The following is a 56108-nucleotide window of genomic DNA, read 5'->3' as shown; positions in this document are numbered from 1 at the left end:
GGTGGTCGCAGCCTTGTCGCCATGCGCACCGCACTTGCCTTCGCCACACTTGCCCTCGGCAGCCTTGGTCGCTGCCTGGCCGGCCACCAGATAGCCTTGGGCCAGCTCGGTCATGCTCAACGCAGATGCGGAGGCAGTAACGCCCAGGCCCGCGGCCAGCGCAGTGGCCGCCAACAAAGACAGTGATCGGGTGGGTGTGCTCATCGGGTGGATCTCCTTGAAATGGGCCGGGGCCCGGGATGGCTGCGTGGGGGCAGCAGGTGCGGCCATGGTGGCCTGGCCCGGCTCATCGAATCCTCACACAGGATTCAACGTTTCGTGAAGTGCAGCGCCGCATTCCTCAGCGGCAAGTGGGTCGGGCGCTGGGTCGAGATCACTGGCGCCTCCCAGCGAGCAAAAAAAAACCGCCACCCGAAGGCAGCGGCTTTTGCTTTCCGTTTTTGAAGCCCATGCTCAGACGTGATCGGTGCTGCTCGTCTCGTCGCGCTTCTCGCGCGGCGGCAGCGCCTGCTCGCCATGCACCAGGAACCACACGTTCTCGGCGATGTTGGTGGCATGGTCACCCACGCGCTCCAGGTTCTTGGCCATGAACAGCAGGTGGGTGCACGGGGTGATGTTGCGCGGGTCTTCCATCATGTACGTGAGCAGCTCGCGGAACAGCGCGGTGTACTGCGCATCCAGACGAGCATCATCGTCGCGCAGTTCCAGCGCCGCGGCGGCATCGTTGTCGCGGTAGGCCTCGATCGCACGGCGCACCTGCTGCGCGGCCAGCCGGCCCAGCGCGCGCAGGCCCTGGATCTGCGGCAGCGGCGGCACCTTGCTCAGGGCGATCGAACGCTTGGCCACGTTCGCCGCGTAATCGCCGATGCGTTCGATGTCGGCCGGGATGCGCAGGCCGGCCAGGATCTCGCGCAGGTCGCGTGCCATCGGCCCGCGCAGCGCCAGACGCATCACGTCGTGGCTGATGTGCTGCTCAAGCTGGTCGATGGCTTCATCGTTGGCGATGATGCGCTGGGCGGCGTTCTCGTCGCGCTTCTCGATGACGTCCATGGACGCCTCCAGCTGGGCGACGGCCATCTCGCCCATGCGCACGATCTCGGCCACCAGGCGCTGCTGTTCTTCGTCGTAGCTCTTGACGATGTGGTCGTTGGGAATGCTCATGCGGTTCTATCCAGGGTTCGTGGGCCGGAATCAGCCGAAGCGGCCGGTGATGTAGTCTTCGGTCTGCTGCTTGTTGGGCTGCGAGAAGATCACTTCGGTGCGGTCGTGTTCGATCAGGTCGCCCAAGTACATGAAGGCGGTGTAATCGGACACGCGCGCGGCCTGCTGCATGTTGTGGGTGACGATCACGATGGTGTAATCGTGCTTGAGCTCTTCGACCAGCTGCTCGATGCGGCTGGTGGAGATCGGATCCAGCGCGGAGGTCGGTTCGTCCAGCAGCAGCACGTCCGGGCGCAGGGCCACGGCGCGGGCGATGCACAGGCGCTGCTGCTGGCCACCGGACAGGCCCAGCGCGCTCTGGTTGAGCTTGTCCTTCACCTCGTCCCACAGCGCGCCCTGGCGCAGGGCCTGCTCGACGCGATCAGTCATCTCCGACTTGGAGAGCTTTTCGTGGTGACGGATGCCGTAGGCCACGTTCTCGAAGATGGTCATCGGGAACGGCACCGGCTTCTGGAACACCATGCCGACCTTGCTGCGCAGGCGGTTCATCGGGTACTTCGGCGAGAGGATGTTCTCCCCGTCCAGCATCACTTCACCGCGCGCTTCCAGCTTGGGGTACAGCGCGTAGATGCGATTGAAGATGCGCAGCAGCGTGGACTTGCCGCAGCCGGAGGGACCGATCAGCGCGGTGACACGCTTTTCCGGAATCTCCAGGTCGATGCCCTTCAGCGCGTGGAACTTGTCGTAGTAGAAATCCAGCCCACGTGCGGCCAGCTTGATCGGCGCCGGGGTCTGCAGGCTTTCATGCGAGGCCGGGACCACGATGCGCTGCATCGGCACGGCGTTGGAGAGATCGTTCATGGCGATGTCCGTGGAAAGGTCAGTCATGGGAGATACGGTTGCGCAGCAGGATGCCGCGCGCGGAAAGGCTGACCAGCAGGACGAACACGGTCAGCACCAGCGCGCCGGCCCAGGCCAGCACCTGCCAGGATTCATACGGGCTGCCGGCAAACTGGTTCATCACCACCGGCACCGAGGCCATCGGCTGGAACACGTTGCTGTTCCAGTACTGGTTGCCGAAGGCGGTGAACAGCAGCGGGGCGGTTTCACCGGAGATGCGGGCCAGGGCCAGCAGGATGCCGGTCACGATGCCGGCAGCAGCGCTGCGGTACAGCACCTGCACGGTCACCTTCCACTGCGGGATGCCCAGCGACAGGGCCGCTTCACGCATCTGCGAAGGTACCAGGCGCAGCATTTCATCGGTGGTACGCACCACCACCGGCAGCACGATGAAGGCCAGCGAGAGCGCACCGGCGAAGGCCGAGAACTGGCCACCGGTCTGCATCACGTACAGGGTGTAGACGAACAGGCCCAGCACGATCGATGGCGCCGAGAGCAGGATGTCGTTGACGAAGCGGACCACCGTGCCGGTCTTGCGGAAGTTGCCGTACTCGGCCAGCCAGGTACCGGCCAACACGCCGAGCGGGGTGCCGATCGCGATTGCCAGGCCACACATCACCGCGCTGCCGAAGAAGGCATTGGCCAGGCCGCCTTCCTGCATCGGCGGTGGGGTCATCTTGGGGAACAGGTCCAGATTGATGCCGGCCAGGCCCTTGGAGGCCAGCGTCCACAGAATCCAGCCGAGGAAGAACAGGCCGAACAGTGCGGTCAGGCAGGACATCAGCAGCGCGACCACGTTGACGATGCGGCGGCGCAGGTACAGCGGTTGGGCGTTGGCGGTGGACATCAGTTGCCCTCCTTGCGGGCCAGGCGCATCAGCATCAGGCGGGCGATCGCCAGCACCACGAAGGTCACCAGGAACAGCACGAAGCCGAGCAGCAGCAGGGCCGAGCGGTAGGTTTCGGTGGCTTCGCCGAAGTCGTTGGCGATCAGGGCGGCAATGGTGGTGCCCGGTTCGAGCAGCGACGGCGACAGACGCACGCTGTTGCCGATCACGAAGGCCACCGCCATGGTTTCACCCAGGGCGCGGCCGAGGCCGAGGAAGATGCCGCCGATCACCGCCGAGCGGGTGTAGGGCAGCACGATGTCCCAGCTCACTTCCCACTTGGTGGAACCCAGCGCGTACGCCGATTCCTTCAGACGGGTCGGCACGGTGAGGAACACCTCGCGCATCACCGAGGAGATGAAGGGGATGACCATGATCGCCAGCACGAAGCCGGCGGTGAGCACACCGATGCCCAGCGGCGGACCCTGGAACAGCGGGCCGATGATCGGCATCGTGCCCAGGTGATCATTGAGGAACGGGGTGACGTACTCGGTCATCACCGGGACCAGCACGAACAGGCCCCACATGCCGTAGATGATCGAGGGGATACCGGCCAGCAGTTCGATGGCGGTACCGACCGGGCCACGCAGCCAGCGCGGGGCGACCTCGGTCAGGAAGAAGGCGATACCGAAGCTTACCGGGACAGCGATGACCATCGCGATCAGGGCGGTGACCAGGGTGCCGTAGATCGGTGCGAGCGCACCGAATTTGTTCTCGACCGGATTCCATTCGGAGGAGTAGAAGAAGCTCAGGCCCTGCTCCTGCAGGGCATGGCGGCCGCCCCACAGCATCGAGAGCGCGGCGCAGGCCAGGGCGACCAGCACCAGGATGACGGTGGTGATCAGTACCCAACGGAACAGTGTGTCGTTGCGGGCATCACGCAGGTCGCGAAGAGACGGTGCGGGAACAGGCTGGGCGATGGCATTCATGGCTGAGGCGGGGGCCCGAGAAGAGAAGAGGTAGTGCCGGGCGATGCCCGGCATCACGTTCGGAGCGTGGTGCCGCCGGGCAGGGCCCGGCGCTACGATCGGTCAGGCCCGCGCCAGGCGCGGGCCTGCCTGGTTCACTTGAACTCGCTGGTCCAGTACGCCTCGATCTGGGTGACCAGCTCGGCCGGCAGCGGCACGTAGTGCAGTTCGTTGGCCTGGGCCTGGCCCTTCTCGAAGGCCCACTTGAAGAACGCCAGGGTGTCCTTGCTGCGCTGGGCATCCTTGGGCTGCTTGTGCATCAGCATGAAGTTGGTGGCGGTGATCGGCCATGCCTGGTCGCCCGGGGCATTGGTGATGACCAGGTTGAAGTCCTTGGCGCTGGCCCAGTCGGCGCTGGCGGCTGCCGCGGCGAAGGTTTCCGCGCTCGGCTGCACCCAGTTGCCGGCGGCGTTCTGCATCGAGGCGTACGGCATGCCGTTCTGCAGCGCGTAGGCCAGCTCGACGTAGCCGATGGAGCCCTTGATCTGCTTCACGTACGAGGCCACGCCTTCATTGCCCTTGCCACCCACGCCGTCCGGCCACTGCACCGAGGTGCCTTCGCCGACCTTGCTCTTCCAGTCCGGGCTGACCTTGGACAGGTAGTTGGAGAAGTTGAAGGTGGTGCCTGAGCCATCCGAACGGTGCACCAGGGTGATCTTGCCGTCGGGCAGTTTGACGCCCGGGTTGGCAGCGACGATGGCCGGGTCGTTCCAGGTCTTGACCTTGCCCAGGAAGATGTCGGCCAGCAGGGCGCCGCTCAGGCGCAGCTTGCCGGCTTCCAGGCCGTCGATGTTGACCACCGGGACCACGCCGCCGATGGCCGACGGGAACTGGCCGAGACCGGCCTGGGCCAGTTCTTCGCTGCTCAGCGGCTTGTCGGAGGAACCGAAGTCAACGGTGCCGGCCTTGATCTGGGCGATGCCGCCACCCGAGCCGATCGACTGGTAGTTGATCTTGGCGCCGGTGGCGGCGTTGTAGTCGGCCGACCACTTGGACACCAGCGGGAAGATGAAGGATGCACCGGCGCCGGAAATCTCGGCGGTCAGGCGATCGCCAGCGGCCGGAGCGGCAGCGGGCGCATCGGTGGCCGGCGCGGCGGCTTGGCCTTCAGCGCCCGGCTTGCAGGCGGAAAGACCCAGCGCGATGGCCAGGGAAAGGGCGGCGATGCTGGCCGTGTGCAGTTTCATGCGTCACTCCATAGCGGGATAAGGGCCGGTCTTTCCGGCGACGCGACTATGAAATGATGTTTTTGTTACAGCTTGATGACGCCGTGACCGAGCGCACGCAAAGCCTTGCGGCACAAGGGTCGGGCATTTTGCGGCAGGCAACAAAAAGGCGCGGAACCTTGCGGTCCGCGCCCGATGGCGCCGGAAGGGGGAGAGAGGTCCCTCCGGCGCCATTGCTCTGTCCGGTGGGTTGCGTCGGGGGCGACGCGTACCGACCAACGGTCGGCACCTACCGCTAGGTCACCACCGTGGGTGGTGACTTCCTCAATACTTCAGGTTCTGCGACCAGTAGGTCTCGATCTGCTTGACCAGGGTGTCCGGCAGCGGGACGTAGTCGAGCTGCTTGGCCTGCGCATCGCCGCTCTTGTAGATCCAGCGGAAGAATTCCTGGGTGGCCTTGGCGTTGGCGACGTTCTTGGGCTGCTTGCGGACCAGGATGAAGTTGGTGGCGGTGATCGGCCACGCATCGGCGCCCGGGGCGTTGGTCATGACCAGGTAGAAGTCCTTCGCGCTGGCCCAGTCGGCGCTGGCGGCAGCGGCGGCGAAGGAGGTGTCGCTCGGCAGCACGATCTTGCCCGAGGCGTTCTTCATCGCAGCGTAGGACATCTTGTTCTGCAGCGCGTAGGACAGTTCGACGTAGCCGATGCCGCCCTTGATCTGCTTCACGTAGGCGGCAACGCCTTCGTTGCCCTTGCCACCGATGCCGACCGGCCACTGGACGGAGGTGCCTTCACCGACCTTGGTCTTCCACTCCGGGTTGACCTTGGAAAGGTAGTTGACGAAGTTGAAGGTGGTGCCCGAACCGTCCGAGCGGTGCACGACGGTGATCTTGCCGTCGGGCAGCTTCACGCCCGGGTTCAGCGCGGCGATCGCCGGGTCGTTCCAGGTCTTGATCTTGCCCAGGAAGATGTTGCCCAGGGTCGGGCCATCGAGCTTCAGCGCGCCCGGGGCGATGCCGGCCACGTTGATCACCGGGACCACGCCGCCGATGACCGACGGGAACTGGGCCAGGCCGGCGGCAGCCAGTTCTTCCGGCTTCAGCGGGGCATCGGAGGAGCCGAAATCAACGGTCGCGGCCTTGATCTGGGCGATACCACCACCGGAACCGATGGACTGGTAGTTGACCTTCTTGCCGGTGGCAGTGCTGTAGTCGGCCGACCACTTGGACATGACCGGGTAGATGAACGAGGCGCCCGCGCCGGTCACATCGGCGGCGTTGGCGGCAAACACGGATGACGCGGCGAGGACGGCAACAGCGGCGCGCGACTTGAAGGCGTGGATCACGGGGTGGCTCCTGGGATGGATGAAGGTGCGGGGTGTCCCGCCCGGTGCTCATTCCATAACGGTTCGATGACAGCGCAGCGACTGTCATATGACCACCTCGTGACACGCCTTCCGGGCGGGGTGTCACAGCGGCTGCAGCGCCTCCGGGACCGCGTAGCGGCGGCCGTCGAAGCGCAGCACGCGGCGCTCGCCCTCCACTGGCGTGTCCTGGTCGCGGCAGGTGTCCCCGTCCATCCAGCTGTGCGTGGTGACCCGCCGCTCGCGCAGGATGAGATCGGCCAAGCCGTGTTTGCCTTTGGGCCCAACGGCCACGGTGCGCGTTACGTCGGTGGAGTCGCCGGCGCAGCGGGTGTCCCACTCGGCCTGGAAACGACCCAACACCATCGGTGGGCCGAGCGTGCGCAGCGTGTCTGCCTGCACCGCCAGCAGATGCAATTGTTCTTCGCTGAACGGATTGGGCCCGGCGCCATTGCGGCGCTGCACGCGCAGGCCGAAGGCGAGGGTGTCCGGCGCAAGCTGGTAGCGCGCAGTATCCAGGTGCATGCCGTCGTAGAAGATCGCATCGCTGTCGAGTGCGCCGGACAGCACCGTCCAAGCGCGCGTGGCGAGGGTGTCGGAATCGATTACCAACACCTCCACGTCGCCATCGCGGGCGTCGTTGTCGCCACCGTCGCGCCAGACCGGCGTGGCCACCAAGGTCAGCTCGGGGCGTGCCGGCCATCGGCGGCAGACGCTGGCGGCGGTGTCGCGGGTATAGCCGAGGCGATCGGGCAGCGCATTGTCCGCCCGCACCACGTAGGCCTCCTCAGCGGCCGCCTGGGCGTCATGGCAGTCCTGCGCCTGGGCGGGCAGGGCGGCGGCACTGCACGCGGCGGCCAGCAACAGCGGGAGGGCGATACGCATCGGGTTCCATCCATGGGGCAAAGGGCGCACAGCATACGCGCGCATACCGGCGCGCGGGCACGAAAAAGGCGCAGCCGAAGCTGCGCCTTTGTGTGTCACGCGTGTTGCAGGGCTTACCAGAAGAACTGCAGGCGCGCTTCGAGGATGTTCGGGTCGTCGTTGACGAACGTGCGCGCGGTCGAGCTGTACTTCTTGCTGTCCACCATCACGTAGTTCAGCGCGAACTTGGTGTTGGAGCGCCAGTAGTAGTTCACGCCCACGGTCCAGATGTCCATCTTGCCGCCGAGCACGCCATCGACGATCGGCGGGCGGCCGGCCACCGGATTCGCGTTCAGGTTACCGTCGTTGAGATCCATGTGGTCGTAACGCGCACCCAGCTGCCACATGCCGCGGCCCGGTTCGTCCGGCAGGCCGGTGGTCGGGGTGCCGCCCTTGTAGCCCCAGGTCTCGCCGCTGATGTTCCACAGGCCGCTGACGTAGTAGCCGTCGCTGCTGTAGTTGTCGTGCGAGTAACGCTTGGCCTTGCTGGTGTAGTACTCGGCCTGGGCCTTGAACGGGCCACCGATGTACATCGCTTCGGCACCGATCGTGCTGACGCGGTCGGTATCGACCAGGTTGCCGCTGTCGACCAGGCGCGCGGTGGCCAGGTCGGCGTTCGGACGGGCGCGCACGCGCAGGGTGTCGGCGTCGGTGTCGTAGTCCACATAGCTCAGGCCGAAGTGCAGGACCTGGCCCTTCTCGTTGATCGGGGCCCAGGTACCACGCGCGCCGTAGCCGCTGCCGTGGGCCAGGTTGCGGGTCAGCTCGCGGCCGAAGGCGCTGGCGGTGACGGACCAGTTGTTGTCACCGATGCTGTAGGCGCCACCGAGGCGGCGGGCCACGGCGTAGGTGTTGGTGACCGCGGCCTTGGAGATGAAGTCGTTGTTCTTGGTGCTGGAGAGTTCTTCCAGGCTGTTGGGCTGCTTGAACTGGCCGAACTGCACGAAGTGGTTGGCGTTGCCGGCCAGCTTGTACTTCAGGTTGGTGTCCAGGAACTTGTCGGCCTTGGCGTCGTAGCCCACCACCCATTCCACGTTGCCCGGGCCCTTGCCCTTGAGCACCAGCTCGGCGCGGCGCAGCTCGAATTCGCTGTTCTTGCCGTTGCCGGCATCACCGCCGTTGAGGTCGGTCACATCGTTGTCGAACCAGTTGCCGTCGGCCTGGACCAGGCCCTCGAACGTGATTTCCGAACCGCCGATCACATCGATGGCCACTTCAGCGTGAGCGGCCGGAACGAACAGCGCAGCCGCCACGGCCGCAGTAAGAAGTTGGCGATGCAGTTTCATGGAAGGAGCCTTGCAGGCAGGTGGGAAGATGCTGCGCAGGCTAATTAGTGAAGATTGCGTAAATGTGACAGTTTCAGACAAACCGTCATCACCCGCATCCCAAGCGGCGTCAGGGGCTGCTATTGATGCCCGGCGCAGATGACCGCCGGGTTGCGCCCATATGGCAGTCGCGTGCCCCGTTCAGGCGGCGGTTTTTTCCTTGAATCGGCACAGGTCGCGGATCACGCATTGCGGGCAATCCGGCTTGCGTGCTTTGCACACATAGCGGCCGTGCAGGATCAGCCAGTGGTGCGCATCGAGCAGGAACTCGGCGGGGATCACCTTGACCAGCAGATCCTCCACCGCGCGCACATCCTTGCCCGGTGCCAGGCCGGTGCGGTTGGACACGCGGAAGATGTGGGTGTCCACCGCCATCACCGGCTCACCGAAGGCGGTGTTGAGCACCACGTTGGCGGTCTTGCGACCGACACCGGGCAGCGCTTCGAGTGCGGCGCGATCACGCGGCACCTCGCCGCCGTGCTGGCTGACCAGCATCGCGCAGGCGGCGATCACGTTCTTGGCTTTCGCGTTGTACAGGCCGATCGTGGCGATGTACTTCTTCAGGCCGTCCTCACCGAGCGCCAGGATCGCCTGCGGCGTGTTGGCGATCGGAAACAGCTTGCGCGTGGCTTTGTTGACGCCCACGTCGGTGGCCTGCGCGGACAGCGTCACCGCCACCAGCAGTTCGAACGGGGTGCTGTACTCCAGTTCGGTCTTTGGGTGCGGGTTGAGTTCGCGCAGGCGCGTGAACATTTCGATCACGTCGGCCTTGGGCATGCGTGCGGTGCGTGCGGCGGTTTTCTTCATCGTTGCCATCAGGACGTGCGGCCAGCGGCCTTGGCCTTGGCGCGCGCGAGGATCGCGGCGGCGGCAGAGGGCAGGGCGGGCTTCTGGATCTCGGGAGTGGGGGGCGGTGCACGGCGCGCATCGCGTTCGGCGGCACGGCGCGCGAGCCGCTGCTGGCGCTGACGGTAGCGTTCGCGTGCGGCCCAGGCCCGTTGCAGCTGCTGCTGCGCCTGCTGCAGGCGCTGCGGCAGGTCGGGATGACCGGGCAGCAGCTGTGCGTCGCCCGGGTGCGGAACGTAGTCCATCAGCCCGGCGTCCAGCGCGGCGTCCCAGTGATCATCGAGCACGAGCGCCAGCAACTGCGCCGGCGAAACGGTAGGGGGAGGCGACATGGCTCAGCGGTTCTGGAATACCGGTGGGCGGCGCGCCAGGAATGCGTTGGTCCCTTCGCGCATGTCCTCGGTGGCGAACATCAGGCCGAACTGCGCGCTCTCGTACTCCAGGCCCTCGCCCAGCGGGCACTCACCGCCGATGTGGATCACATCCAGGATGCCGCGCAGTGCCAGCGGCGCGGCCGAGGCCAACCGCGACGCGATGGTCTGGACCCGCGCATCGAGCTCCGCGGCGGGGACGACCTCGTTGACGATGCCCAGTTGCGCGGCACGGGCCGCAGTGATCGGGGTGCCCAGCAGGCACAGCTCCAGCGCGGCGGCGCGGCCGCACAGGCGCAGCAGCCGCTGGCTGCCGCCGAAACCGGGAATCAGGCCCAGGTTGACCTCCGGCTGGCCGACCTTGGCGGTCTCCGCCGCGACCCGCAGGTGGCAGGCCATGGCCAGTTCCAGGCCGCCGCCCAGCGCAAATCCGTTGATCTTGCCGATCACCGGCTTGGGCATGCGCTCGATGCGGCGCATCAGCCCTTGGCCGAGCAGGGAGAAATCACGACCCTGAACCGCGCTCAGGCCGTTCATTTCGGCGATGTCGGCACCGGCGACGAACGCTTTGGGACCGGCGCCGGTCAGCACCACCACCCGCACCGCAGGGTCGGCAGCGGCCTCGGCGAAGGCCGTATCCAGGGCTTCCAGCGTCGCCCGGTTGAGGGCGTTGAGTTTGTCCGGGCGGTTGACCGTCACAGTGCGTACGGCACCATCGTCCATAATCGCGATAAGGGCGTCGGCCACGGCAGGACTCCTGAAAACGTTAAAAAAAAGTGATGTTGAACTCTTGAAACGAAGTCAGGTCAGAGCCTGCGTCGTTAGTGGCGGTTCAACGTTGCGGCGGCTATCCTAACCCGTCGCCTCAGGGCGGCCCAACGCGTCCTGAGTTACCACCCCTGGAGAAAAGTTTGATGAAGTTGCGTTCTATCGCGGTCGCCGTCGCGGCCCTGGCCCTGACGGGCAATGCCTTCGCCCAGGACACCTCGTCCGAAAAGGGCAAGCTGAGCTATTACTTCGGTTACGACTACGGCAACAACCTGGCTGAACTCACCGCACGCGGCGAGCAGCTGGACATCAACTCGGTGGTGAAGGGCCTGCAGGATGCCTACGCCAAGAAGCAGCCGTCGATCACGGCCGAGCAGTTGAAGCCCGCCGTCGAAGCCTTCCAGAAGCGTGAGCAGGGTCGTGCGCAGGCCGCCAAGGCCGAGTACGACAAGGCTGCCGCCGAGAACAAGACCAAGAGCACCCAGTTCCTGGCCACCAACAAGGCCAAGGCCGGCGTGCAGTCGCTTCCGAGCGGCGTGCAGTACCGCGTGATCGAAGCCGGCAAGGGCGCCAAGCCGACCCAGGCCAGCACCGTGCAGCTGGAAGTGGCCGGTCCGTACCCGTTCGGCACCCGTCCGGCCGAAGCGCGTCCGGCCCAGCAGATCCCGGGCATCAAGGTCAGCGAAGTCGAAATGAAGGCCATGCGTGAAGCCCTGCTGCAGATGCCGGCCGGGTCGAAGTGGGAAGTGACGCTGCCGCCGGAACAGGCCTATGGTGCCGATCCGCGCACGCCGTTCCCGCCGAACGTTGCGGTGCAGTTCGAAATCAAGCTCGTCAGCGTCAAGTAATTTCTGCAACATCAAGAACGCGCCGGTGGCAACACCGGCGCGTTTTTCGTTTCCGTGCATTCGCGCTACTGTTGACCGGTGCAATCGATGGAACACTCCCCGCATGCCGTGCCCACTCCCTGCATCGGAATCTGCGCGCTGGATCGCGCCGGTGTCTGCACGGGCTGCCTGCGCACCGTGGATGAAATCACCCGCTGGCGAACCATGAGCCGACCCGAACAGCAACACGTCATGCAGCACACGCTGCCCCTGCGCGAACAACTGCGGCAATCGCTGCAAGGTTCGCTGGCCGAACACGAACGCCTGATGCGCGCGCTGCATCCGCTGGACCGGCCGCCGCCCGGCGATGGCTGGAACCGCAGCGAGCTGGTCGATCTTCTTCCACCCGGCCCGCCGGTTGAAGCGGCCGTGCTGGCCGGCATCATTCCGCGCGAAGGCGGTGCCCAGGTGCTGCTGACCCGGCGTACCGATACGTTGCGTCATCACGGTGGCCAGGTCGGTTTCCCGGGGGGGCGCATGGAACCGGACGACCGCGATGCGGTGGCCGCCGCGATCCGCGAGAGCGATGAGGAAATCGCCCTCAAGCAGGATCAGGTGCAGGTACTGGGATACCTGGATCCGTTCGTGACGATTACCGGTTATCGGGTCATGCCGGTCGTGGCCGTGATCGATCCCGCATTCGTGGCCGTGCCCGAACCGGGCGAGGTCGCCGAAGTCTTCGAAGTTCCGCTCGCGTACCTGATGGATCCGGCCAACCTGCACCACGTCGAGATCGATCACCGCGGGCGCATCCGCCACGTGCTCGAGTATGGCTGGCCGGGGCAACGGATCTGGGGCGCGACCGCCGCCATTCTCTACAACCTGCGTCGCCGCCTGGAGCAGACCGCATGACCACGCCGCTGATCGATGTCACCGCCCTCGCACCGGCCCTGGAGGAGGGCGCCACGCGCCTGATGGATGCACGCGCGACGGCCAGTGCCGCAGCGCCGCTGCGCGTGGTGGATGCCCGTTTCTCGTTGGCCGACCCGTAGTCCGGTGCGCAGCTGTACGCACAGGGCCATCTGCCCGGCGCCCTGTACGCCGATCTCAACCGGGATCTGTCCGATCTGGGCCGCACCGGCCATGGCCGTCACCCACTGCCGGACAGCGAGGCGTTCGCCGCACGCCTGGGCGAGTGGGGCATCGGGCCCGATACCCGGGTGGTGGTCTATGACGCCGGCGATGGCAGCATGGCCGCCGCGCGCCTGTGGTGGCTGTTGCGGTTGATCGGGCATGCGCACGTTCGCGTCCTCGATGGCGGCTTCGCGGCCTGGCAGGCGGCCGGTCTGCCGGTTACTAGCGAGCTGCCGCAAGTGACCGCGCTGCCGCCTTACCCCGGTCACTTCGACCGCAGCCAGATCGCCTCGGTCGAGCAGGTGCAGGCGCGTCTCAAGCATGCTCCGGGCTGGCTGATCGATGCGCGGGCCGGCGAGCGTTTCCGGGGCGAAGTGGAGCCGTTGGACCCGGTCGCCGGCCATGTGCCAGGCGCGGTGAATCGTCCGTTCGCGTTGAATGTGCATGACGGGCGGTTGCGCCCTGCGGACGATCTGCGCGCGGCGCTGCAGCCGCTGCTCGGCACGCATGCACCGGAGGAGGTGGTCCTGATGTGCGGCTCCGGCGTGACCGCCTGCCATCTGCTGCTGGCAATGGAAGCGGCCGGCCTGGAAGGCGCGCGGATCTATGCCGATTCGTGGAGCGGCTGGGTCAGCGATCCGTCGCGCCCGGTGGCCACCGGCTGATCATCGGCACACCCGCTCACCCACGCAGTTCCTGCAACGGCACCGCCGCGAGCACGCGCGGCCACGGGAACAACGGACCCGGGTCGCGCTTGCGCGGCACCCGCCGCTCCGGATCGTCGCTGGCCACTTCTTCGCGCGTATCCAGCCACTCATGGCCGGCGATATGCGCCAGTGCCGGCAGCGTGCCGCACAGGTGCTGCAGCAGATCGATCAATGCCGCGATCTGCGCATCGGGGTAGGGTTCGTCCATCGCCTGGTGCCGGGAATCCCACCAGTGCGGGTAGCGCCCGGTGTTGACCAGTTCGATGCCGATCGAGCGCGGATTGAAGCCACTGACCTGATGGGCGACGCGGTCCAATGACACGTACTGGACGATGCGCCCGTCGCGGTCGATGTAGTAGTGCCCGCTGTTGCCGGTGCCGCTGTCGTACAGCACGCGTTCGCCGTACTCGCGCGCCATCGCCAGGTCCGGCAGTTCGGTGCAGTGGATGACCACCAGATCGATGTCGTCGTGCGTGCGGGGCAGCAGCCTGTCCTGGTAGGGCAGGGGCTGTGCATCGATGGCGGGCGGGGCGCGGTCGGGCATGTGGCGATGCTAGCATTCGGGCATGAACGCTCCTATCGATTCCCGCGCGGTCTGCGCATGAGCCGCGGCCACTGCATCCTCTCCCATGGCTTTGAAAGCGGCCCGGACGCCATCAAGGTGACCGCCCTGGCCGAGGTGGCCGAACGCCTGGGCTGGACCCACGAGCGCCCGGACTACACCGATCTGGATGCCCAGCGCGAGGTCAGCAGTCTGGGCGATGTACGCGCCCGCCTGCAGCGCCTGGTCACCCTGGCCACCGCCCGCGCCGCGCAGGGCCCGGTGGTGCTGGCCGGCTCCAGCCTGGGCTCGTACATCTCGGCCATCGCCTCGCTCCAGGTGCCAGTCCAGGGCCTGTTCCTGATGGTGCCGCCCACCCGCATGGGGCCGATGCCGGCGCTGGATGCCGCCCGCGTGCCGACCAGCGTTGTCCATGCCTGGCACGACGAGCTGATCCCGCCGGCCGAGGTGATCGCCTGGGCGCAGGCCCGCTCGGCGCGCCTGCTGATGGTGGACGACGGGCACCGCCTGACCGACCACGTCGAGGCCTCGAGCCGGGCCTTTGAGGAACTGCTGGCCTCGCTGTAACCGGGCGTTCCAGCCCACCTCACGTACAATGGCCCCCCGGGACCCCGTGCCCGGCTGCTTGCCGTGCCCGTGGGCACCCCCTCTCCGCTGACCTGCGATACCGATTCCGTGAAATTCTTTGTTTCCTGCGCCAAGGGCCTGGAGTATCTGCTCGCCGACGAACTGTTGGCGCTCGGCCTGGACAAGGCCACCGCCACCATTTCCGGCGTCAACGCCGAGGGCGAGCTGGCGCAGGCGCAGCGCGTGGTGCTGTGGTCGCGCCTGGCCAGCCGGGTGCTGTGGCCGCTGGCCGAGTTCGAGTGCCCGGACGAGGGCTCGCTCTACCAGGGCGTGTCGGCGATGGCGTGGGAGCAGCACATCAGCCCCGAGTTGACCCTCTCGGTGGATGCGCATGTGTCCGGCACCGAGATCACGCACGCGCGCTTCGCCGCGCAGCGGGTCAAGGACGGCGTGGTGGACAGCCTGCGCGCGCAGGGCCTGGAACGGCCGTCGGTGAACGTGGAGTTCCCGGACGTGCGCATCAACCTGTCGCTGCGCAAGGGCCGGGCCACGATCTCGATCGATCTGGGCGGCGGCCCGATGCACCGCCGCGGCTGGCGCATGGCGCAGAACGAGGCGCCGCTGAAGGAAAACCTGGCCGCTGCGGTGCTGCTGCGCGCCAACTGGCCGAAGATCCACAGTGAAGGCGGTGGCCTGCTCGACCCGATGTGCGGCAGCGGCACGCTGCTGATCGAAGGCGCGCTGATGGCCGCCGACGTTGCCCCGGGCCTGCAGCGCCATGGCAGCATCCCGCCGAGCCGCTGGCTGGGCTTTGACCGCGAGAGCTGGAACACCCTGATGGCCGAAGCGCGCACGCGCGAGGAAGCCGGCCGCGGTGCGCTCAAGCAGGTCATCCACGGCAGCGATATCGACCCGCATGCGATCCGCGCGGCCAAGGAAAATGCCGAGACCGCCGGCGTCTCGCACGCGATCTGGTTCGGCGTGCGCGACGTGGCCGATGTGCAGGTGCCCCTGCAGGAAACCGGCTGCGTGGTCTGCAACCCGCCGTACGACGAGCGCCTGGCCGCCGATGCCCTGCTGTACCGCCGCCTCGGCGACGCGCTCAAGCGCGCGGTGCCGCAGTGGCGTGCCAGCCTGCTGTGCGGCAGCGCCGACCTGGCCTTCGCCACCGGCCTGCGCGCCAACAAGAAGTACCAGCTGTTCAACGGTGCCATCGAGTGCGCGCTGATCGTCTGCGACCCGATCGCGGTGCCGCAGCGCGAGAACACCGGTCAGCCGCGCGAGCTCAGCGAAGGTGCGCAGATGGTGGCCAACCGCCTGCGCAAGAACATCAAGAAGTTCAAGACGTGGCGCACGCGCGAGAGCATCACCTGCTACCGCGTTTACGATGCCGATCTGCCCGAGTACGCGGCCGCCATCGATGTGTATGAAGAAGACGGTGGTGCCCGCCGCACGTTCCTGCATGTGCAGGAATACGCGGCCCCGGCGACCATTCCCGATGTCGATGTGCGTCGCCGCCGCAACGAGCTGCTCTCGGCCGCGCGCGAGGTCTTCCAGGTGCCGGCCGAGCAGGTCGCGCTGAAGTCGCGCGAGCGGGGCAAGGGCGGCAGCAAGTACGGTCGTTTCGAACAGCGCGGCGAGTTCGTGCTGGTGCGCGAGAACGATGCCCTGCTGCGCGTGAACCTGTTCGACTATCTGGACACCGGCCTGTTCCTGGACCATCGCCCGCTGCGCTGGCACATGGCGCAGGAAGCCCAGGGCAAGCGCTTCCTCAATCTGTTCTGCTACACCGGTGTCGCCTCGGTGCAGGCCGCGGTGGCCGGTGCCGCGACCACCACCAGCGTGGATCTGTCCGGCACCTACCTGCAGTGGTGCGCCGACAACCTGGCCTTGAACGGCAAGGGCGGCAGCCAGCACCAGCTGATCCAGGCCGATGCGCTGGCGTGGCTGGAAGCCGAACGTCACCGCTTCGATGTGATCTTCTGCGATCCGCCGACCTTCTCCAACTCCGCCCGCGCCGATGACTTCGACATCCAGCGCGAACACGTGCGCCTGCTGCGTGCGGCCGTGGCGCGCTTGAGCCCGGAAGGCGTGCTGTACTTCTCCAACAACTTCCGCCGCTTCAAGCTGGACGATGAGGCGATCAAGGCGTTCGCGGAGTGCAAGGAGATTTCGCCCGAGACCATCGGGGCGGACTTCGAGCGCAACCCGCGCATCCACCGCGCGTGGGAACTGCGCCGCTACGGCGCCTGACGGGACGGCAAGGGGCTGACATGGACGACCGCCAGCTCCACCCCGACGGGCTGCTGCTGCGGCCGTTCGAGGATACCGACGCCGCCGCGTTCGCAGCGGCGGTGCGTGAGTCGGCCGAGGGCATGCGGCGCTGGATGCCGTGGAGTTCGGTCGACTACACCGTGGGGCAGGCGCTGCAGTGGTTCCAGGCCTGCCGGGACGGCTGGACGGCAGGCACGGCCTGCGAGTATGGGGTATTCAACCGTGACACCGCCGCCTTCGTCGGCGGCGCGGGACTGAACAAGATCCAGCACGATCCCCGGTTCTGCAACCTGGGGTATTGGGTGCGGCAGTCGTGTCGCGGCGAGGGCGTCGCGCCCCGCGTCGTACAGGCGCTGGCCGCCCAGGCATTCGGGCCGCTGGGCATGCATCGGGTGGAAATCGTCGTGGCCGTGGGCAATCTTGCCAGCGAACGGGTGGCGGTGAAGGCAGGCGCCCTGCGCGAAGGCGTGGCACGCAACCGACTGGTCATCGACGGCCGTCCTGTTGCCGCGCATATGTTTTCACTGGTGCCCTGATCGGCGATCGCGATGCGGCTGCGCAGCTGCTCCCTCAGCGCGCGACCAGTGTCACCGCCAGCCCCACCACCGGCAATGCCCACGCCAGCGGCGCGATCCAGCGCGGACGGTACGGGTACAGCCCGAACGCGATCAGCACCCCGCTGATCGTCAGCGCACCCAGCCACAGCACCGGGCCGATCGCCCAGCCGTGGTCCAGCACGCACAACGCGAATGCGACGGTCAGCAGCGTCCAGCCCACCCAGCGCCATACCCGCATCCGCGCGGGGCTGGCGCCGGCTTTGCCGTGCAGTTCCAGCTGGTGCTTGTCCATTGCCAACGACAGCGCCGTGAACGCCGAAAAGGTCAGCGTGATCGCCAGCAGCATCATGCCGTGGCTCCCGCGGCGGCCGCCTGCTGGCGGCGCTTCTTCTCGGCCGCACTCAGCGGTGGCTGCCAGCGCTGCATGCGATGGCCGCAGTAGGCCAGCATCGCGCCGAAGGCGAGCATGGTCAGATCGAACCCGGCCAGCACCCAGTCACCGGTGCGCAGGGTGACGCCCAGGTGCGCATGCGTGGTGACTGCGTTGACCACGGGAATCAACGCGAACAGCGCGCCGCCCAGATACAGCTGCCACGTCCACATCATCCGCTTGGGCCAGAGGAAACCGGCCAGCAACGCGGCGGCCCAGGCATAGAAGAACGCATTGACCTCGGCGGTGGAGCGCTCGGCCATCTGGACCGGCAGCAAGCGGTTGGCCAGGAAGTAGGTGGCGAAGGCGATCGGCAGGCCGGCTACCGCGCCGATGTTGAGCGCATCGACCAGGCGCAGACCGAAGCCGGTCCTGCCGGACTTGGCGTGCTTGGGCCGTTCCTTCACCGCCCACAGGACCACGCCACTGGCGACCATCAGGCAGCCGATCAGCCCGGACAGGAAGAACAGTGCACGCAGGCCCCAATCGGCGAAGCGCGCCAGGTGCAGGCCGTACATCACGCCGCGGGTCTGGGTCGCGCCGCCCGAGGCCGGGCTGGCGTCGATCAACTCGCCCGTCACCGCATTGAAGCGCAGCGACGGGGTATCCACCGACAGGCGCTTTCCATCGCGCTGGGTGATGTCCACGATCGCGTTCGCCGCACCCGGGTGATACAGGGTGAAGCCGGCCACGTCCGCGCCTTTCCATTCGGCGCGGGCGCTGTCGAGCAGCTGCTGGATCGGCAGCGGCGTGGCGCGTCCTTCCGCCGGCGTGTCGATCTCGGCCAGACGCGCAAAGGCCTCGCTGAAGAACGCCTCCTCATCCTTGGGATAGGCCACGCTCACGCCCCACGGCAGGTACATGAACATCAACGTGACGATGCCGGTGTAGGTGATCATCGCGTGGTACGGCAGCGCCATCACCGCGCTGACGTTGTGGAAATCCAGCCACGACCGCAGGCCCTTTTCCGGGCGGAAGGTGAAGAAGTCCTTGAAGATCTTCTTGTGCGTGATCACGCCGGTGATGATCGCCACCAGCATGAACATCGCGCAGAAACCGACCAGGTAACGCGCCCAGTACACCGGGATGTAGTGCAGGTCGAAATGCAGGCGGTAGAAGAAGTCACCGCCGCGGGTTTCGCGTGCAGCGATCTCCTCGCCGGTGTTCGGATCGACGGTGGCATCGCCGAAGCGGCCACCGCCGCGGCGGCGACGCTCGCCTTCCACCGGCGGCTTGACCATTGATTCGGGGTTGCGCCAGAACATGCGCATCGCCGGGTTGCGCGGGTCAGGCAGGGTGACGTTCCAGCTCTCGGCCTGTGGCGCCTTGTGCTGCAGGAAGGTCAGCGCACGCTCGGCGGCCACATCGGCGGTGACGCTGCTGCGCGGCAGTTCCGGGCGCATCCAGCGGCTGATTTCCTCACGGTAGTAGCTGGCCGTGCCGGCCATGAAAATCAGCAGCAGCAGCCAACCGACCAGCAGGCCGGTCCAGGTGTGCAGCCACGCCATCGACTGGCGGAATCCGTTCTTCATGCGGCCCCCTGCAGCAGGCGGGTGCCCACCCAGAACAGCACGGTGGGTATCAGGATGCCGACCCAGGCACGCAGGGCGGTGCGGGTAGCGAACGCCCACAGTGCCGCGCAGGCGCACAGCACGATCGCCACCATCATGCCGGTCAGCACGGCCTGCCCGCGCGCGATCGGCAGGGCGACCGCGAAGAACATCGAGCAGGTCGCGGCCAGCGCGTAGCCGCCGAACATCGCTGCGAGCGAACGTGACAACACACCCAGCCAGGGGCGGGTGAAGAAGGAACCAAGACGGTTGAACCTGGCGCTGGCGTGCGGCGTGCTGTCCACGGAAACCTGCTGATCGATCGGGGAAACGGGCATCACCGGCCGCAGCCGGTGATGAAGGATAGTGGCCATCCGTGGCCGTGTTCACTGCGCGTCGCAGTGGTCCCTTGGAGCCGGTGTCAGAGCTTCCAGCGCAGGTTCAACATCACGTTGCGCGGTTCGCCCCAGTACACGCCGTTGTAGAAACCGACGTTGCTGAAGTACTTCTTGTCGAGCAGGTTGTTGACGTTGAGCTGTGCGGAGAAGTTGTCGTTGAAGCGGTAGCCGGCGAACACATTCACCAGGTAGAACGCGTCCTGGGTGATGAACGCCGATTCGGTACGGCCGCTGGTCGCGTAATCCGCGCGCGGCTTGGTGCTGGTGCGGTAGATCCGGCTCTGCCAGGTCACGCCACCGCCCAGCGACAGGCGGTTCCACTCACCGCTCGGGCGCCAGCTGGTGTTGAGGCGGAAGGTGTCCACCGGGTTGGTGGTGTTCTGCGCCACGCCGGCCTGGTTGCGGATGGTGGTGTGCGCGAAACCGGCCGAGAGGTTCCAGTTCGCGGTCAGGCTGCCCTGGGCTTCCAGTTCCCATCCCTTGACCTTGTTGCCCTTGCCGGTGGAACGGTAGGCGCTGCTGCCATCGGGCAGCGAGGCGGCCGGCACCGAGTCATCGAGCTCGGCGACATTGTCCTTCTCGCCCTTGAACACCGCGGCGGAGGTGTTCAGGCGTCCACCGAAGAATTCACCCTTCAGGCCGGCCTCCCACATGTCGCCGACCACCGGCTCCAGGTAGTCGTTGTTCTTGTCGCGGTAGTCCTGCGGCTGGAAGATGTCGGTGTAGCTGGCGTAGGCGCTGAACTGCCTGCTGAAATCGTAGACCAGGCCGAAGTACGGGGTCAGCGAATCGTCCGGCTTGTAGCCGCCGCGGGTGGTGCCGGTGCGGTTGCCGGCAGCATCGTGGGTGTAGCGCCAGCTGCGGGTTTCCCAGCTGCCGTAGCGCGCGCCGAGCACGGCCAGCAACGGATCGGCCAGCTGCAGGCGGGCGGCCACGTAGGCGGCCTTCTGCGTCAGCTCGTTCTCCGAGGCCAGCCAGTCATGCCGGGTGAGCGGCAACGGGGCGACATCCCCGGTCCAGTGGCGCCAGTCCGGCACGACGTCATAGCCCGGCGGCTGCGTGAACGCCGAGGCAGGCGATTCGCCCTTGCGCACGGATTGGCCGACGCCAGCCACCAGCTCGTGTTCACGGCCAAACAGCTGGAACGGGCCGCTGGCGTTGAGGTCGAACACATTCATTTCGCTGCGCTCGGCGAAATGCGAGAGATAGGCGCGCACCCCGGTGCCGTCCGGTGCCGGATACCCCTGGGCGCCATACCAGACGTCGCCATCGGTGTTGCGCTTGGCCCGGGTCGCGCTGGCCTTCAGCGACCAGCCGTTGCCGAGTTGCTGCTCCAGGCGCACGAAGGTGGTCTTCTCCACGATCGGCCAGCTGCTCCAGCGTGCCGAGAGGTTGGTCGAGCGGGGCAGGTTGGCCGGCTTGCCGTCCGGGCCCCAGTACGGCACCACGCCCCAGGTCACGCCCTTGGTTTCCGGCGACTGGTAGTCATAGCCGACTTCGAACAGGGTGCTGTCGGTCAGGTCGGCCTGCACGATGCCGTAGAACACGTCCTTGTCCAGACGGTACACATCGCGGAAGGAATCGCTCTGCTGCTTGGCGGCCACGAAGCGCGCACGCACGCGGCCATCCAGCGCGATCGGGCCGCCGATGTCCGCTTCCAGACGCTGGTTGCCCCAGCGGCCCAGGGTCAGCCCGGCGCTCATCGCCATCTCCTGGGTCGGTCGCTTGCGGACCATGTTGATCGTGCCCGACGGATCACCGGCGCCGGTGGTCAGGCCGGTGGCGCCGCGGACCACTTCGATGCGCTCGTAGATCGCGCTGTCGGTGTTGGTCTTGAGCGAGCCACCAAACGTGTTGAGCATCCCGTCGATCTGGAAATTGGTGATGCTGTAGCCACGCGAGATGTAGTTGATGCGCTCCGAATCGGTGACCGACACATGCACGCCGGTGACCTGGCCCATCACATCGGACAGGGCGTACAGGCCCATGTCGTCCAGACGCTGGCGGGTCAGCACGGTGACCGACTGGGGGGTGTGGCGCAGCGACAGGTTCAACTTGGTGGCGGTGCTGGCCTGCTTGACCGTGTAGGAATTCGGGATCTCGCCATCGGCGGTCACCTTGACCGTGTCCAGCGTGGTTGCCTCATTCGGCCCGGCCTCGGCAAAGGCGGGCAGCGCCGGCCCGGCGAGGGCAGCAACAAGCGCGAGGGTCAACAACGATGGCCGGGACAACGGTGACGCGGACGAACGGGTCATGGCAACACTTCCAATGTGGGAAAACGGCAGCACGCGCGCAGTGACGCTGCCGGGGGCAGCAGGGCAGGCGAGGCAGCGGATCAGGAGGTGTACACGGGGCGTTGCGCGGGGAAGGCGTGAGGCATCCGGGCGCCGGTTGGCTAGGCGTACAGCCGATCGGTGAATGATAGTCATTATCATTTCGTTAGACAAGCGTCATGGCGGTGTCGAAATCAGGAAAACGCCGTGCGCGGGCGTATGTGCGGGGGAGGCAACGACGGTCGCCTGCGTGTCACCGCCGGGCAATATCGCGTCAACACACTGTGAGGATGTCGTGACATGCCGTCACGACGAACCCCCACCTGTTCGTCCGCGGAGTCGTCAGTGAATCGTTGTGTGCTTGCTGTAGCGGTGTCGTCCGTCCTTACCTTCGCCCTGGCCGCCGATGTGCGTGCCGAGGCCGCCCCGGCAGGGAACGCCGCGGCCCCCGCCACCCTGGACACGATGATCGTCACCGGCACGCGCGGCAGCAACCGCACGCAGTTCGACACGCTGGCCCCGGTGGACGTGTTCTCGCAGGAAGAAATCCAGGCGATCGAGTCCTCCGACCTCAACGACGTGCTGGCCCAACTTGTGCCGTCGTTCGTGGTCCAGCGCATGCCGATGAATGATGGCCTGGTGTTCGTGCGGCCGGCCACGCTGCGCGGCCTCTCGCCGGACCAGACCCTGGTGCTGGTCAATGGTCGCCGCTTCCACCGCTCGGCGCTGCTGGGCGCACGTGGCGCGCAGGGGCCGGACCTGGCCCAGATTCCGGTGCATGCGATCCAGCGCATTGAAGTGCTGCGCGACGGCGCGTCCGCGCAGTACGGCTCGGACGCGATCGCCGGTGTCATCAACATCATCCTGGATGACCGGGTCGGCGGCGAACTGTCGCTGGGGATCTCCGAGTACAGCGAGGGCGATGGCCTGGGCCGCAAGATCGGGGGCCGCCACGGCTTCGCGCTGGGCGACAAGGGCAGCCTGTCGCTGTTCGCCGACTGGGACAAATCCGATGCGACCTCGCGCAGCCGCCAACGCGCCGATGCGATCGCCTTCCAGAACGCCCACCCGGAGCTGGCCGTGCCCGATCCGGTGCAGCGCTGGGGCCAGCCGGACCTGGAAAACCGGCATTTCGGTTTCAACCTCAACCTCGCCTTGAACGACAGCGTCGACCTGTACGGCTTCGGTCTGTACGGCCACAGCGAGGGTGTCAGCGATTTCAACTGGCGCAATCCCGACGGCACCGCCTCGGTCTACAACCGCAGCCGCGTATTCCCTGGCTGGGACGCACGCAGCCTGTATCCGACCGGCTTCAGCCCGAAGTACGGCAACGAGCAGGACGATCTGCAGGGCGTGCTCGGTCTGCGCGGTTACTGGGGCGAGCGCTGGCGCTGGGATGTGAGCGGCTCCTACGGGCGCAACCGCATCGACTACACGCTGGGCAACTCGATCAATGCCTCGCTCGGCCCGGACAGCCCCACCGCGTTCTACCTCGGCCGGCTCTCGCAGGAAGAGAAGAACCTCAACGCGGATATCGTCTACTCGCTGCCGGTCAGTGCGCTGGCCGCGCCGATCAACATCGCCTTCGGTGCGGAGACGCGCGAGGAGACCTACGGCGTGGATGCCGGTGATCCGGCGTCGTATGCGATCGGCCCGGGCGCGGTGACCGGCCTGGCCGGGGGCGCCAACGGTGCGCCGGGGTTCAGCGCGGCCAATGCCGGGCGCTGGAGCCAGCGCAGCCGCGCGGCCTACATCGATGTCGAGGCGCCGTTGACCGCCCGCTGGACCGTGGGCGCGGCGACCCGATACGAACACTTCTCCGCGTTCGGTGAGAGCGTGGACGGCAAGCTCTCCAGCCGCTTCGAGTTCACCCCGGACCTGGCGCTGCGCGGCTCGGTCTCCACCGGCTTCCGTGCGCCCACGCCTGGCCAGCTCTACACCCAGAGCACCCAGCAGGGCCTGGATACCGTGACCTTGCAGGTGTTCACCACCGGCCGCCTGTCGCCCAGCGATCCGCTGGCGATCCAGCTGGGGGCCAAACCGCTCAAGCCGGAGCAATCGCGCACCGCCTCGCTCGGTCTGACCTGGAAGAATGAGCTCGGCTTCTCCGGCTCGGTGGACCTGTACGACATCAAGGTCACCGATCGCTTCAGCCAGTCGGCCTCGTTCGCGGTGCCGGCCGGGGTACCCAACCCGCTGGCGTACACCTCGGTGAGCTTCTACACCAACGATTTCGACACCACCACGCGCGGTGTCGACGTGGTGGCCAGCCACACCACCGCACTCGGCGCGGGCCGCCTGAGCACCACGCTGGGCTACAACTACAACCAGACCCAGGTGGACAGTGGTGCCACCGGCGTGGCCACCAACGAAAGCCAGCGCCGCATCTTCGAAGAGCGCCTGCCGCGGCAGAAGGCCACGCTCAGCAGTACCTATGCGTGGGGCCGCTTCAGCGTGCTCGGCAAGCTGCGATACTACGGGGCATGGACAGACTCTTCGGGCAATGCCACCGGCGACATCTTCCAGCGCTTCGGGGCGATGAGCTTCGTCGATCTGGCGGTGAGCTGGAACGTCACCGAGCAGCAGACGCTGCGGATCGGCGCGGACAACCTCTTCAACCGCTACCCGGACGAGGCCAGCTTCCAGGCCAGCCGTGGCCTGATCTACTCGCGGAACGCGCCGTATGACACTGACGGCCGCAACCTCTACGCCGAATACCGGATCCGCTACTGATGGACCGGCAACGACGACATCTGCTGCGTGGCGCGCTGGCCCTGCCACTCGCCACGGCGCTGTCCGGTGCGACCGCCATGGGCACTGAACCGATGGTGCTGCCGGCGGTGGGCACACGCACGCCGGCCGAGCTTGCCGGTGATGAAGGCTGGTGGGACCAGGTCCGCGCACTGTATGACCTCACCGACGAGGTCGTCATGCTGGACAACGGCTACTGGGGCGCAATGGCGCGCCCGGTACTGCAGGCGTACCAGCAGGCTACCGCCACGGTGAATGCCGGCAACGCCTGGTTCGGGCGGCTGGCGTTTCCACCGCTGTTCGAACAGGCCCGCGTACGCCTGGCACAGGTGCTGGGCGTGGAGACCGACGAGATCGTGCTCACCCGTGGCGCCACCGAGGCAATGCAGGTACTGATCGGCAGCTACCGCGGGCTGTCGCCAGGCGATGCGGTGATGTATGCCGATACCGACTACGACAGCATGATCAGCGCGATGCAGTGGCTGCAGGCGCGGCGCGGCGTGCAGCCGGTGGCGATCACGCTGCCCGAGCCGTTCGACCACGACAGCATCGTGGAGACCTACCGCCGCGCGCTGGCCGCCAACCCGCGCGTGCGCCTGCTGTTGCTGACCCACGTCAACCACCGCAACGGCATGCTGCTGCCAGTGGCCGAGATCGCCGCGCTGGCCAGGGCAGCCGGCGTGGAGGTGGTGCTCGACGCGGCGCACGGCATCGGTCAGGTGGATACGCCGCTGCGCGCACTGGGGGTGGATTTCATCGGGATCAACCTGCACAAGTGGATCGGCGCGCCGGTCGGCGTCGGCGCGGTGTATGTCCGCCGCGGGCGTGTCCGCGATCTGGATCCGTACATGGGCGAGCAGGATCACGACGACATCCGCACCCGCGTGCACACCGGCACGGTCAATTTCGCGGCGTACATGGCGTTGCCGGTGGCGCTGGATCTGCACGAGCGCATCGGTGTCGCCAACAAGCGTGCGCGCCTGCTGCGCCTGCGCGCTCAGTGGATGGACGCATTGCGGGACGATGCGCGCATCCAGTTGCTGGGGTCGGACGACCCGCGCCTGTCCAGTGCGATTACCTCGTTCCGGTTGCGCGGGCAGACCACGATGCGCGACAACACCGCCACCTCGCAGCGGATGGTGAAGCAGTCGGGGGTGTTCGTGGTGCCACGCGAAGGGCTCGCCTCCGGCGCCTGCCTGCGGGTGACGCCGGGCATCTTCAGCACGCCGGCGCAGATGGACGCGCTGGTGGCGGCGGTACGGGCGGTCGCTGGCTGAGCCATCCCACGACGCTGGCAGCGATCCTGCCAGCGTCGCCGGGCGCGCATGCTTCCGGTGTTACCAGTGGAACCAGACGGTCAGCGCGTGCAGGATCACGCCGATCAGGCCGCCCACCAGGGTGCCATTGAAACGGATGAACTGCAGGTCGCGGCCCACGCTCAATTCCAGCTGCTCGACCAGGTGGCGTTCGTCCCATCCTTTGACGGTCTGCGCGATGTGCTCGGTCACGCCGCTGCGCAGGCGCGTGGTCAGGCGTTCGGCACCGTCCATCAGGTGCTGGTTGAGTGCTTCGCGCAGCGACGGGTCGGCCTGCAGCGCCTCACCCACCGAGGCCAGGCTGCGGCGCAGATGGCCGGCCAGCGCGGAGTCCTCGCTGGCCAGGTCGGCACGCAGGCTGGCGTGGATCCGCGCCCACAGGCCCTGCACGTACTCCTGCACGGCCGGGTGGTCGATCACCTGCTGTTTGAGCTGCTCGACCTTCTCGGCCAGGGCCGGGTCCTCGCGCAGCCGCTGGATGTAGTCGCTCAGCCAGGTTTCGTAATCGCGCCGCAGCGGATGTTCCGGCTGGGCCAGGATCTGCTGCAGTTCTTCCAGCACCGCGTGCGCCAGGCGCTCGGCGAGGGTGTCACCGATCTCGTCGATCGGCTTGACCCAGTTGACCGTGCTGGCCAGCTTGGGCCACTCGCGCTGGATGTAGCCCACGATCAGGGTGGAGGCGCGGTCCTTGACCGTCTTGTTGCCCAGCCATTCGCTGATGCGGGTCAGGCCTTCATCCAGCACGCGCTGGTGGCGGTTGTCGGCGGTGAGCAGGCTTAGCAGTTCACCCGCCGTGGCGGCTGCGTTCCATTGCCGCAGCTGCTGGATCACAAAGCCCTGGATGCTGCGCCGGACCGCCGCTTCGTCAAGGAAATCCAGCGCCTGCAGGGCCCAGCCGCGGGCCATGTCGGCCAGCATGCGGGCCCGCGCCGGCTCGGCCAGCCAGCTGCCCAGGCGGCTGGCCGGATCGAACACCTGCAGCCGGGCCAGCAGCGCCTGGGGTTCCAGGAATTGGTCGCGGACGAACAGCGCCAGGCTGTCGGCGATGCGGTCCTTGCTGCGCGGGATGATCGCGGTATGCGGGATCGGCAGCCCCAGCGGACGCCGGAACAGCGCGACCACCGCGAACCAGTCGGCCAGGGCGCCGACGGCAGCGGCTTCGCAGAAGGCCGAGACCCAGGCCCAGATGCCGCGTTCGCCGTGCCAATGGCTGACCGCGAAGCCGGCCAGCATCGCCACCAGCATGGCCAGGGCGATCAGTTTCAGCCGTCGCAGCTGGGCACGGCGCGGGTCGGGCGGGGAGAGGGGCGTCATCCCGGCAGTCTAACGACCGAAAGATGATTGCGAGGTAGTGCCGGCCGCTGGCCGGCAACCAGGCTCCCCACCCGAAGGTCAATCGCGTTGCCGGCCAGCGGCCGGCACTACCCTCAGAGGTCCGCCACCTGCTTGCGCAGCGCGGCCAGCTGCTGGCGCAGGGTGTCGTTCTCCAGGGTCAGCGCGATGATCCGCTGGCGCAGCTCGGCCGGGCCTTCGCCCAGTGCGTTGAGCGCATCGGCGATCTCGGCGGCGCGGCTGGGGTCGGCTTCGGCGTCGCCATCGGCGCTGTGCAGCACCTCCTGGGCCGGCTTGCGCGGCTTGCGCTTGGACTCGCGCACACGCTTGGCGGCCTGCTTGAGCTCGTCCTTGCCGGCAGCGGCTGCGGCACGCTGTTCGTCTTCCGGCAGGTCGGCCACGGCGGCCGCGGCGCTGATCGAGATCACCCCGGTCTTGACCGCTTCCACCAGTTCCGGCGCGGCCTGCTTGTGGATGCGCTCGATCATCGTCACCTGGCTGCTGCTCAGGCGCGCTTCGCGGGCCATGTCGGCGCGGCTGACCTTCGGCGCGGCCGCCCACGGCGGGCTGTCCTCGTCACCAGCATCGGCCGGGCCGCCGATCTCGCCATCGCTTTCCTTCTGCAGCTGGGCCTGATCGGCGCGGTGGCGCTCGGCCAGGATGTCGCGCTTGCGCAGCGCCAGCACGCCACGCTGGAAGTCGGAGACGCTGCGGCGGCCCAGGTGCTGCTCGATCATCCACAGATGGACGTCGTCCATCGACTGGAATCGCGTGTTCTGGATCGTCTGGAACGGCAGGCCGTGCTTCTGGCAGATGCCGTAGCGGTTGTGGCCATCCACCAGCACCTCGCCCCACAGCACCAGCGCGTCGCGGCAGCCTTCGGCGAGGATGCTGCGCTCCAGGGCGTCGTGCTCGTCCGGGGTCAGCGGGTCGATATAGGCCTTGAGTTCTTCTTTGACGACAATGTCCATGCAATCCGGTACGCGAGCGAAACGTGACCGACCATTGTAAGGATCGCGGCGGCCGGCGTCGTCGCCGACGGATTCAGGCTCAGCCGGTGGCGCGGATCATCTCGCCCAGCACATCCACGATGTGGTCGATGTGGCTGCGGTCCAGGATCAGCGGGGGCGACAGCGCGATCACATCGCCGGTGCAGCGCACCAGCAACTGACCATCGCGGAAGCAGCGCTCGAATACCTCATAGCCGCGCGCGCCGGGGGCGTCTTTGCGCGGCATCAGCTCGACTGCGCCGATCAGCCCGAAGTTGCGGATGTCCACCACATGCGGCAGTCCGCGCAGGCTGTGCAGTCGCTCCTGCCAGTAATCACCCAGTTCCAGGGCGCGCTCGAACAGATGCTCCTCGGCGTAGGTATCCAATGCGGCCAGCGCAGCCGCACACGCCAGCGGGTGACCGGAATAGGTATAGCCGTGGAAAAATTCGATGGCGGCCGTCGGGCCCTGCATGAAGGCGCCGTGGATCGCATCGCTGGCCAGCACCGCGCCCATCGGCACCGCGCCGTTGGTCAGGCCCTTGGCCAGGGTGAGCAGGTCCGGGGTGACCCCGAAGCGCTGGGCGGCGAAGGCGTGGCCGACCCGGCCGAAACCGGTGATCACCTCGTCGAACACCAGCAGAATGCCGTGCTGGTCGCAGATCTCGCGCAGGCGCTGCAGATAGCCCGGCGCGGGCAGGATCACCCCGGCCGAACCGGCGATCGGCTCGACGAACACGGCGGCGATGGTGGAGGCATCGTGCAGCGCGATCAGGCGCTCCAGATCCTCGGCCAGTTCGGCCCCGTGGCGGGGCAGGCCAGGGCTGAAGGCATTGCGCTCCAGATCGAGCGTATGGCGCAGGAAATCGCTACCGGGCAACAACGGCCCGAACGTCTTGCGGTTGTTGGGCAGGCCACCGATAGACAGGCCGCCGAAGCCGACGCCGTGATACGCCTTCTCCCGCCCGATGAAGCGGGTGCGGTGACCCTCGCCGCGCAGGCGATGGTAGGCCAGCGCGATCTTCATCGCGGTATCCACCGCCTCGGAGCCGGAGTTGGTGAAGAACACATGGTTCAAGCTGGCCGGTGCCAGTGCGGCCAGCCGCTGCGCCAGCACGAACGGCAACGGCGAGCCCATCTGGAACGGTGGCGCGAAATCCAGCGTGGCGGCCTGCTGCTGGATCGCCTGGACGATCCGCGGCCGCGCATGCCCCGCGTTGCAGCACCACAGGCCGGCCGCGCCATCCAGGATCGGGCGGTCGTCGACGTCGTGGTAGTACATGCCCTCAGCGCGTACCAGCAGGTGCGGCGCAGCCTTGAACTGGCGGTTGGCGGTGAATGGCATCCAATAGGCGTCCAGCTCTGCTGGCGCTTGTCCGGCCAGGGTGGACAACGACAACTCGGGACGAGGCATGGGGCACTCTGCAGGTTCGCGACGGTCACGACTTTATCGCACCCGCATCACGTCATCCCGTGATGGCCGCGGGTATAACCGCTTTACCCGACTCACTGAACGAGGACGACGCCGATGACCGCCGCACGCACCCGTGAGGACTGGCAGCGCCAGGCCGATGCACTGACCTTCCAAGGCCAGGCCTTCATCGATGGGCGCTACGTGGACGCCGCCAGTGGCGCGCGCTATGACTGCATCAGCCCGATCGATGGCCGCGTGCTGGTGCAGGTAGCCGACGCCGATACGACAGACGTTGACCGTGCGGTCGCCGCGGCGCGTCGCAGTTTCGATGCGGGCGACTGGTCGCGGGCGGCACCCTCGCACCGCAAGCAGGTGCTGCTGCGGCTGGCCGATCTGGTCGAGCAGCACGCCGATGCGCTCGCGTTGCTGGAAACCCTGGACATGGGCAAGCCGGTCCGCGACGCACGCGAAGGCGATCTGGCCGGCGTCGTGCGGTGCCTGCGCTGGACCGCCGAGGCGGTGGACAAGGTATACGGCGAAGTCGCCCCTACAGCGCTCGACACGTTGGGCCTGATCACCCGCGAGCCGGTCGGCGTTGTCGCGGTGATCGTGCCGTGGAATTTCCCGCTGCTGATGGCGTCGTGGAAGATTGCCCCGGCGCTGGCGGCAGGCAATTCCGTGGTCCTCAAACCCTCCGAACGCTCGCCGTTGAGCGCGATCCGCCTGGCCGCACTGGTGGCCGAGGCCGGTGTGCCCGATGGCGTGTTCAACGTACTGCCTGGCCACGGCGAGCGCACCGGTGAGCCGCTGGCGCTGCACATGGACGTGGATGCGCTGGCCTTCACCGGTTCCACCGCGGTGGGCCGCCGGTTGCTGCAATGCGCGGGCAGATCGAATCTCAAGCGCACCTGGCTGGAGTGCGGTGGCAAGAGCCCGAACCTCGTGTTCGCCGATACGCCCGATCTGGACAAGGCCGCCCAGGCCGCCGCCACGGCGATCTTCTACAACCAGGGCGAGGTGTGCACCGCCGGCTCGCGCCTGCTGGTCCAGCGCTCGATCAAGGATGCCTTCGTGGCCCGGGTCCTGGCGCATGGGCGGCACATGCAGCCACAGCACCCGTTCGAGCCGGAGGCGGCGATGGGCGCGCTGGTCGACGACGCCCACGCCGGCCGCGTGCTGGACTACGTGGCGCGCGGCGAGGCCGAGGGCGCGCGCCTGCTGCTGGGTGGCAAGCGCTTGGAGGTGGTGCCGGGTGGCAGCTATGTCGAGCCGACCGTGTTCGATGAGGTCGATCCGCAGCACACGATCGCCCGCGAGGAAATCTTCGGGCCGGTCCTCTCGGTGCTCACCTTCGATCACGAGGCGGACGCGCTGCGCATGGCCAATGATTCGATCTACGGGCTGGCCGCTGGCGTATGGACGCGCGACCTGGGCCGCGCGCACCGGGTGGCACGCGGCCTGCGTGCCGGCAGCGTCTGGGTCAACCAGTGGGATGGCGGCGACATGACCGCCCCGTTCGGTGGCTACAAGCAGTCCGGCATCGGCCGCGACAAATCCCTGCACGCCTTCGACAAGTACACCGAACTCAAGGCGACCTGGATCCACCTGGGCGGCTGACCTCGCTCAGCAGTCCTGGCTGTGGCGGACCAGCGACTCGCGCAGCAGGTCGCGATCCCGTTCATCCACCGCGTTGCGCAGGTAGTCGATCTGCTGCCGCGTCAGGCGGCACTGGTCCACCGTGTAGCCGGGCGGCCAGGCACCGATCAGCTGGAAAATGCCCTGCACGATCTGCTCCGGCGACATTCCGGCGTTCATCCGGAAGCGCTCGCGCCGCGGTTGGAAGGCCGCGTGCACGTCACGGGCGCCCAGCACGCGCGGGGCCAGTGAGGCCGCTTCGATGCCGCTGCCGGTCAGCGACGATGGCACGCTCAGATCAAGCGGGGCGGTCACTTCCGGCAGAGCCGGCGCGGCGGCGGCTGCGGCGACCGGCACGACCACGGCCGGCGCAGGCAGGCGCTGCGATGCGGCGGCCTGCCGTGTGCGGGGCGTCGTGGCACTGGGCGGTGGCGAAACCGGTACCGGCAACGGGCGAGGCAGCCAGTACACCTGCAGGCGCTCATCCGGGAAGGCATCGCCCGGGCCGGGTGAGCGCAGCAGCACGCCCAGCATCAGCCCGTGTACGGCCATCACCACCGCGATGGCGCTGGTCTGGGTCCAGCGCGAGCGGGCACGCTTCCTTGAGCCTGACATCCGGAACCTTCCTGGCGGGTGACCGCGGTTAGACCCGGTGGTCGGATGGAAGTTCCCGGCCGGCACGCAGCCTGTGGACCCGGTCACTGGCTGACAGTCTCGTCTGCAACCATCGCGGCAGGCTTGGGGAGGGCGTGGCAGAATCCGGCAGCTGCCCTTTTCTGCGTACCCGATGTCCACACCTGCTGTCGCACCCGTCGTGAACTCCCCCCGCCGCATCCTGCTGGCGAGCCTGATCGGCACCACCATCGAGTTCTTCGATTTCTACATCTACGCCACCGCGGCGGTGCTGGTGTTTCCGCACCTGTTCTTCCCCGAGAGCAGCGATGGCGCGGCGATGCTGCAGTCGCTGGCGACCTTCGCCGTGGCCTTCATCGCGCGGCCGGTCGGCTCGGCGGTGTTCGGTCACTACGGCGACCGCATCGGGCGCAAGGCCACGCTGGTAGCAGCATTGCTGACGATGGGGGTTTCCACGGTGGCCATCGGCCTGCTGCCCACGCATGCCAGCATTGGCCTGGTCGCACCGGCACTGCTGGCGTTGTGCCGTTTCGGGCAAGGCCTGGGGCTGGGGGGAGAGTGGGGTGGTGCGGTGCTGCTGGCCACCGAGAATGCACCGCCCGGCAAGCGCGCCTGGTACGGCATGTTCCCGCAGTTGGGTGCTCCGCTGGGCTTCCTGCTCTCGGCCGGTATCTTCCTGCTGCTCGGCCGCGCGATGAGCGAAGCAGATTTCCTGCAATGGGGGTGGCGCGTGCCCTTCCTGGCCAGTTCGCTGCTGGTCGGCATCGGCCTGTGGGTGCGCCTGAACATCCACGAGACCCCGCAGTTCCAGGCCGCACTGGACCGCAACGAGCGGGTCAGGCTGCCGATGTGGACGGTGCTGCGCGAACATCCGCTGACGCTGGTACTGGGCACGCTGGGAGCGTTCGCCACCTTCGTGCTGTTCTACCTGATGACGGTGTTCACCCTCGGCCATGGCACCACCGTGCTGGGCTACTCGCGCGAGCAGTTCCTGCTGCTGCAGATGGTCGGCATCCTGTTCTTCGCGGCGGGCATTCCCATTTCCGCGCTGTACGGCGACCGTTGGGGCACGCGCCGCACGATGATCGTGGCCAGCGGCCTGATCCTCGCCTTCGGCGTGGCGTTCGCGCCGCTGTTCCAGGCCGGCAGCCCGTGGCTGGTGTTGGGGTTCCTGGCGCTGGGCCTGTTCCTGATGGGCCTGACCTACGGCCCGTGCGGCACCTTCCTGGCCGAGATCTATCCGGTGCAGGTGCGCTACACCGGCGCCTCGCTCTCGTTCAACCTGGCCGGCATTCTCGGTGCGGCCCCGGCGCCATACGTGGCCACCTGGCTGGCCGAACGCTATGGCCTGGTCGCCGTGGGCTATTACCTGTGCGTCACCGCATTGATCACCATCGTCGCCCTGCTGGCGATGGGCCGGCGCGGGCGCTGATCAGCGGAAGAAGCGCTTGAGCGTGCGGCCCAGCCAACTACCCTGCTGGTGCTCGCGCGCGAACTGGTTGAGATGCTGCTTGACCTGCGGTGCGTAGGCCTTGTCGTCGCCCCGGATATGATTGAACAGCCAGCGCGAGAGCATCGTGCGCAGCTCTTCGGTGATGTCCTCACCGGCCTGGAAACGCAGCCGGTACTCGCCCACGCGCTTGCCGAAGATCTCATGCACGCGCTTGTGCGCCGAACAGAACGGATAGCCGGCTTCCTCCATCAGCTCTTCTTCGAAGGCGAAATGGGACATCGTGTAATCCACCAGCTCGTCGATCACCTCGGCCACGGCCAGCCGCTCCAGGCTCTTCTGGGCGACGTGCAGGTGGTTGAGCATCTCCACGATGCGCATGTGCTGGTGATCGATGACATCGATACCGATGTTCAGATCGTCCTGCCAGACCAGAAGTGCCATGGTGCGTTCCCCGCGCTGTTCAACTGGGGGCGACTCTAGGCAGTCGCGGCCGGGGCCGCGTTGATCTCGATCAAGGCACCAGGGCAGGCTCGCGCTGGCGTGGGCCGGTGGCCACGGTGGCGCAGTGGACCCGGTTGCGGCCGCCGGCCTTGGCCAGGTACAGCTGGCGGTCGGCCTCGGAAATCAGCCGGTGCAGCGAGTCGCGCTGCGGGCGCAGGCAGCACAGCCCGATGCTCACCGTCATGCGCAGCGTGGTGTGGCCCAGGTCGACCTCCAGCGCGGCGATGGCCTGGCGCAGTTCGTCGAAGTAATGCACGGCCTGCTCTTCATCCATGCCGGGCACCAGCAGGCAGAACTCCTCGCCACCGAAGCGCGCGATCAGGTCTTCCTGGCGCGCGTGCTGGGCGACCGCCGCGGCCACCGCGCGCAGCGCGTCATCGCCGGCCTCGTGGCCATGGGTATCGTTGATGTGCTTGAAGTGGTCGATATCGATCATCGCCACCGCCACCTGCTCACCATCCAGGTGCAGCTGCGGCAGCTGGCGCTGGCTCTGTTCCAGGAAGCAGCGGCGATTGGGCAGGCCGGTCAGGAAATCGCGGGTGGCCAGGTCCTGCAGGGTGCCGATCAGCTCCAGCTGGTCCACGTTCTGCGAGACGCGGCAGAAGAACTCCTCGCGCGAGAAGGGCTTGCGCAGGAAATCGTTGGCGCCGTTCTTGAGGAAGCGCGGGATCAGCGACGGGTCGGTATTGCCGGAGATCCCGATCACCGCCAGCTTGTCGCGTGAGCGCATCGTGCGCAGGCGGCGGGTGAACTCCACCCCCTCCATGCCCGGCATCTCCTGGTCGACCACGGCCAGCCGGATCGCCGGGTGCGCTTCGATTGCCTTCAGCCCTTCGGCACCGTCGGCCGCCTCGTAGACATCATGCCCGTACATGCGCAGCAGCGAGGCGGCGTACATCCGTGCCGACATCGAATCATCCACCACCACCGCGGCGATCCGCCGGTTGCGCTCCAGCCGCTGTACCAGCCACACCAGGTAATCGATGCTGCCCGGCGTGTTCTTCAGCACGTAATCGATGATCTGCTGCTGCAGCACCCGTTTGCGCAGGTCCTCGTCGTAGACGCCACTGACCACCACCGTGGGCAACCCGCGTGAGAGGAAGTAGTCCACCACGGTATCGCGGTCACCATCGGCCAGCACCAGGCCGGTCAGGACCAGGAACCAGCCGTGTTCCTCATCCAGCAACCGCCCGGCCTCGGCCAGGCTGGTCGCGACCGACACCGGCAGCTCCAGCCGCTGCTCGATCGCCTCGCGCAGCATGCTGGTGAACGTGCGCGAGTTTTCCACCAGCAGGATCCGCTGGGGCAGGGCATCACCGGGGTCGCTGAGGACAGCGCCCTGCAACAGTGCCGGCATGAGGCGTACGCTCGGTTCCGAGTGGGTCGGGACTGGTAGCGGCGGTTTCACGCGTAACTTTAGGGGCTAGGGCGACGCGCAATGTCGCAGTCCCGGCCTGGTTGCCGGGTGGCCCGGTTGCCGATGGGCGCGTCGTACTGGTCTCGCCACTCAAGGTGGTCATTGTTCGGTGGACCGCCGGTTACAGTTACTATCGCCGAAGTTCCCCTCATCGGTTTTTAACTCAGGAGGTAAATGTGCGCATTCCAAGGATTGTTGGTGTGGTGGGTATCGTGATTCTCGCATCGGTTCCGATGGTCGGAATGGCCCAGTCCGATAGTCACGGAACTCCTCTGGCGAGAAGCGGGCTGGGCCAAGCGCAGCCGATGGCTGCCAACCTGAGTCAGGATCCGAACTGGCTCGTGTACGGATTCCAGCGGGACGGTATCTCGTATTTCCAGGTGAATGATCTTGCTGGCCGAGTGCAGGTGATTATCGGGAATACCGATGACGTCTTCTGGACGTTGCCTGCGGGCGACAGATTGGCTCGGGTGTCGTTGCCAACGCAGCAAGTGCGGCACTCCCCGAACGCAGCGCGGGTCGAAGTGTACCGGGGGGCAAAATTCTCGTTAGTGCGCTATGGGCGGGGCGGCGACGCTGTGTGGGCTGTCGAAGTCGCGGATGAGCGACACTAGGAATGCTCTGATACGGCATCTACGACGTGCTGTCATCCCAAGGGTGACAGCACGTCGTTCGATAGAAAGTTGAAGTGGCGTGCCGTCTTGCTAATGACCGTAATCCTCGAAGGCAGCGAGGTAGGTTTGGTCAGGTTCCGATCAGGTCAACGCTTCGCTATTGTCCAGGTCAGCTGTTCCGCGCTTCACCGAATGGAAGCGGGCTACTCTGTTGGAAGAGCCGATTGCTGTTTCCGTCAGCAGCAACCTGATCCGGTTGCGACGGCACTGCACGACGCCGCCATATGCGAGGGACAGGCCGGCCAATTGCTCATCTGCCATAGTGATCGTTGTCTCGGACAATGCCTGTGCCGAATCAAGAAGAGCGACGACTACGAGAATTCCCCGCTGTGGCCCGAAACGTCCACAACGGGCACGAACCACTACCTGACCCGTCTCATGCTCTAACAGAAGGGATACGGCATCGCTCAGTGCGCGATAGGCAGCCAACTGCAAATCATTGCTCAGCAGGCAGGGATCACCCTCCAGGCGAGGCCGGGCAACCCGGGCGGTCTTCTCCCACGCTTCGCGCAGGCCACCCATTTGCAATGCCACATAAAGGCCGAGTTGATCCAATGTGGTGGGATAGACCATGCTTGCCTGTTCGCGGAACAAGCGCGAATGCACCGTCGCAGTGTGAAGCAAGCCGCTGGCGATCTCGTGGTGTCCCTGCAACTTCAGCCAGTTCACGACTTCATTGAGGGAGACGTCAATGCCATCTCCGAGCTTACGAAGGTTGAGCGCGCGCTCGCGCAGACCGTTCTCCCTGGCCATATGAGACTTTCTGGCCAGTTTGATCGCGTTCTTCTCACCATCGTCCCTGATTCGGTAGCGGTGATAGTAATGAGTGATCCTGGAGCCGAACATGAGTAGCGCGGCGCCTGCGATGGCCATGATCATTTGCGTGGTAAACGTGGACTGATCAAATGCAGACGGGAATGGCTTGGGCGTGGTAAGGCCGATGATCAGATTAAGTGTTGGCACCGCCACCGCTGCGCCACGCCAGCCGAGCAGGCATGTCAGTGCAATGGCTGGGAGCGCCATTAGCAGCTGCAGGCTGCTTTTGGCCGTAGATGATTCCGCAGGTATCAGCGTCGTGCATATGCCTAGCAGGATCATTAAGCCGAGCGCGCCAATGATTGGGGTGAGCAATCTACTTGTCCATGCCGGCTCGGTGTTCCTCCTTGCCCAAAGCAAGGCGAGCGGTGCCACGGTCAGAATCCCGATGAAGTCACCTACGATGTAGCGCGCTATGCCGGCCAGCAATGGCATATCTGGTGTTGTCCAAAGCAATTCCGCCAGAGCAAGATTGATTGACGTAACGGCTACGGCCGATGCCGCGCCAACTGAAAGCAACCAAGCCTGCGTCGTAGCGGCCATCATCCTGCGATGCAGTCGCACGATCATTGCTACCGTGGGCATCAGCGAGACGGAGGCGAGGATGACCCACGTCAACCCGTACTTGTCGATCATCGGGTAACGCATCTGAGCAAAGTAGGCGTATTCGCCAAGGAACAGGTAGGGCCACAGTCGGGGTGGGCAAAGCAGCAGGGCGGCCACTCGTATACCCGCAGGCAGGTAGAACTGGTCGAGGGATAGTTTGCGCGCCCCCCAGCATGCAAATGCGTAGAACACAGCGAGAACAAGCCCGATCGGCTCGATGCGCAGATTCAACTGAATTCCATTTTTCCACCACTCTCCGCGCACTGGCTTCCCCTGTTCGTGCCTTCAACATCCCTGTGTAGCAATGCCGCGATTAGATTGGACGGTATATATACACGTCCGATTATGCAATTGCGCAAGTGGTCCGGCGCGTTGGCGGCACAGGGTATGGATGGACGCACAGGCGTGTGTCACGTTCATGGGCGTGACACATATCTCATTTTGGGGTGATAAGCTTCATGCCGGCTCTGGCGCCGGCATTAGTGAGGCGCTGTAGCCGCGCGGATGAATCCACGAGCTCGAGAAACGCCTGTCTCAGTCACCGCAGGCGTTGATGTGACGCATTCTGCTCGTTTCGTTTTTATGTGATCCGACCCGTGGAGGGCGTGGTAAGCACTGCCATAACATCCGCTGCGCGTCCTGTTGTGGAACTGCCGGAAAGTGGAAAGCCTGATTTCAGATGCCGCGCCCCGTCTCACTTTTCCATCGCAGTGCGTAATTGCAGGGCGGGCAGCCTACGGCACGACGATCTTCACAATTCCGCGGCGGACGGCCGCGGAGGTCGTTGAGTGTCTGGAAGTGTCGAATCGGCACAAGGGCTCGAACCCGACGCCGCGCAGTACCCGGCCGGCACCGCCGCCGAGCCCGCCGCCCCGCCGAAAACCCCTTGAACCCTCACCACAACGCATCGCGCAGCTTGTACCAGGACATCGCCGCCACCAGCAGCGGCGTCCGCAGCAGGCGCCCGCCGGGGAAAGGGCGGTGCGGGATACGCTCGAACACGTCCAGCCGCTCCGCCTGCCCGGCAATCGCCTCGGCCAGCACCTGGCCTGCCAGGCCCGCAGCGGCAACACCGTGGCCGGAAAAGCCCTGCGCGAAATAGACATTCGGGGTCAGCCGGCCCCAGTGCGGGGCACGGTTGCGGGTGATGTCGACATAACCGCCCCACACGTACTCCAGCTCCACGTCGGCCAGCTGCGGGAACACCGCGCGCATGCGCCGGGTCATCACCCCGCGCAGGCCGGGCGGGGGCAGGGCGGAGTAGCTGGCCTGGCCGCCGAACAGCAGGCGGTGGTCGCGGCTCAGTCGGAAATAGTCCAGCGCCCAGCTGACATCGGCCACGGCCATGTCGTTGCGGATCAGTGATTGCGCCCGCGCCTGTCCGAGGACCGCGCTGGCGCCGATGTAGGTGCCGACCGGCATGATCCGCGATTCCAGCTCCGGCGCGATGCCCTCCAGCCAGGCGTTGCCGGCGATCACCACGTGATCGGCGCTGACCGTGCCGTGCGCGGTACGCAGTTGCGGCCGGGCCCCCCGGATCAACTGCAGTACCGGCGACTGCTCGTGGATCACCGCCCCGGCTGCCTCGGCGGCACGGGCCAGGCCCTGTGCGTAGGCCAGCGGATGCAGGTGGCCGCTGTGAGGATCGAACATGGCCCCGCGATAGCGCGGACTGTCCAGTTGCCCGCGCAGCTGGGCGCGGTCCCACCACTCCAGGGGATAGTCGTAGCGCTGGGCCAGATCGATCAGCCCGGCGCGCAGCATGCGCTCCTGGCGGGGCTTGATCGGCACGCTGGCGTGGCCGTCGCGCCAGTCGCAGTCGATCTGGTGGCGGGCGATGCGGTCGCGCAGCAGGCGCATGCCGTCGCGCGAGAACTCGAACAGCGCCCGCGCATCTTCGGCGCCGACCAGATGCTCGAGCGTGTCCACCTCGCAGCCGTAGCCGACGATGGCCTGGCCGCCGTTGCGCCCTGAGGCCCCCCAGCCGACCCGGTGGGCCTCCAGCAGCACGACGCGATACCCGCGTTCGGCGAGGGTGAGCGCGGCGGAGAGGCCGGTGTAACCGGCGCCGAGCACGCAGACGTCGGCGTTCAGATCGCCGGCCAGTGGCTCACGCAGCGGGGCATCAGCCACGCTGTCGGCGTACCAGCTGGGTGCGTGCGTCTCGCCGGCGGTGGTCATGCCGGGCTCCGGCGGGCGATGGACAAGTCAGGAATCATGGACAAAGGATGCCAGCAACCGAGGCGCGTAACAGCGGGCAGTCTGTCGCAGCGTCTGCGCCCGGCGTGTGAGGGCGCGCGCGCCGACGAGGCGGCGCTGAGTTGCGCGGGATCTGCGCGCAGGGGTAACGTGGTTGCAGGTCATCCGAGCATGACGCATGGTCTCGCCCTCTTGGGTCGGCCTGCCCACCGACAGCACGATGTTGGGCCATCACCGCTTCGCGGCGGCCGGTGAAAAGTACATCCGCGCGCTGGTCGAGGCGGCCGGCGTCACTCCGGTGCTGTTGCCCAGCCTGCAACCGCCGCTGCCGGCCGCGCCGTGGCTGGACCGGCTGCAGGGCCTGCTGCTGACCGGCGCGGTAAGCAACATCGAGCCGCATCTGTATGCGGGGCCGCCGAGCTGGCCGGGCAATCGGCATGACCCGGCGCGCGATGCGAACGCGCTGTCCTTGTTGCATGAAGCGCTGGCCCGCGATCTGCCGGTGCTGGCGATCTGTCGCGGTTTCCAGGAATTGAACGTGGCGCTCGGCGGCAGCCTGCATCCGCGCGTGCACGAGGTGCCGGGGCTGGGCGATCATCGCGAAGACCCACAGGCGGCGGTCGAGGTGCAGTATGGTCCTGCACATGCGGTGCAGCTGTCCGAAGGCGGTTGGCTGGCCGGCTGGGCCGGGGTGCCCACGGCAACGGTCAATTCCGTGCACGGGCAGGGCATCGACCGGTTGGCCGACGGGCTGCGGGTCGAGGCCATCGCCGCGGATGGGCTGATCGAAGCGGCGCGCAGTACCTCGCACCGTTTCGTGCTCGGGGTGCAGTGGCATCCTGAGTGGCGGGTGGCTGACAATCGGTTCTATCACAGCATTTTTCACGCTTTCGGCGATGCTTGTCGCCGCAACTCTCTTACAGCAGACCGGTCATGACCACCCGAACGCGTTCGCGCAAAGCCGCCCCCAAGCCTGTTCCGCAGGAGAGCACGCTGCTGCGCTGGCTCAAGGACCGGCGCATCACGGAGGTGGAGTGCCTGGTGCCGGACATCACCGGCAACGCGCGCGGCAAGATCATTCCGGCCGACAAGTTCTCGCACGATTACGGCACGCGCCTGCCGGAGGGCATCTTCGCCACCACCGTCACTGGCGAATTCCCGGACGATTATTACGAGCTGACCTCGCCCTCGGACTCGGACATGATCCTGCGCCCGGATGCCGACACCGTCCGCATGGTGCCATGGGCGACCGATCCCACCGCGCAGGTCATCCACGACTGTTTCACCAAGACCGGCGAGCCGCACGAGCTGGCCCCACGCAACGTGCTGCGCCGGGTGCTCAACGCCTATGCCGAGCTCGGCCTGCGCCCGGTGGTGGCCCCGGAGCTGGAGTTCTTCCTGGTCCAGAAGAACACCGACCCGGATTTCCCACTCTTGCCGCCGGCCGGCCGTTCCGGTCGCCCGGAGACGGCGCGCCAGTCGTACTCGATCGACGCGGTCAACGAGTTCGATCCGATCCTCGATCTGATGTATGACTACTGCGACGCGATGAAGCTGGACGTGGACACGCTCATCCACGAATCCGGCGCCGCGCAGCTGGAGGTCAACTTCACCCACGCCAATGCGATGGACCTGGCCGACCAGGTGTTCCTGTTCAAGCGCACCATGCGCGAGTCGGCGATGCGCCACGGCATCTATGCCACCTTCCTGGCCAAGCCGATGGAGAACGAGCCGGGCAGTGCGATGCACATCCACCAGAGCCTGCTGCGGATCAGCGATGGCAGCAATGTGTTCAGCGGTGAGCACGGTGGTGAGGATTTCAGTCCGCTGTTCGGCCATTACCTGGCCGGCCTGCAGAAGTACGTGCCGGCGGCGATGGCGTTCTTCGCTCCGAATGTGAACTCCTACCGCCGGCTGATGTTCGGCGAGGTCTCCCCGAGCAACGTGCACTGGGGCTTCGACAACCGCACCTGCGGGCTGCGGGTGCCGCTGGATACGCCGGAGAACATGCGGGTGGAAAGCCGGTTCGCCGGTTCGGACGCCAATCCTTACCTGGCCATCGCCGCGACCCTGGCCGCCGGGCTGCTGGGCATCCGCGAGCAGGGCTCGCCGACCGCCCCGATCAGCGGCAGCGCCAAGGAGCTGGGCTACGACCTGCCACGCTCGCTGGGCGAGGCGCTGGACGGGCTGGAAGGCTGCCCGGCGCTGCGCGAGATGCTGGGCGAGCGCTTCTGCCGTGCCTATGTGTCGGTCAAGCGCAAGGAATACGAGACCTTCTTCCGGGTCATCAGCTCCTGGGAGCGCGAGTTCCTGCTGCTCAACGTCTGACCCCAGGCACCACATCCGGCATGGCCGTGAGGGCCGTGTGCTGGGAAAATGGGGGCATGCCCGGTAGGCTGGCACCCGTTGCGCCGGTCCGGCCGGTTCCCCCCAACTCGCACCTGACCTGTGGAGAGTCCGATGAAGCTGCGAATCCTCACCCTCGGCATTGCCGTATCCGTGCTGACCGCCTGTGGCGGCGGTGACAAGCAGGACGACGCCAAGGTGCTGAACGTCTACAACTACAGCGACTACATCGCGGAAGACACCATCCCGAACTTCGAGAAGGCCACCGGCACCAAGGTGACCTATGACGTGTTCGACAGCGATGAGATGGTCGAAACCAAGCTGCTGGCCGGCAACAGCGGCTACGACGTGGTCGTGCCGACGCTGAATTTCTTCGGCCGCCAGATCAAGGCCGGCGTGTTCCTGCCGCTGGACAAGAGCAAGATCCCGAACCTGGCCAATCTCGACCCGAGTGTGATGAAGCGCATCGCGCAGCAGGACCCGGGCAACGAATACGGCGTGCCGTACATGATCGGCACCACCGGCATCGGCTACAACGTGGAACTGCTCAAGCAGCGCTTCGGCGGCAGCACCGAGATCGCCAACAGCTGGGACCTGATCTTCAAGCCCGAAAACATCGCCAAGATGAAGGACTGCGGGATCACGATCCTGGATACGCCGTCGGACATGATCCCCATCGCGCTGCATTACCTGGGCGAGGATCCGCACAGCCAGGACCCGGCCACGTTGGAGAAGGCCGCCGCGCTGCTCAAGACGATCCGCCCGTACGTGCAGAACTTCCACTCTTCGCAGTACGTGGGCTCGCTGGCCAACGGCGGTACCTGCCTGGTGGTGGGCTGGTCCGGTGACATCATCCAGGCCCGCGACCGCGCGGCCGAGGCCTCCAACGGCGTGACCGTGGCCTACTCGATCCCGCGCGAAGGCGCCCCGCAGTGGTTCGACATGCTGGCCATCCCCAAGGATGCCAAGCACCCGGAGGCGGCCTACGCCTTCATCAACTACCTGCTCGAGCCCAAGGTCGCCGCGGCCAACACCAACTTCATCCATTACGCCAACCCGGTGACCACGGCCACGCCGCTGGTGGACGAGGCGATCCGCACCGATCCGACCATCTACCCGCCGGCCGATGTGGCGGCCAAGATGTTCACCTACTCGATCAACACGCCGGAGGTGGACAAGCTCTACACCCGGCTGTGGACCGAGGTGAAAACCGGGCGCTGAGTGCCCCCTGCGACGCCGGCCCCGCGCCGGCGTCGTCGTTTCGGGGGCCGCGTGCACCCGGGGTCGGCAACGCGGGCCGCCCCGCCGGGTAGCACATGACGCGGCCACCACCGGTAAAATGGGATGCTCCCCCCGTCCTGCCGCCGCTCCTGGAGCCGCCCCCCATGCCATTTGAAGCCAAGCCGGAAGGCGCGGTCCTCCCGGTCCTGGAACCGGGTTACCTGTCCATCCGCGCGCTGCGCAAGGAGTTCGACGGCTTCGTCGCGCTCGACGACGTCACCCTGGACGTGCGCAAGGGCGAGATCTTCGCGCTGCTGGGAGGCTCGGGCAGCGGCAAATCGACGCTGCTGCGCTGTCTGGGCGGCTTCGAGACTCCCACCCAGGGCACCATCGACCTGGACGGCCAGCGCATCAACGCGCTGCCGCCGTACCAGCGCCCGATCAACATGATGTTCCAGTCCTATGCGCTGTTCCCGCACATGACGGTGGAGCAGAACATCGCCTTCGGCCTGAAGCAGGACGGCATGGCCCGCGATGCGATCAATCGCCGTGTCGGCGAGATGCTGGAGCTGGTGCAGTTGACCAAGCTGGCCAAGCGCAAACCGCACCAGCTCTCCGGTGGCCAGCAGCAGCGCGTGGCGCTGGCGCGGTCGCTGGCCAAGGGTCCGAAGCTGCTGTTGCTGGATGAGCCGATGGGCGCGCTGGACAAGAAGCTGCGCTCGCAGATGCAGCTGGAGCTGGTCAACATCATCGAGACCACCGGGGTGACCTGCGTGCTGGTCACCCACGATCAGGAAGAAGCCATGACCATGGCCACCCGGATCGCGGTGATGGATGCCGGCTGGATCCAGCAGGTCGGCAAGCCGGATGAAATCTACGAACAGCCGGCCAACCGGTTCGTGGCCGAGTTCATCGGTTCGGTGAACCTGTTCGACGGGGTGCTCGATGAGGACCTGCCCGAATACGTCACCGTGCGCACGCCGCTGTTCCCTGCGCCGATCTACGTCGCCCACGGCATCACCGGCTACGAAGGCCAGCCGGTAGCCTTCGCGCTGCGCCCGGAGAAGGTGATGATCGGCAAGGACGAACCGGCCGGCGACACCAACAAGGCGCAGGGCGTGATCGAGGAGATCGCCTACTTCGGCAGCCACTCGGTGTTCCATGTGCGCCTGCCGAGCGGGGCCAAGGTGCTGTCCAACTTTGCCAACTCGCAGCGCTGGGCCAGCGATGGCCTGACCTGGGGCGACACCGTCTGGGTGCACTGGCGCGACAACGACGGCGTGGTGCTGACCTCATGAGCGCGACCGGCTGGAAGCGCTGGCTCCCGGGCACGCGCGCCGGCGTGATCGCCGCGCCGTACCTGTGGCTGCTGCTGTTCTTCGCGGTGCCGTTCGTGATCATCCTGATGATCTCCTTCGCGCGCACCCAGGTCGGCTCACCGCCGTACACCTGGCTGCTGGAGTACGTGGACGGCGCCTTCTCGCTCAAGCTCAACCTGGGCAGCTATGCGGCCCTGGTCAAGGACAACCAGTACCTGCTGGCCTACCTGAGCTCGATCAAGATCGCGGTCATCTCGACCCTGCTCACGCTGTTGATCGGCTACCCGATGGCGTATGTGATCTCGCGGATGAGCCCGGCCGCGCGCAACGTGGCGATGATGCTGGTGGTGCTGCCCTCGTGGACCTCGTTCCTGATCCGGGTGTATGCGTGGATCGGCATCCTGGACCGCAACGGCCTGCTCAACCAGCTGCTGCTCAAGCTCGGCCTGATCGATGCGCCGCTGCAGATCCTGTACACCCCGACCGCCGCCTACATCGGCATCGTTTACTGCTACCTGCCGTTCATGGTGCTGCCGCTGTACGCCAACCTGGTGAAGCTGGACAACCGCCTGCTGGAAGCGGCCTACGACCTCGGCGCCAAGCCGTGGCAGGCCTTCGTGCGGATCACATTGCCGCTCTCGCGCACCGGCATCATCGCCGGCTGCATGCTGGTGATGATCCCGGCGGTAGGGGAGTTCGTGATTCCGGAAATGCTCGGCGGGCCGGATACGCTGATGATCGGCCGCGTGCTGTGGGGCGAGTTCTTCAACAACCGCGACTGGCCGACGGCCTCGGCGGTGGCGATCGTGATGCTGGCCCTACTGCTGGTGCCGATCCTGCTGTTCAACCGCATGCAGCAGCGCGAGCTGGAAGGAAAGCTGGCATGAGCATGGTGCGCAGCAACCGCTGGCTGGGCTGGAGCCTGCTCGGGCTGGGCTTCGCCTTCCTGTACCTGCCTATCCTGTTGTTGATGGTGTATTCCTTCAACGCCTCCAAGCTGGCCACGGTGTGGTCGGGCTTCTCCACGCGCTGGTACGGTGAGCTGTTCAACAACCGCCAGATCCTGGACGCGCTGTGGATCAGCCTGAAGGTCGCATTCTGGACCGCCTGCGCGGCCACCGTGCTCGGCACGATGGCGGCGATGGTGATGACCCGCATGCGCCGCTTCCCCGGCAAGACCCTGTTCGGGGCGTTGATCACCGCACCGCTGGTGATGCCGGAAGTGATCCTGGGCTTCTCGCTGATGACCCTGCTGGTGGCGATGGGCGGCATCCCCGGCTTTCCCAGCCGCGGCGTGACCAGCATCTGGATCGCGCACGTCACCTTCACTCTGTCCTTCGTGACCGTGGTGGTGTCTTCGCGGCTGCAGGAGCTGGACCGCTCGCTGGAGGAGGCCGCCATGGATCTCGGCGCGAGCCGGCTCAAGGTGTTCTTCCAGATCACCCTGCCGATCATCGCCCCGGCGCTGGTGGCCGGCTGGCTGCTGGCGTTCACGCTCTCCCTTGATGACGTGGTGATCGCCAGCTTCGTGGCCGGGCCGAACTCCACGACCTTGCCGATGAAGGTGTTCTCCTCGGTGCGGATGGGCATCAAGCCGGAGATCAACGCGCTGGCCACCTTGATGGTGCTGGCGGTGTCGATCGCGGCGGTGGTCGGCTGGTACATCACTGCCCGGGCGGAAAAGCGCCGCCAGCGTGACATGCAGATGGCACTGCAGGACCCCAGCTGAACGGTGCCGGGGCAGGCCGCTGCTGCGACGCTTTGTCGCGGCGTTCACCCTGATCCGGCAACATCCGGCTCACGAGGCCGGGCGCACAATGCGGGTCTGACTTTCGGAGACCCGTGATGACCGCTGACATCATCAATCCCGCGACCGGCCAGGTCACCTACCGCCATGAACTGCTCACCGCCAAGGAGGTCGAGCAGCGCCTGGCGGCAGCTGCCGGGGCGTTCCCGGCCTGGGCGGCGCGTTCGCTGCAGGAGCGCGGGGCGATCCTGCGCGCGATTGCCGCCCAGCTGCGCCAACGCAAGGGCGACATCCAGCACGCGATGACCACCGAGATGGGCAAGCTCAAGGTGGAGGCGCTGGGTGAGATCGAGAAATGCGCCGAGGCCTGCGAGTTCTACGCCGACCATGCGGCTGACTACCTCAAGCCGCAGCTGATCGATACCGAAGCCCAGCGCAGCTACGTGCGCTATGAGCCGATCGGCTGCGTGTTCGCGGTGATGCCGTGGAACTTCCCGATCTGGCAGGTGTTCCGCTTCCTCGCGCCGGCGTTCATGGCCGGCAACGTGGCCCTGCTCAAGCACGCCAGCAACGTGCCGCAGTGCGCCGACCTGATCCTGGCGGCGTGCCGCGACGGCGGCCTGCCCGAAGGCGTGTTCGATGTGCTCCACATCGACAACGACCAGGCCGCCGAAGTGCTGCGCGACAAGCGGGTCAAAGCGGTAACGCTGACCGGCAGCGAGCGCGCCGGGCGCTCCATCGCGGCCAACGCCGGCGACCAGCTCAAGAAGTGCGTGATGGAACTGGGCGGCAGCGATGCCTTCGTGGTGCTGGACGATGCCGATCTCGAAAAGACGGTGGCTGCAGCAGTGAAGTCACGCTTCGACAACAGCGGGCAGACCTGCATCGCGGCCAAGCGGTTCATCGTGGTCGATGCGATCGCCGATGCGTTCGTGGAGAAGTTCGTCGCCGCTGCAGGCAAGCGCGTCTACGGGGATCCGCAGGACGAGAACACCACGCTGGCCCCGATGGCACGCGCGGACCTGCGCGACGAACTGCACAAGCAGGTGCAGGACAGCATCGCCAAGGGCGCCAAGCTGCTGCTGGGCGGCGAGCCGGTGGCCGGTTCGCATGCTGGCTATCCGGCAACGATCCTGGACAACGTCACCCCCGGCATGCCGGCCTACGACGAAGAACTGTTCGGTCCGGCCGCGGCGATCCTGCGGGTCAGCGATGACGCCGAAGCCTTGCGCGTGGCCAATGACACCACCTTCGGCCTGGGTGGCAGCGTGTGGACCACCGATGCGGCCCGTGGCGAAGCCATCGCCCAGCAGCTGGAATGTGGTGCCGCCTTCGTCAACGCCATCGTCAAGAGCGACGTGCGCCTCCCCTTCGGCGGCAGCAAACGTTCCGGCTTCGGCCGCGAACTCGCCGAGCATGGCATCCATGAGTTCATGAACATCAAGACCGTTTACGTCGCCTGATGCCATGAACCGGGTAGTGCCGGCCGCTGGCCGGCTCACGCCCATGCCCCGGACGCCCGCGAACATCAGATAACGGTCATGCCACCGGAGGAGCCGGCCAGCGGCCGGCACTACCCACCGTCGTGGCCAGCCGTCGCCCGCCGTAGCGAACAACGGTCACCACCGTAGCGACCAACGGTCGCTGCCTAAAGCCAGCGCGCGCGCTTGAACAACCGGTACAGGCCCACGCACACCGCACCCACGCCGATGATCATCGCCGGGTAGGCCCATGGCTTGTCGAGCTCGGGCATGTGCGTGAAGTTCATGCCGTACCAACTGGTGATCAGGGTCGGGGCGGCCAGCAGCGCCGCCCACGCGCCCAAGCGCTTGACCGTCTCGCCCTGGGCCAGGGTGACCAGCGAGAGGTTCACGCTCAGCGCGGTGCCCAGCATCTCGCGCAGGGTGTCGATCACATCGCTGATCCGTACCGCGTGGTCGTGCACGTCGCGCAGGTACAGCTTCACTTCGTCCGGCACCAGGTCACCCTGGTAGCGCTTGATCTGCGAGAGCATGTCCTGCAGCGGCGCCACGGCCATGCGCATCTTGTTGAGCTCGCGCTTGAGCTCGTACAGGCGCACCACGGTGTGGCGTTTGTAGTTGTCGGAGAAGATGTCCTTCTCCAGATGTTCCAGCGTGTCACGGTAGCGCTGGGTGATGGGCAGATAGTTGTCGACCACGAAATCCAGCACCGCGTACAGGCAGTACGAGGGCCCCATGGTGCGCAGCAGCTCCGGCTCGCGCTCCACGCGGGCGCGCGGGGCGGCATAGGAAAGCGACGCGCCGTGGCGCACCGTGACCAGGAAGCGCGGGCCGAGGAAGGCGTGCGTTTCGCCGTAGCGGATCCGCTCGTCCACCATCTGCGCGGTGGTCACCACCACGAACAGCGAATTGCCGTAGGCCTCGACCTTGGGCCGCTGGTGCGCGTTGCGGGCGTCCTCGATGGCCAGCGAGTGCAGGCCGAATTCTTCCTGCAGTTTCAGCAGCACGCTGTCATCGGGCTCGTACAGGCCGACCCAGACGAAGCCGTTGTCGCTGGCGATCACATCGCTGATCGCATCCAGGCTGATGTCGTGGCGTTTGCCCTGGTCATCGTAGTGAACGCAGTTGATGACGCAGGCGGGGTTATCGGGTGTGACGGTATCCATGGCGGGCATCGTGCGTCAGCGGCCCGTGACGGGCAGGTCACGGCGGCCCAGCGCCCATGCCAGCGCCACGTGGATCGGCAGCAGCAACACGATCCACTGCAGGTTGTACTGCGCCTGCAGGGTCAACCAGTGCAGCACCAGCCCCAGCAGGGACAGCCCGGCCACCGCCCACAGCACGATCCGGAACCACGCGCGCGGCACGCGGCCGCGCAGCAGGGTGACCGCGGCGGGGACAAGCAGCAGGCACAGCGGCGAGAGCTGCAGCAGGTTGCGGTTGGCCCAGGCGGCCTGGTGCGCGCTGAAGCCCCACAGGTAGGTCAGCAGTGCGCCGCCAATACCGCAGAACAGCCAGAACGGCAGCGCGAGGCCACCAAGCAGACGACGCCGGCGCCGAACTGCGACCACGCCTGCGGCAGCGATCAGGCCGCACAGCAGCCACGGCCACCAGCGGCGGGGAGACTCGCTCGGTTCCGGCGCGATCCGGTGCGGCAGCAGTTCCTGCTCGGCCTGCACCAGCGGGCGCCCTTCGCTGTTGCGGACCTGGCGCAGCGCATCGGCCAGGCGCATCGGGACGAATGCTTCCTGCCAGCGCGACAGCGGCTGGTCGGCAAACGGACCCAGGCCGATATCGAAGCCCAGCCACATCCACGGCGAGGGCGAGGCCAGGCGTACCGATTCACTGCGGTAGGTGTTGCCGCGCGAGCGCCCCGACAGCTGCGAATGCAGGCCGCCACCGAGGGCACCATCGATCGCATCGCGGACCATGGTGGCGCAGTTGGCGGTGTAGTAATCGTAGTGGTAACGCGCGTTTTCGGGCTTGGCACGCTCGGCCAGCGACGCGGCCAGGGTGCGCGCCTGCGCGGGCGTCAGATCCAGCCACTGCACGCTCGCACCGCGGCCGCTCTCCTGGTAGTACGACAGGTCCTGCCCGAGCGGCAGCGCGACCAGGTAATACATCATGTCGCCGCGCACGAAGTTGCCGATGAAATCGGACTCGCTCGGGTCGAAGTAACCGAAGTTGTACGAGATGGCGTCGCCGGTGACCGGATCGACCACGACCAGCGCGTCATGGCCGAAGCGTTCGAAGAAGATCTCGCCCGGCTGCATGGTGACCACGCCGATGCGTGGCGCCTCGGCGGCAGGGGCCGGGGCGGCCGTGGCAGGCACGGCATCCTGCGCGGCCAGCGCCCCGAAGGGCAGGCTGGCCATCGCAAGCAGCGACAACACGAACAACAGGCGGCACAGCGACCACCGATTCAAAGGGGGCCGCATGGCGTGGGTCAATCCTCGTTGTGGGTGTCGGGCGGCAGCACGGTCACATGGAACGCCTGCACGCGCCGGGCATCGGCACGCGCCACCCGGAACACGAAGCGGTCCAGGGTGAGCTCATCGCCGGTTTCGGGCAGGTGCCCGATCGCCTCGGTGACCAGGCCACCGATGGTGTCGTAATCGTCGTCGGGGAAGGTGGCACCGAAGCGCTCGTTGAAATCCTCGATCGCGGTCAATGCATCGACCACGTACTGTCCGTCGGCCTGGATCGCGATCTGCGAGGTGTGGTCCTCGGCCTCGTCATGCTCGTCGTCGATCTCGCCGACGATCTGCTCCAGCACGTCCTCGATGGTGACCAGCCCGGCGACACCGCCGTACTCGTCCACCACGATGGCCATGTGGTTGCGCGAGAGCCGGAACTCCTTCAGCAGCACGTTGAGCTTCTTGGCCTCGGGGATCAGTACCGCCGGGCGCAGCAGCTCACGGATGTTGGCCGGCCCGTTGTCGGCGACCACGCCGCGCAGCAGGTCCTTGGCCAGCAGGATGCCGAGGATGTCGTCCTTGTTGTCGCCGTGCACCGGGAAGCGCGAATGGCCGGATTCGACCACCTGCTTCATCAGTTCAAGGAAGGGGGCTTCGACCGGCAGGGAGACCATCTGCGAGCGCGAGATCATCACGTCGCCGACGGTGAGCTCGGCCACCGAAATGGCGCCCTCCATCATCCGCAGCGTGTCCGCGGCGATCAGGCCGTCTTCGTGCGCGGTGTGCAGTACCGCCACCAGCTCGTCGCGGGTGTGGGGTTCGCCGGAGAAGGCAGAGGTCAGGCGTTCGAGCCAGCTGCGCTTCTTTTCATTGTGCTCCTGCGCGGAGCTACTACTGTCGTCTTCAGACATCTCTGGAAAAAAGGCACCCGGCAGGCCGGGCGTTGGATTTAGTCTATCAGGATGCGAGGGCCTGTCAGCGCCTCGCCGCCGCCGGGTTCACGCCCGGCGAGGGGGCCGCGGTGGGGCTGGCCGGCGGTGTTTCCTCCTCCGGCGGCAGGTCCAGGCTGTAGGTGCAGCCGGCCAGGGTCTTGCCCGGGTGGGAGTTGACCGTGGACAGGCTCAGGATCACCGATTCGATCAGGGCCTCGCCGGTCCGCGGGTCGGTCACGTCGCGGCTGACCAGCTCGCGCCCGGCCATGAATTTCCGGGGGGTGTCCACGCCGTCTTCCAGGGCCAGGCGCTTGGCCAGCGGGCGCGGGTCGGCCAGGTCCAGGATGGCCATGATGCTGGCCCCGGCGACGGCGATGTACTCGGCGCGCTCGCCGAACACCGTGATCGGCGCGGCCAGGCGGAATTCGGTCATGAACTGGTTGGTCTGCGGCAGCGGCTGCAGGCCGTTGGCGACTGCCTTGAGCGGGTCGGCCACGACCGGGGCCACCGCCTCGTAGTCGCTCACGCGCTGGCGGCATTCGATCAGGGCGGGCAGGTCCAGCGGTGGCGCTTCGGCGAAGGCCGGGGCGGAAAGCACGGCCAGCAGGGCCAGGCAGGCAGGTCGCAACGGGGTCATCGGAACAGGTCCATCAACAAAGGCGTGCAGCGCACGGACGCGGCGTCGATCATAGCGGGGGGCGGCCCGCCATGGCAGGCCGTCAGCGACGGCGCAGCAGCCAGCGCACGGTGGCGGTGAAGGTGACCACCGCGATCCCCGCCGCACACAGCAGCAGCACCACCGCACCCAGGTGGATCAGCGCGGGGGCGCCGGCGGTGGAGGCGACCAGCCCGCGCCCGAATACCAGTGCGAAGGCGGCGGCCAGCACGAACAGCAGGGCGACCTGCACCGGCCGGGCACGGAAGGTCGCCGATTGGGCCGGTCGGGCACCATCGCGCCGCGACCAGGCATACAGCGTCCGCCACCCCAGGGGAGCGGCCAGCGCGGCCGCCAGGCCTGACCAGGCCACCACGCTGAAGCCGCTGGCGGTGAGCGTTGCCCCGCCCGGGTCGGCCAGCAGATGGGGCAGGATCAGGCCCGCGAACAGGCACGAGAGGGTGCCACCGATGAACACGGCCACTGACAGCGTCGCCAGCCGGCGGGTCCAGCTCGCGGACAACGGCGCGCGCCGCTGCCGGGCCGCCCACCAGCTGCGTGACGGCGCCAACGAAAGCAAGGCGATCACCGCCGACAGCGCCAGCATGCCCATCCGGATGGCGCCGGGATCGCGCCCCGCCGGGGCCAGCGCGGTCAGGCCTGGTGCGCCCAGGGCGGAATACACCCCCGCCAGCAGGGACAGGGCGAGCAGTACGGGGCCCAGCGCGGAGCGTCGATCAGGCATCGGCATGGCGGCATACATCCTTGTATGGCGAAGACATCAGCAGGCGCAGCGCAGGGGGGACTCAGCGCTCGCCGGCATACGGATCGGCGATGCCGAGTTCGGCCAGGATGTCGCGCTCGAGCTGTTCCATGGCATCGGCTTCCTTCTCGTCCTCATGGTCCCAGCCGAGCAGGTGCAGCACGCCGTGCACGGTCAGGTGCGCGTAATGGGCGTTGAGCGCCTTGCCCTGTTCGTCGGCCTCGCGGGCAACCACCGGGGCGCAGATCACCAGGTCGCCCAGCAGCGGGAACTTCACGCCCTTGGGCAGGCCCTCGGGCAATTCCGCGGGGAAGCTGAGCACGTTGGTCGCGTAATCCTTGCCGCGGTAATGCCGGTTCAAGGACTGGCCTTCCTTGGCATCGACCAGGCGGATGGCCAGGTCGGCCTCGCGGATGCGGCCTTTCAGGGCCGCGGCCACCCATTTGCGGAAGCTCACCGCCGAGGGCAGACCCGCGCGGGGCAGGGCGTAGTTGATGGCGACGTCCAGGCGTACGGGACCACGGGTCATGGGTTCGCTCCGGGTTGGACCTGTTGCAGATCGCGGCGATCGTAAGCGCTGACGATGCGCGCCACCAGCGGATGACGGACCACGTCGCGCGCTTCGAAGAAGGTGAAGCTCACGCCCTCGACATCGCGCAGGACCTCGATGGCATCGCGCAGGCCGGATTTCACGTGCTTGGGCAGATCGGTCTGGGTGAGATCGCCGGTGACCACCGCAGTGGAGCCGAAGCCCAGGCGGGTCAGGAACATCTTCATCTGTTCGACCGTGGTGTTCTGCGCTTCATCCAGGATCACGTACGCATCGTTGAGCGTGCGCCCGCGCATGTAGGCCAGCGGCGCGATCTCGATGACGTTCTTCTCCAGCAGCTTGATCACTTTTTCCACGCCGAGCATTTCATACAGCGCGTCGTACAGCGGGCGCAGGTACGGGTCGACCTTCTGGCTCAGGTCGCCGGGCAGGAAGCCGAGCTTTTCGCCGGCCTCCACCGCCGGGCGGACCAGGATCAGGCGCTGCACGCGCGCTTCGTTGAGCGCTTCCACCGCACTGGCCACGGCCAGGAAGGTCTTGCCGGTACCGGCCGGGCCGATGCCGAAGTTGATGTCATGGGTGGTGATCTGGTGCAGGTAACGGGCCTGGTTGGCGCCCCGGCCGCGCACGGTGCCGCGCTTGACCTTGATCGCCACCTCCTGGGCCTCGTAGGCGCGTTCTGCCACCTGCTCCACGTTGGCCTGGTTCAGGCGCAGGTGGATGGCATGGCTGTCGAACACCACGTCGCCGGCTTCGGCGTACAGCGCTTCGATCAGGGCCTGCGCATCGGCGACGACGGCCTTGGGGCCGGTCACGCGGAACACGTGCCCACGGTTGGCGATTTCCACGCCGAGTTTGAGTTCCACCTGGCGGAGATGTTCGTCGAATGGGCCGGCCATGTTGGCCAGGCGCTCGTTGTCTTCCGGGGTGAGGGTGAAGTCGCGTTGTGCGAGTGCGGTCATTGCGTCCGGCGGCCGCCGGTCCAGCCGACCGGGCCGCAAGCTGGGAAAGGGAGAACAGGGTAGCGCGGGTGTCGGGCCGCCGCTACTTTTCCACATCGCCTGTGCAGTGCCGGTGCAGCAAGCTGTGGATAGCTGCGCGCAGCCCTAGTGCGACAACGGGTCTGATGGCGTGATCAAAAAAGCGTCACGCCGGGGGCGCGCCGTGGTCCGGCGCGCGCGATGCCTTGCTCAGTCCGCCGTCACCATCCGCGCGCGCAGCGAATTGCTGTACGCCTCGGTGATCACCACATCGACGAACTGGCCGACCAGGCGCGGGTGCCCCGGGAAATTCACCGAGCGCATGTTCTCGCTCTTGCCGGTCAGCTCGTTCGGGTTGCGCTTGGAGGGGCCTTCCACCAGCACGGTCTGCACGGTGCCGACCATCTTTTCGGAGATGGCCGCCGCCTGCTCGTTGATCCGGGCCTGCAGGCGCGACAGGCGCGCGTGCTTTTCCGCATCCGTGGTGGTGTCTTCCAGATCGGCAGCCGGCGTGCCCGGGCGGCGCGAATAGATGAATGAGAAACTCTGGTCGAAGCCCACGTCCTCGATGAGCTTCATGGTCTTTTCGAACTCGGCATCGGTCTCGCCGGGGAAGCCGACGATGAAGTCCGAGCTGATCGAGATGTCCGGGCGCACCGCGCGCAGCTTGCGGATCTTGGATTTGAATTCCAGCGCGGTATAGCCACGCTTCATCGCCGAGAGTACGCGGTCGCTGCCGGCCTGCACCGGCAGGTGCAGGAAGTTGGCCAGCTGCGGCACATCGCGGTAGGCATCGATCAGCGAATCGCTGAACTCCAGCGGGTGCGAGGTGGTGAAGCGGATCCGGCCGACCCCGTCGATCTCGGCGATGGTGCGGATCAGCAGCCCGAGGTCGGCGAACTCGCCGTCGCCATACGGGCCACGGTAGGCGTTGACGTTCTGGCCGAGCAGGTTGATTTCCAGCACGCCCTGCGCGGCCAGCTGCGCCACTTCCACCACTACGTCCTCGAACGGGCGGCTGACCTCGGTGCCGCGGGTGTAGGGCACCACGCAGAACGAGCAGTACTTCGAGCAGCCTTCCATGATCGACACGAATGCGGAGGCCCCCTCGGCACGCGGCTCGGGCAGGGCGTCGAACTTCTCGATCTCCGGGAAGCTGATGTCCACCTGCGACCGGCCCGATTCCCGGCGCTGGCGGATCAGCTCCGGCAGGCGGTGCAGGGTCTGCGGGCCGAACACCAGGTCCACGTGCGGGGCACGCTTGATGATCGCTTCGCCTTCCTGCGAGGCCACGCAGCCGCCGACGCCGATGATCACGCCACGGCCGTTGTTCTTCAGCGTCTTCCAGTAACCGAGCTGGCTGAACACCTTCTCCTGGGCCTTCTCGCGGATGGAGCAGGTGTTCATCAACAACACGTCGGCCTCGGCCGGGTCGTCGGTGAGTTCCAGCCCTTCGGCGGCGGCGAGCACGTCGGCCATCTTGGTCGAGTCGTACTCGTTCATCTGGCAACCGTGGGTCTTGATGTACAGCTTGCCGCGCACCGGACCGCTCACCTGCGGCTTGGCGCCGGGCAGGGGGAGCAGGTCGGGGCGGGGGGCGGAGCTGGGCGGAGCGGAGGCAGGCAAGGCAGAACCGGCCGAAGTCGGCGCGGTCGAAGCTGGCGTCCCGGTCATGGCGCTTATTCCAGTCGGGTGGGCGGGCAGGCAGCCGGTTGGCTGCGGTGAGCAGGCCATTGTAGCCGGGTCGGGCGCCCCCCTTGGCAATCCCCGGGGAATTGGGGACACTCCCGCTCATGAAGGGGATGTTGGGGATCGCTGCGCTGGCCTTGGCTGCGCTGACCGCTATGCCGGCCAGTGCGGGCACCCTGTACAAGTGTGTTGGCAGCGACGGCATTCCCAGCTATGTGAGCAAGCGCGTGGCCGGGGCCAGCTGCAGTGTGATCAGCAGCTACCGGCCCGACCGCGGCGCGGCGCCTCGCCGGGCCGTGGCAGCGCCGCCCGCGCC

The 56108-nt window shown here is 66.8% G+C and carries 50 protein-coding genes and 2 pseudogenes (1 of these 52 running past the window's edge); 19 read left to right on the top strand and 33 right to left on the bottom strand.

The window, feature by feature from the left end:
- From HMPREF3113_RS08805 to HMPREF3113_RS08750, 12 genes are all read right to left on the bottom strand, one after another.
- Positions 1–204 carry the 5' portion of an HvfA family oxazolone/thioamide-modified RiPP metallophore gene (locus HMPREF3113_RS08805; RefSeq protein WP_070471814.1) on the bottom strand. Its footprint begins 147 nt before the window's first position, so the window shows 204 of its 351 coding nt (coding positions 1–204); its start codon is at positions 202–204; its stop codon lies beyond the left edge, outside the window.
- A gap of 249 nt (positions 205–453) precedes the next feature.
- Complete coding sequence (gene phoU, locus HMPREF3113_RS08800; RefSeq protein WP_070471813.1) at positions 454–1161, bottom strand: phosphate signaling complex protein PhoU; 708 nt, start codon at positions 1159–1161, stop codon at positions 454–456.
- Positions 1162–1191: 30 nt separating this feature from the next.
- Positions 1192–2022 carry a phosphate ABC transporter ATP-binding protein PstB gene (gene pstB / locus HMPREF3113_RS08795; protein ID WP_070471812.1) on the bottom strand — a complete coding sequence of 277 codons (831 nt, stop codon included), beginning with the start codon at positions 2020–2022 and terminating at the stop codon, positions 1192–1194.
- Positions 2023–2041: 19 nt separating this feature from the next.
- Positions 2042–2908: a phosphate ABC transporter permease PstA gene (pstA, locus tag HMPREF3113_RS08790; protein WP_070471811.1), complete on the bottom strand. Its 867-nt coding sequence runs from the start codon at positions 2906–2908 to the stop codon at positions 2042–2044.
- Positions 2908–3876: a phosphate ABC transporter permease subunit PstC gene (gene pstC / locus HMPREF3113_RS08785; RefSeq protein ID WP_070471810.1), complete on the bottom strand. Its 969-nt coding sequence runs from the start codon at positions 3874–3876 to the stop codon at positions 2908–2910. Before pstC ends, pstA begins: the two co-directional genes overlap by 1 nt.
- Before the next feature lie 134 nt (positions 3877–4010).
- The gene (pstS, locus tag HMPREF3113_RS08780; RefSeq protein ID WP_070471809.1) at positions 4011–5102 is read right to left on the bottom strand and encodes a phosphate ABC transporter substrate-binding protein PstS; all 1092 of its coding nucleotides are present in this window, start codon (positions 5100–5102) and stop codon (positions 4011–4013) included.
- A gap of 303 nt (positions 5103–5405) precedes the next feature.
- A complete protein-coding gene (gene pstS / locus HMPREF3113_RS08775; RefSeq protein WP_070471808.1) occupies positions 5406–6425 on the bottom strand; it encodes a phosphate ABC transporter substrate-binding protein PstS in 1020 nt (339 codons plus the stop codon).
- A gap of 123 nt (positions 6426–6548) precedes the next feature.
- On the bottom strand, positions 6549–7328 hold the full coding sequence (locus HMPREF3113_RS08770) for a PA3715 family protein (RefSeq protein ID WP_070471807.1): 780 nt from the start codon (positions 7326–7328) through the stop codon (positions 6549–6551).
- Positions 7329–7441: 113 nt separating this feature from the next.
- Positions 7442–8653, bottom strand: coding sequence for an OprO/OprP family phosphate-selective porin (locus HMPREF3113_RS08765; protein ID WP_070426968.1), 1212 nt, complete (start codon positions 8651–8653; stop codon positions 7442–7444).
- Between the two features lie 180 nt (positions 8654–8833).
- Entirely contained in the window at positions 8834–9508 is a 675-nt protein-coding gene (gene nth, locus HMPREF3113_RS08760; RefSeq protein ID WP_070471806.1) for an endonuclease III, read from the bottom strand.
- The gene (locus HMPREF3113_RS08755) at positions 9508–9870 is read right to left on the bottom strand and encodes a hypothetical protein (protein WP_046272024.1); all 363 of its coding nucleotides are present in this window, start codon (positions 9868–9870) and stop codon (positions 9508–9510) included. The genes nth and HMPREF3113_RS08755 overlap by 1 nt, the downstream gene beginning before the upstream one ends.
- Before the next feature lie 3 nt (positions 9871–9873).
- Positions 9874–10656, bottom strand: coding sequence for an enoyl-CoA hydratase/isomerase family protein (locus tag HMPREF3113_RS08750; protein ID WP_070471805.1), 783 nt, complete (start codon positions 10654–10656; stop codon positions 9874–9876).
- 167 nt (positions 10657–10823) lie between these two features.
- Between HMPREF3113_RS08750 and HMPREF3113_RS08745 the strand changes: the two genes are divergently transcribed.
- The 3 genes and pseudogenes from HMPREF3113_RS08745 to HMPREF3113_RS08735 all read left to right on the top strand — a co-directional run bounded on the left by HMPREF3113_RS08745 (position 10824) and on the right by HMPREF3113_RS08735 (position 13303).
- A complete protein-coding gene (locus HMPREF3113_RS08745) occupies positions 10824–11525 on the top strand; it encodes an FKBP-type peptidyl-prolyl cis-trans isomerase N-terminal domain-containing protein (RefSeq protein ID WP_046272022.1) in 702 nt (233 codons plus the stop codon).
- Positions 11526–11612: 87 nt separating this feature from the next.
- On the top strand, positions 11613–12416 hold the full coding sequence (locus HMPREF3113_RS08740) for a CoA pyrophosphatase (protein WP_046272021.1): 804 nt from the start codon (positions 11613–11615) through the stop codon (positions 12414–12416).
- A pseudogene (locus tag HMPREF3113_RS08735) lies at positions 12413–13303 on the top strand (sulfurtransferase). Before HMPREF3113_RS08740 ends, HMPREF3113_RS08735 begins: the two are co-directional and overlap by 4 nt.
- A gap of 16 nt (positions 13304–13319) precedes the next feature.
- On the opposite strand, the gene HMPREF3113_RS08730 reads toward HMPREF3113_RS08735, so the two are convergent.
- Positions 13320–13889 (bottom strand): N-acetylmuramoyl-L-alanine amidase, encoded by a 570-nt coding sequence (locus tag HMPREF3113_RS08730; protein WP_070471804.1) that lies wholly within the window; start codon positions 13887–13889, stop codon positions 13320–13322.
- 57 nt (positions 13890–13946) lie between these two features.
- On the opposite strand from HMPREF3113_RS08730, the gene HMPREF3113_RS08725 reads away from it, so the two are divergent.
- From HMPREF3113_RS08725 to HMPREF3113_RS08715, 3 genes are all read left to right on the top strand, one after another.
- Positions 13947–14474: a hypothetical protein gene (locus tag HMPREF3113_RS08725; RefSeq protein ID WP_070471803.1), complete on the top strand. Its 528-nt coding sequence runs from the start codon at positions 13947–13949 to the stop codon at positions 14472–14474.
- Positions 14475–14582: 108 nt separating this feature from the next.
- On the top strand, positions 14583–16727 hold the full coding sequence (rlmKL, locus tag HMPREF3113_RS08720; RefSeq protein WP_070471823.1) for a bifunctional 23S rRNA (guanine(2069)-N(7))-methyltransferase RlmK/23S rRNA (guanine(2445)-N(2))-methyltransferase RlmL: 2145 nt from the start codon (positions 14583–14585) through the stop codon (positions 16725–16727).
- A gap of 20 nt (positions 16728–16747) precedes the next feature.
- Positions 16748–17284 carry a GNAT family N-acetyltransferase gene (locus HMPREF3113_RS08715; protein WP_070471802.1) on the top strand — a complete coding sequence of 179 codons (537 nt, stop codon included), beginning with the start codon at positions 16748–16750 and terminating at the stop codon, positions 17282–17284.
- Between the two features lie 34 nt (positions 17285–17318).
- Here HMPREF3113_RS08715 and HMPREF3113_RS08710 read toward each other — a convergent pair whose 3' ends face one another.
- The 4 genes from HMPREF3113_RS08710 to HMPREF3113_RS08695 all read right to left on the bottom strand — a co-directional run bounded on the left by HMPREF3113_RS08710 (position 17319) and on the right by HMPREF3113_RS08695 (position 21938).
- Positions 17319–17654 carry a DUF3325 domain-containing protein gene (locus HMPREF3113_RS08710; protein ID WP_070471801.1) on the bottom strand — a complete coding sequence of 112 codons (336 nt, stop codon included), beginning with the start codon at positions 17652–17654 and terminating at the stop codon, positions 17319–17321.
- Positions 17651–19267 (bottom strand): PepSY-associated TM helix domain-containing protein, encoded by a 1617-nt coding sequence (locus HMPREF3113_RS08705; RefSeq protein ID WP_070471800.1) that lies wholly within the window; start codon positions 19265–19267, stop codon positions 17651–17653. The genes HMPREF3113_RS08710 and HMPREF3113_RS08705 overlap by 4 nt, the downstream gene beginning before the upstream one ends.
- Entirely contained in the window at positions 19264–19623 is a 360-nt protein-coding gene (locus HMPREF3113_RS08700) for a DUF3649 domain-containing protein (protein WP_254665263.1), read from the bottom strand. Before HMPREF3113_RS08700 ends, HMPREF3113_RS08705 begins: the two co-directional genes overlap by 4 nt.
- A gap of 83 nt (positions 19624–19706) precedes the next feature.
- Positions 19707–21938: a TonB-dependent siderophore receptor gene (locus tag HMPREF3113_RS08695; RefSeq protein WP_019185873.1), complete on the bottom strand. Its 2232-nt coding sequence runs from the start codon at positions 21936–21938 to the stop codon at positions 19707–19709.
- 426 nt (positions 21939–22364) lie between these two features.
- Between HMPREF3113_RS08695 and HMPREF3113_RS08690 the strand changes: the two genes are divergently transcribed.
- Positions 22365–24689: a TonB-dependent receptor plug domain-containing protein gene (locus HMPREF3113_RS08690; RefSeq protein WP_254665265.1), complete on the top strand. Its 2325-nt coding sequence runs from the start codon at positions 22365–22367 to the stop codon at positions 24687–24689.
- Positions 24689–25984, top strand: coding sequence for an aminotransferase class V-fold PLP-dependent enzyme (locus tag HMPREF3113_RS08685; protein ID WP_070471798.1), 1296 nt, complete (start codon positions 24689–24691; stop codon positions 25982–25984). Before HMPREF3113_RS08690 ends, HMPREF3113_RS08685 begins: the two co-directional genes overlap by 1 nt.
- Positions 25985–26044: 60 nt before the next feature.
- Here HMPREF3113_RS08685 and HMPREF3113_RS08680 read toward each other — a convergent pair whose 3' ends face one another.
- From HMPREF3113_RS08680 to HMPREF3113_RS08670, 3 genes are all read right to left on the bottom strand, one after another.
- Positions 26045–27337 (bottom strand): DUF445 domain-containing protein, encoded by a 1293-nt coding sequence (locus HMPREF3113_RS08680; protein WP_070471797.1) that lies wholly within the window; start codon positions 27335–27337, stop codon positions 26045–26047.
- Between the two features lie 113 nt (positions 27338–27450).
- Positions 27451–28326, bottom strand: coding sequence for a ParB N-terminal domain-containing protein (locus HMPREF3113_RS08675; RefSeq protein ID WP_070471796.1), 876 nt, complete (start codon positions 28324–28326; stop codon positions 27451–27453).
- A gap of 79 nt (positions 28327–28405) precedes the next feature.
- The gene (locus HMPREF3113_RS08670; protein ID WP_070471795.1) at positions 28406–29758 is read right to left on the bottom strand and encodes an omega-aminotransferase AptA; all 1353 of its coding nucleotides are present in this window, start codon (positions 29756–29758) and stop codon (positions 28406–28408) included.
- 114 nt (positions 29759–29872) lie between these two features.
- Between HMPREF3113_RS08670 and HMPREF3113_RS08665 the strand changes: the two genes are divergently transcribed.
- Positions 29873–31375, top strand: a complete 1503-nt coding sequence (locus HMPREF3113_RS08665; protein WP_070471794.1) for an aldehyde dehydrogenase — start codon at positions 29873–29875, stop codon at positions 31373–31375.
- Between the two features lie 6 nt (positions 31376–31381).
- Here the strand turns inward: HMPREF3113_RS08665 and HMPREF3113_RS08660 are convergent, their stop codons facing one another.
- On the bottom strand, positions 31382–32008 hold the full coding sequence (locus tag HMPREF3113_RS08660; RefSeq protein WP_070471793.1) for a hypothetical protein: 627 nt from the start codon (positions 32006–32008) through the stop codon (positions 31382–31384).
- 172 nt (positions 32009–32180) lie between these two features.
- Between HMPREF3113_RS08660 and HMPREF3113_RS08655 the strand changes: the two genes are divergently transcribed.
- Positions 32181–33458, top strand: a complete 1278-nt coding sequence (locus HMPREF3113_RS08655) for an MFS transporter (RefSeq protein WP_019185866.1) — start codon at positions 32181–32183, stop codon at positions 33456–33458.
- On the opposite strand, the gene HMPREF3113_RS08650 is transcribed toward HMPREF3113_RS08655, so the two are convergent.
- Complete coding sequence (locus tag HMPREF3113_RS08650; protein WP_019185865.1) at positions 33459–33920, bottom strand: bacteriohemerythrin; 462 nt, start codon at positions 33918–33920, stop codon at positions 33459–33461. It abuts the gene before it with no gap.
- Between the two features lie 70 nt (positions 33921–33990).
- Positions 33991–35337, bottom strand: a complete 1347-nt coding sequence (locus HMPREF3113_RS08645) for a diguanylate cyclase (protein ID WP_070471792.1) — start codon at positions 35335–35337, stop codon at positions 33991–33993.
- Between the two features lie 263 nt (positions 35338–35600).
- Here HMPREF3113_RS08645 and HMPREF3113_RS08640 point away from each other — a divergent pair, with 263 nt between their 5' ends.
- A complete protein-coding gene (locus HMPREF3113_RS08640; RefSeq protein ID WP_254665262.1) occupies positions 35601–36011 on the top strand; it encodes a hypothetical protein in 411 nt (136 codons plus the stop codon).
- 141 nt (positions 36012–36152) lie between these two features.
- Here HMPREF3113_RS08640 and HMPREF3113_RS08635 read toward each other — a convergent pair whose 3' ends face one another.
- Both HMPREF3113_RS08635 and HMPREF3113_RS08630 read right to left on the bottom strand, forming a co-directional pair.
- Positions 36153–37757 carry an MASE1 domain-containing protein gene (locus HMPREF3113_RS08635; protein WP_070471790.1) on the bottom strand — a complete coding sequence of 535 codons (1605 nt, stop codon included), beginning with the start codon at positions 37755–37757 and terminating at the stop codon, positions 36153–36155.
- A gap of 630 nt (positions 37758–38387) precedes the next feature.
- Positions 38388–39674, bottom strand: coding sequence for an NAD(P)/FAD-dependent oxidoreductase (locus HMPREF3113_RS08630; protein ID WP_070471789.1), 1287 nt, complete (start codon positions 39672–39674; stop codon positions 38388–38390).
- Positions 39675–39870: 196 nt separating this feature from the next.
- On the opposite strand from HMPREF3113_RS08630, the gene HMPREF3113_RS08625 reads away from it, so the two are divergent.
- From HMPREF3113_RS08625 to HMPREF3113_RS08595, 7 genes are all read left to right on the top strand, one after another.
- A complete protein-coding gene (locus HMPREF3113_RS08625; RefSeq protein WP_070471788.1) occupies positions 39871–40629 on the top strand; it encodes a gamma-glutamyl-gamma-aminobutyrate hydrolase family protein in 759 nt (252 codons plus the stop codon).
- The gene (locus tag HMPREF3113_RS08620) at positions 40626–42020 is read left to right on the top strand and encodes a glutamine synthetase family protein (protein ID WP_019185860.1); all 1395 of its coding nucleotides are present in this window, start codon (positions 40626–40628) and stop codon (positions 42018–42020) included. Before HMPREF3113_RS08625 ends, HMPREF3113_RS08620 begins: the two co-directional genes overlap by 4 nt.
- Positions 42021–42152: 132 nt before the next feature.
- Positions 42153–43259 carry a polyamine ABC transporter substrate-binding protein gene (locus HMPREF3113_RS08615; RefSeq protein WP_046272012.1) on the top strand — a complete coding sequence of 369 codons (1107 nt, stop codon included), beginning with the start codon at positions 42153–42155 and terminating at the stop codon, positions 43257–43259.
- A gap of 164 nt (positions 43260–43423) precedes the next feature.
- Positions 43424–44557, top strand: coding sequence for an ABC transporter ATP-binding protein (gene potA, locus HMPREF3113_RS08610; protein ID WP_070471787.1), 1134 nt, complete (start codon positions 43424–43426; stop codon positions 44555–44557).
- The gene (locus HMPREF3113_RS08605) at positions 44554–45465 is read left to right on the top strand and encodes an ABC transporter permease subunit (protein WP_070471786.1); all 912 of its coding nucleotides are present in this window, start codon (positions 44554–44556) and stop codon (positions 45463–45465) included. The genes potA and HMPREF3113_RS08605 overlap by 4 nt, the downstream gene beginning before the upstream one ends.
- On the top strand, positions 45462–46307 hold the full coding sequence (locus tag HMPREF3113_RS08600) for an ABC transporter permease subunit (RefSeq protein WP_019185856.1): 846 nt from the start codon (positions 45462–45464) through the stop codon (positions 46305–46307). Before HMPREF3113_RS08605 ends, HMPREF3113_RS08600 begins: the two co-directional genes overlap by 4 nt.
- Before the next feature lie 116 nt (positions 46308–46423).
- Positions 46424–47788 (top strand): NAD-dependent succinate-semialdehyde dehydrogenase, encoded by a 1365-nt coding sequence (locus HMPREF3113_RS08595; RefSeq protein WP_070471785.1) that lies wholly within the window; start codon positions 46424–46426, stop codon positions 47786–47788.
- 185 nt (positions 47789–47973) lie between these two features.
- Here HMPREF3113_RS08595 and HMPREF3113_RS08590 read toward each other — a convergent pair whose 3' ends face one another.
- From HMPREF3113_RS08590 to miaB, 8 genes are all read right to left on the bottom strand, one after another.
- Positions 47974–48972 carry a magnesium and cobalt transport protein CorA gene (locus HMPREF3113_RS08590; RefSeq protein WP_070471784.1) on the bottom strand — a complete coding sequence of 333 codons (999 nt, stop codon included), beginning with the start codon at positions 48970–48972 and terminating at the stop codon, positions 47974–47976.
- Between the two features lie 15 nt (positions 48973–48987).
- Positions 48988–50244 (bottom strand): lipoprotein N-acyltransferase Lnb domain-containing protein, encoded by a 1257-nt coding sequence (locus HMPREF3113_RS08585; RefSeq protein ID WP_070471783.1) that lies wholly within the window; start codon positions 50242–50244, stop codon positions 48988–48990.
- 8 nt (positions 50245–50252) lie between these two features.
- Complete coding sequence (locus tag HMPREF3113_RS08580; protein WP_046272009.1) at positions 50253–51134, bottom strand: HlyC/CorC family transporter; 882 nt, start codon at positions 51132–51134, stop codon at positions 50253–50255.
- 64 nt (positions 51135–51198) lie between these two features.
- Positions 51199–51792, bottom strand: a complete 594-nt coding sequence (locus HMPREF3113_RS08575) for a hypothetical protein (RefSeq protein ID WP_070471782.1) — start codon at positions 51790–51792, stop codon at positions 51199–51201.
- Positions 51793–51874: 82 nt separating this feature from the next.
- A complete protein-coding gene (locus HMPREF3113_RS08570) occupies positions 51875–52561 on the bottom strand; it encodes a hypothetical protein (protein WP_070471781.1) in 687 nt (228 codons plus the stop codon).
- Positions 52562–52616: 55 nt separating this feature from the next.
- Positions 52617–53102 carry an rRNA maturation RNase YbeY gene (gene ybeY / locus HMPREF3113_RS08565; RefSeq protein ID WP_019185849.1) on the bottom strand — a complete coding sequence of 162 codons (486 nt, stop codon included), beginning with the start codon at positions 53100–53102 and terminating at the stop codon, positions 52617–52619.
- A complete protein-coding gene (locus HMPREF3113_RS08560) occupies positions 53099–54085 on the bottom strand; it encodes a PhoH family protein (RefSeq protein ID WP_070426995.1) in 987 nt (328 codons plus the stop codon). The genes ybeY and HMPREF3113_RS08560 overlap by 4 nt, the downstream gene beginning before the upstream one ends.
- Before the next feature lie 228 nt (positions 54086–54313).
- Entirely contained in the window at positions 54314–55777 is a 1464-nt protein-coding gene (miaB, locus tag HMPREF3113_RS08555) for a tRNA (N6-isopentenyl adenosine(37)-C2)-methylthiotransferase MiaB (protein WP_070471780.1), read from the bottom strand.
- A gap of 119 nt (positions 55778–55896) precedes the next feature.
- Here miaB and HMPREF3113_RS08550 point away from each other — a divergent pair.
- Positions 55897–56108: pseudogene (locus HMPREF3113_RS08550) on the top strand (lytic transglycosylase domain-containing protein); the annotation flags it as partial.

Source organism: Stenotrophomonas sp. HMSC10F06 (genome assembly GCF_001807865.1).
In the GTDB taxonomy this organism is placed as follows: Bacteria; Pseudomonadota; Gammaproteobacteria; order Xanthomonadales; family Xanthomonadaceae; genus Stenotrophomonas; species Stenotrophomonas bentonitica_A.
This window is presented reverse-complemented; position numbering and strand designations above follow the sequence as displayed.

Bases quoted from the DNA above. Each gene is read 5' to 3' on its own strand.
- HMPREF3113_RS08770 (WP_070471807.1), bottom strand. From the start codon at position 7,328: ATGCGTATCGCCCTCCCGCTGTTGCTGGCCGCCGCGTGCAGTGCCGCC.
- HMPREF3113_RS08615 (WP_046272012.1), top strand. From the start codon at position 42,153: ATGAAGCTGCGAATCCTCACCCTCGGCATTGCCGTATCCGTGCTGACC.
- HMPREF3113_RS08650 (WP_019185865.1), bottom strand. From the start codon at position 33,920: ATGGCACTTCTGGTCTGGCAGGACGATCTGAACATCGGTATCGATGTC.
- HMPREF3113_RS08730 (WP_070471804.1), bottom strand. From the start codon at position 13,889: ATGCCCGACCGCGCCCCGCCCGCCATCGATGCACAGCCCCTGCCCTAC.
- HMPREF3113_RS08660 (WP_070471793.1), bottom strand. From the start codon at position 32,008: ATGTCAGGCTCAAGGAAGCGTGCCCGCTCGCGCTGGACCCAGACCAGC.
- HMPREF3113_RS08670 (WP_070471795.1), bottom strand. From the start codon at position 29,758: ATGCCTCGTCCCGAGTTGTCGTTGTCCACCCTGGCCGGACAAGCGCCA.
- HMPREF3113_RS08710 (WP_070471801.1), bottom strand. From the start codon at position 17,654: ATGATGCTGCTGGCGATCACGCTGACCTTTTCGGCGTTCACGGCGCTG.
- HMPREF3113_RS08680 (WP_070471797.1), bottom strand. From the start codon at position 27,337: ATGACGCCCCTCTCCCCGCCCGACCCGCGCCGTGCCCAGCTGCGACGG.
- HMPREF3113_RS08570 (WP_070471781.1), bottom strand. From the start codon at position 52,561: ATGCCGATGCCTGATCGACGCTCCGCGCTGGGCCCCGTACTGCTCGCC.
- HMPREF3113_RS08685 (WP_070471798.1), top strand. From the start codon at position 24,689: ATGGACCGGCAACGACGACATCTGCTGCGTGGCGCGCTGGCCCTGCCA.
- HMPREF3113_RS08590 (WP_070471784.1), bottom strand. From the start codon at position 48,972: ATGGATACCGTCACACCCGATAACCCCGCCTGCGTCATCAACTGCGTT.
- HMPREF3113_RS08625 (WP_070471788.1), top strand. From the start codon at position 39,871: ATGGTCTCGCCCTCTTGGGTCGGCCTGCCCACCGACAGCACGATGTTG.
- nth (WP_070471806.1), bottom strand. From the start codon at position 9,508: ATGGCAACGATGAAGAAAACCGCCGCACGCACCGCACGCATGCCCAAG.
- HMPREF3113_RS08560 (WP_070426995.1), bottom strand. From the start codon at position 54,085: ATGACCGCACTCGCACAACGCGACTTCACCCTCACCCCGGAAGACAAC.
- HMPREF3113_RS08745 (WP_046272022.1), top strand. From the start codon at position 10,824: ATGAAGTTGCGTTCTATCGCGGTCGCCGTCGCGGCCCTGGCCCTGACG.
- HMPREF3113_RS08700 (WP_254665263.1), bottom strand. From the start codon at position 19,623: ATGCCCGTTTCCCCGATCGATCAGCAGGTTTCCGTGGACAGCACGCCG.
- HMPREF3113_RS08605 (WP_070471786.1), top strand. From the start codon at position 44,554: ATGAGCGCGACCGGCTGGAAGCGCTGGCTCCCGGGCACGCGCGCCGGC.
- HMPREF3113_RS08725 (WP_070471803.1), top strand. From the start codon at position 13,947: ATGAGCCGCGGCCACTGCATCCTCTCCCATGGCTTTGAAAGCGGCCCG.
- HMPREF3113_RS08575 (WP_070471782.1), bottom strand. From the start codon at position 51,792: ATGACCCCGTTGCGACCTGCCTGCCTGGCCCTGCTGGCCGTGCTTTCC.
- HMPREF3113_RS08715 (WP_070471802.1), top strand. From the start codon at position 16,748: ATGGACGACCGCCAGCTCCACCCCGACGGGCTGCTGCTGCGGCCGTTC.
- ybeY (WP_019185849.1), bottom strand. From the start codon at position 53,102: ATGACCCGTGGTCCCGTACGCCTGGACGTCGCCATCAACTACGCCCTG.
- HMPREF3113_RS08580 (WP_046272009.1), bottom strand. From the start codon at position 51,134: ATGTCTGAAGACGACAGTAGTAGCTCCGCGCAGGAGCACAATGAAAAG.
- HMPREF3113_RS08675 (WP_070471796.1), bottom strand. From the start codon at position 28,326: ATGGACATTGTCGTCAAAGAAGAACTCAAGGCCTATATCGACCCGCTG.
- HMPREF3113_RS08695 (WP_019185873.1), bottom strand. From the start codon at position 21,938: ATGACCCGTTCGTCCGCGTCACCGTTGTCCCGGCCATCGTTGTTGACC.
- HMPREF3113_RS08740 (WP_046272021.1), top strand. From the start codon at position 11,613: ATGGAACACTCCCCGCATGCCGTGCCCACTCCCTGCATCGGAATCTGC.
- HMPREF3113_RS08655 (WP_019185866.1), top strand. From the start codon at position 32,181: ATGTCCACACCTGCTGTCGCACCCGTCGTGAACTCCCCCCGCCGCATC.
- HMPREF3113_RS08585 (WP_070471783.1), bottom strand. From the start codon at position 50,244: ATGCGGCCCCCTTTGAATCGGTGGTCGCTGTGCCGCCTGTTGTTCGTG.
- pstB (WP_070471812.1), bottom strand. From the start codon at position 2,022: ATGAACGATCTCTCCAACGCCGTGCCGATGCAGCGCATCGTGGTCCCG.
- HMPREF3113_RS08620 (WP_019185860.1), top strand. From the start codon at position 40,626: ATGACCACCCGAACGCGTTCGCGCAAAGCCGCCCCCAAGCCTGTTCCG.
- HMPREF3113_RS08630 (WP_070471789.1), bottom strand. From the start codon at position 39,674: ATGACCACCGCCGGCGAGACGCACGCACCCAGCTGGTACGCCGACAGC.
- HMPREF3113_RS08600 (WP_019185856.1), top strand. From the start codon at position 45,462: ATGAGCATGGTGCGCAGCAACCGCTGGCTGGGCTGGAGCCTGCTCGGG.
- HMPREF3113_RS08765 (WP_070426968.1), bottom strand. From the start codon at position 8,653: ATGAAACTGCATCGCCAACTTCTTACTGCGGCCGTGGCGGCTGCGCTG.
- pstA (WP_070471811.1), bottom strand. From the start codon at position 2,908: ATGTCCACCGCCAACGCCCAACCGCTGTACCTGCGCCGCCGCATCGTC.
- HMPREF3113_RS08645 (WP_070471792.1), bottom strand. From the start codon at position 35,337: ATGCCGGCACTGTTGCAGGGCGCTGTCCTCAGCGACCCCGGTGATGCC.
- HMPREF3113_RS08665 (WP_070471794.1), top strand. From the start codon at position 29,873: ATGACCGCCGCACGCACCCGTGAGGACTGGCAGCGCCAGGCCGATGCA.
- potA (WP_070471787.1), top strand. From the start codon at position 43,424: ATGCCATTTGAAGCCAAGCCGGAAGGCGCGGTCCTCCCGGTCCTGGAA.
- pstC (WP_070471810.1), bottom strand. From the start codon at position 3,876: ATGAATGCCATCGCCCAGCCTGTTCCCGCACCGTCTCTTCGCGACCTG.
- miaB (WP_070471780.1), bottom strand. From the start codon at position 55,777: ATGACCGGGACGCCAGCTTCGACCGCGCCGACTTCGGCCGGTTCTGCC.
- HMPREF3113_RS08595 (WP_070471785.1), top strand. From the start codon at position 46,424: ATGACCGCTGACATCATCAATCCCGCGACCGGCCAGGTCACCTACCGC.
- pstS (WP_070471809.1), bottom strand. From the start codon at position 5,102: ATGAAACTGCACACGGCCAGCATCGCCGCCCTTTCCCTGGCCATCGCG.
- phoU (WP_070471813.1), bottom strand. From the start codon at position 1,161: ATGAGCATTCCCAACGACCACATCGTCAAGAGCTACGACGAAGAACAG.
- HMPREF3113_RS08705 (WP_070471800.1), bottom strand. From the start codon at position 19,267: ATGAAGAACGGATTCCGCCAGTCGATGGCGTGGCTGCACACCTGGACC.
- HMPREF3113_RS08755 (WP_046272024.1), bottom strand. From the start codon at position 9,870: ATGTCGCCTCCCCCTACCGTTTCGCCGGCGCAGTTGCTGGCGCTCGTG.